Origin of the sequence: uncultured Arthrobacter sp. (assembly GCF_902805515.1) — a bacterium.
Taxonomy (GTDB): domain Bacteria; phylum Actinomycetota; class Actinomycetes; order Actinomycetales; family Micrococcaceae; genus Arthrobacter_D.
Map to the genome: position 1 here is coordinate 1 of NZ_CADCTE010000099.1, position 40,894 is coordinate 40,894.

Annotated in this window: 70 protein-coding genes; 65 read left to right on the forward strand and 5 right to left on the reverse strand. The window is 67.8% G+C overall.

Annotated features, from left to right (window positions below; translation table 11 throughout):
• The first annotated feature begins 140 nt into the window (after window positions 1–140).
• Both QZX79_RS08505 and QZX79_RS08510 read left to right on the forward strand, forming a co-directional pair.
• The gene (locus QZX79_RS08505) at window positions 141–449 is read left to right on the forward strand and encodes a hypothetical protein (RefSeq protein ID WP_294567534.1); all 309 of its coding nucleotides are present in this window, start codon (window positions 141–143) and stop codon (window positions 447–449) included.
• A 230-nt stretch (window positions 450–679) separates the two neighbouring features.
• Window positions 680–904, forward strand: coding sequence for a DUF3263 domain-containing protein (locus QZX79_RS08510; protein WP_294567536.1), 225 nt, complete (start codon window positions 680–682; stop codon window positions 902–904).
• Between the two features lie 114 nt (window positions 905–1,018).
• On the opposite strand, the gene QZX79_RS08515 is transcribed toward QZX79_RS08510, so the two are convergent.
• Both QZX79_RS08515 and QZX79_RS08520 read right to left on the reverse strand, forming a co-directional pair.
• The gene (locus QZX79_RS08515; protein WP_294567538.1) at window positions 1,019–1,450 is read right to left on the reverse strand and encodes a DUF6221 family protein; all 432 of its coding nucleotides are present in this window, start codon (window positions 1,448–1,450) and stop codon (window positions 1,019–1,021) included.
• Window positions 1,447–1,677 carry a hypothetical protein gene (locus tag QZX79_RS08520; protein ID WP_294567540.1) on the reverse strand — a complete coding sequence of 77 codons (231 nt, stop codon included), beginning with the start codon at window positions 1,675–1,677 and terminating at the stop codon, window positions 1,447–1,449. The genes QZX79_RS08515 and QZX79_RS08520 overlap by 4 nt, the downstream gene beginning before the upstream one ends.
• 98 nt (window positions 1,678–1,775) lie before the next feature.
• Here QZX79_RS08520 and QZX79_RS08525 point away from each other — a divergent pair, with 98 nt between their 5' ends.
• Window positions 1,776–3,140 (forward strand): recombinase family protein, encoded by a 1,365-nt coding sequence (locus tag QZX79_RS08525; RefSeq protein WP_294567543.1) that lies wholly within the window; start codon window positions 1,776–1,778, stop codon window positions 3,138–3,140.
• Here the strand turns inward: QZX79_RS08525 and QZX79_RS08530 are convergent.
• Window positions 3,137–3,352, reverse strand: a complete 216-nt coding sequence (locus QZX79_RS08530; protein WP_294567545.1) for a hypothetical protein — start codon at window positions 3,350–3,352, stop codon at window positions 3,137–3,139. The two genes, QZX79_RS08525 and QZX79_RS08530, sit on opposite strands and share 4 nt — an antisense overlap.
• Window positions 3,353–3,469: 117 nt before the next feature.
• Window positions 3,470–3,895: a helix-turn-helix domain-containing protein gene (locus tag QZX79_RS08535; protein WP_294567547.1), complete on the reverse strand. Its 426-nt coding sequence runs from the start codon at window positions 3,893–3,895 to the stop codon at window positions 3,470–3,472.
• Window positions 3,896–4,045: 150 nt separating this feature from the next.
• Between QZX79_RS08535 and QZX79_RS08540 the strand changes: the two genes are divergently transcribed.
• The 50 genes from QZX79_RS08540 to QZX79_RS08780 all read left to right on the forward strand — a co-directional run bounded on the left by QZX79_RS08540 (window position 4,046) and on the right by QZX79_RS08780 (window position 33,058).
• On the forward strand, window positions 4,046–4,303 hold the full coding sequence (locus QZX79_RS08540) for a helix-turn-helix domain-containing protein (protein ID WP_294567549.1): 258 nt from the start codon (window positions 4,046–4,048) through the stop codon (window positions 4,301–4,303).
• Between the two features lie 231 nt (window positions 4,304–4,534).
• On the forward strand, window positions 4,535–4,795 hold the full coding sequence (locus QZX79_RS08545) for a hypothetical protein (RefSeq protein ID WP_294567551.1): 261 nt from the start codon (window positions 4,535–4,537) through the stop codon (window positions 4,793–4,795).
• On the forward strand, window positions 4,792–5,007 hold the full coding sequence (locus tag QZX79_RS08550; protein WP_294567553.1) for a hypothetical protein: 216 nt from the start codon (window positions 4,792–4,794) through the stop codon (window positions 5,005–5,007). The genes QZX79_RS08545 and QZX79_RS08550 overlap by 4 nt, the downstream gene beginning before the upstream one ends.
• A complete protein-coding gene (locus tag QZX79_RS08555) occupies window positions 5,007–5,189 on the forward strand; it encodes a hypothetical protein (protein ID WP_294567555.1) in 183 nt (60 codons plus the stop codon). Before QZX79_RS08550 ends, QZX79_RS08555 begins: the two co-directional genes overlap by 1 nt.
• A complete protein-coding gene (locus QZX79_RS08560) occupies window positions 5,189–5,380 on the forward strand; it encodes a hypothetical protein (RefSeq protein WP_294567557.1) in 192 nt (63 codons plus the stop codon). The genes QZX79_RS08555 and QZX79_RS08560 overlap by 1 nt, the downstream gene beginning before the upstream one ends.
• A 177-nt stretch (window positions 5,381–5,557) precedes the next feature.
• Window positions 5,558–5,707: a hypothetical protein gene (locus tag QZX79_RS08565; protein WP_294567558.1), complete on the forward strand. Its 150-nt coding sequence runs from the start codon at window positions 5,558–5,560 to the stop codon at window positions 5,705–5,707.
• An 82-nt stretch (window positions 5,708–5,789) separates the two neighbouring features.
• Window positions 5,790–5,924 carry a hypothetical protein gene (locus tag QZX79_RS08570; protein WP_294567559.1) on the forward strand — a complete coding sequence of 45 codons (135 nt, stop codon included), beginning with the start codon at window positions 5,790–5,792 and terminating at the stop codon, window positions 5,922–5,924.
• Window positions 5,921–6,241 (forward strand): hypothetical protein, encoded by a 321-nt coding sequence (locus tag QZX79_RS08575; RefSeq protein ID WP_294567561.1) that lies wholly within the window; start codon window positions 5,921–5,923, stop codon window positions 6,239–6,241. The genes QZX79_RS08570 and QZX79_RS08575 overlap by 4 nt, the downstream gene beginning before the upstream one ends.
• Window positions 6,241–6,546, forward strand: coding sequence for a hypothetical protein (locus QZX79_RS08580; RefSeq protein WP_294567562.1), 306 nt, complete (start codon window positions 6,241–6,243; stop codon window positions 6,544–6,546). The genes QZX79_RS08575 and QZX79_RS08580 overlap by 1 nt, the downstream gene beginning before the upstream one ends.
• Window positions 6,543–7,220, forward strand: a complete 678-nt coding sequence (locus tag QZX79_RS08585) for a lambda exonuclease family protein (RefSeq protein WP_294567563.1) — start codon at window positions 6,543–6,545, stop codon at window positions 7,218–7,220. The genes QZX79_RS08580 and QZX79_RS08585 overlap by 4 nt, the downstream gene beginning before the upstream one ends.
• Window positions 7,220–7,459 (forward strand): hypothetical protein, encoded by a 240-nt coding sequence (locus QZX79_RS08590; protein ID WP_294567565.1) that lies wholly within the window; start codon window positions 7,220–7,222, stop codon window positions 7,457–7,459. The genes QZX79_RS08585 and QZX79_RS08590 overlap by 1 nt, the downstream gene beginning before the upstream one ends.
• Window positions 7,456–7,929 carry a hypothetical protein gene (locus tag QZX79_RS08595; protein WP_294567567.1) on the forward strand — a complete coding sequence of 158 codons (474 nt, stop codon included), beginning with the start codon at window positions 7,456–7,458 and terminating at the stop codon, window positions 7,927–7,929. The genes QZX79_RS08590 and QZX79_RS08595 overlap by 4 nt, the downstream gene beginning before the upstream one ends.
• Window positions 7,926–8,264, forward strand: a complete 339-nt coding sequence (locus tag QZX79_RS08600) for a hypothetical protein (protein ID WP_294567569.1) — start codon at window positions 7,926–7,928, stop codon at window positions 8,262–8,264. The genes QZX79_RS08595 and QZX79_RS08600 overlap by 4 nt, the downstream gene beginning before the upstream one ends.
• A gap of 99 nt (window positions 8,265–8,363) precedes the next feature.
• Window positions 8,364–9,029 (forward strand): DNA cytosine methyltransferase, encoded by a 666-nt coding sequence (locus QZX79_RS08605; RefSeq protein ID WP_294567571.1) that lies wholly within the window; start codon window positions 8,364–8,366, stop codon window positions 9,027–9,029.
• 511 nt (window positions 9,030–9,540) lie between these two features.
• Window positions 9,541–9,921 carry a hypothetical protein gene (locus QZX79_RS08610; protein ID WP_294567573.1) on the forward strand — a complete coding sequence of 127 codons (381 nt, stop codon included), beginning with the start codon at window positions 9,541–9,543 and terminating at the stop codon, window positions 9,919–9,921.
• Window positions 9,918–10,157 carry a hypothetical protein gene (locus QZX79_RS08615; RefSeq protein ID WP_294567574.1) on the forward strand — a complete coding sequence of 80 codons (240 nt, stop codon included), beginning with the start codon at window positions 9,918–9,920 and terminating at the stop codon, window positions 10,155–10,157. Before QZX79_RS08610 ends, QZX79_RS08615 begins: the two co-directional genes overlap by 4 nt.
• Before the next feature lie 233 nt (window positions 10,158–10,390).
• Window positions 10,391–10,570: a hypothetical protein gene (locus tag QZX79_RS08620; RefSeq protein WP_294567576.1), complete on the forward strand. Its 180-nt coding sequence runs from the start codon at window positions 10,391–10,393 to the stop codon at window positions 10,568–10,570.
• 119 nt (window positions 10,571–10,689) lie between these two features.
• Window positions 10,690–10,863 carry a hypothetical protein gene (locus tag QZX79_RS08625; RefSeq protein ID WP_294567578.1) on the forward strand — a complete coding sequence of 58 codons (174 nt, stop codon included), beginning with the start codon at window positions 10,690–10,692 and terminating at the stop codon, window positions 10,861–10,863.
• 1 nt (window position 10,864) lies between these two features.
• Window positions 10,865–11,611, forward strand: a complete 747-nt coding sequence (locus QZX79_RS08630) for a hypothetical protein (protein WP_294567579.1) — start codon at window positions 10,865–10,867, stop codon at window positions 11,609–11,611.
• Window positions 11,608–12,819, forward strand: a complete 1,212-nt coding sequence (locus QZX79_RS08635) for an AAA family ATPase (protein ID WP_294567581.1) — start codon at window positions 11,608–11,610, stop codon at window positions 12,817–12,819. Before QZX79_RS08630 ends, QZX79_RS08635 begins: the two co-directional genes overlap by 4 nt.
• Window positions 12,816–12,971, forward strand: coding sequence for a hypothetical protein (locus QZX79_RS08640; RefSeq protein WP_294567582.1), 156 nt, complete (start codon window positions 12,816–12,818; stop codon window positions 12,969–12,971). Before QZX79_RS08635 ends, QZX79_RS08640 begins: the two co-directional genes overlap by 4 nt.
• Window positions 12,962–13,375 (forward strand): HNH endonuclease signature motif containing protein, encoded by a 414-nt coding sequence (locus QZX79_RS08645; protein ID WP_294567584.1) that lies wholly within the window; start codon window positions 12,962–12,964, stop codon window positions 13,373–13,375. The genes QZX79_RS08640 and QZX79_RS08645 overlap by 10 nt, the downstream gene beginning before the upstream one ends.
• Window positions 13,372–14,184, forward strand: a complete 813-nt coding sequence (locus QZX79_RS08650; RefSeq protein WP_294567586.1) for a hypothetical protein — start codon at window positions 13,372–13,374, stop codon at window positions 14,182–14,184. The genes QZX79_RS08645 and QZX79_RS08650 overlap by 4 nt, the downstream gene beginning before the upstream one ends.
• A 135-nt stretch (window positions 14,185–14,319) precedes the next feature.
• Window positions 14,320–14,535, forward strand: a complete 216-nt coding sequence (locus QZX79_RS08655; protein ID WP_294567587.1) for a hypothetical protein — start codon at window positions 14,320–14,322, stop codon at window positions 14,533–14,535.
• Window positions 14,536–14,721: 186 nt separating this feature from the next.
• A complete protein-coding gene (locus tag QZX79_RS08660; RefSeq protein ID WP_294567588.1) occupies window positions 14,722–15,171 on the forward strand; it encodes an HNH endonuclease signature motif containing protein in 450 nt (149 codons plus the stop codon).
• A gap of 314 nt (window positions 15,172–15,485) precedes the next feature.
• Window positions 15,486–15,671, forward strand: a complete 186-nt coding sequence (locus QZX79_RS08665) for a hypothetical protein (protein WP_294567589.1) — start codon at window positions 15,486–15,488, stop codon at window positions 15,669–15,671.
• The gene (locus QZX79_RS08670) at window positions 15,671–15,928 is read left to right on the forward strand and encodes a hypothetical protein (RefSeq protein WP_294567590.1); all 258 of its coding nucleotides are present in this window, start codon (window positions 15,671–15,673) and stop codon (window positions 15,926–15,928) included. Before QZX79_RS08665 ends, QZX79_RS08670 begins: the two co-directional genes overlap by 1 nt.
• A gap of 247 nt (window positions 15,929–16,175) precedes the next feature.
• Window positions 16,176–16,967, forward strand: a complete 792-nt coding sequence (locus QZX79_RS08675; RefSeq protein ID WP_294567591.1) for a hypothetical protein — start codon at window positions 16,176–16,178, stop codon at window positions 16,965–16,967.
• A 26-nt stretch (window positions 16,968–16,993) separates the two neighbouring features.
• Window positions 16,994–17,149 (forward strand): hypothetical protein, encoded by a 156-nt coding sequence (locus tag QZX79_RS08680; RefSeq protein WP_294567592.1) that lies wholly within the window; start codon window positions 16,994–16,996, stop codon window positions 17,147–17,149.
• A 2-nt stretch (window positions 17,150–17,151) separates the two neighbouring features.
• On the forward strand, window positions 17,152–17,439 hold the full coding sequence (locus tag QZX79_RS08685; RefSeq protein WP_294567594.1) for a hypothetical protein: 288 nt from the start codon (window positions 17,152–17,154) through the stop codon (window positions 17,437–17,439).
• Between the two features lie 220 nt (window positions 17,440–17,659).
• Complete coding sequence (locus QZX79_RS18570) at window positions 17,660–17,938, forward strand: HNH endonuclease signature motif containing protein (RefSeq protein ID WP_366484834.1); 279 nt, start codon at window positions 17,660–17,662, stop codon at window positions 17,936–17,938.
• 80 nt (window positions 17,939–18,018) lie between these two features.
• Window positions 18,019–18,282 carry a hypothetical protein gene (locus tag QZX79_RS08690; RefSeq protein ID WP_294567595.1) on the forward strand — a complete coding sequence of 88 codons (264 nt, stop codon included), beginning with the start codon at window positions 18,019–18,021 and terminating at the stop codon, window positions 18,280–18,282.
• Entirely contained in the window at window positions 18,212–19,687 is a 1,476-nt protein-coding gene (locus tag QZX79_RS08695; RefSeq protein ID WP_294567596.1) for a hypothetical protein, read from the forward strand. Before QZX79_RS08690 ends, QZX79_RS08695 begins: the two co-directional genes overlap by 71 nt.
• Window positions 19,684–21,108, forward strand: coding sequence for a phage portal protein (locus tag QZX79_RS08700; protein WP_294567598.1), 1,425 nt, complete (start codon window positions 19,684–19,686; stop codon window positions 21,106–21,108). Before QZX79_RS08695 ends, QZX79_RS08700 begins: the two co-directional genes overlap by 4 nt.
• Entirely contained in the window at window positions 21,083–21,625 is a 543-nt protein-coding gene (locus QZX79_RS08705; RefSeq protein ID WP_294567600.1) for a hypothetical protein, read from the forward strand. The genes QZX79_RS08700 and QZX79_RS08705 overlap by 26 nt, the downstream gene beginning before the upstream one ends.
• A gap of 56 nt (window positions 21,626–21,681) precedes the next feature.
• Window positions 21,682–22,164, forward strand: coding sequence for a hypothetical protein (locus QZX79_RS08710; protein WP_294567601.1), 483 nt, complete (start codon window positions 21,682–21,684; stop codon window positions 22,162–22,164).
• 18 nt (window positions 22,165–22,182) lie between these two features.
• Window positions 22,183–23,097 carry a major capsid protein gene (locus tag QZX79_RS08715; RefSeq protein ID WP_294567602.1) on the forward strand — a complete coding sequence of 305 codons (915 nt, stop codon included), beginning with the start codon at window positions 22,183–22,185 and terminating at the stop codon, window positions 23,095–23,097.
• A gap of 11 nt (window positions 23,098–23,108) precedes the next feature.
• Window positions 23,109–23,246 (forward strand): hypothetical protein, encoded by a 138-nt coding sequence (locus tag QZX79_RS08720; protein ID WP_294567603.1) that lies wholly within the window; start codon window positions 23,109–23,111, stop codon window positions 23,244–23,246.
• Window positions 23,247–23,261: 15 nt separating this feature from the next.
• Entirely contained in the window at window positions 23,262–23,792 is a 531-nt protein-coding gene (locus QZX79_RS08725; RefSeq protein WP_294567604.1) for a hypothetical protein, read from the forward strand.
• Window positions 23,792–24,193, forward strand: a complete 402-nt coding sequence (locus tag QZX79_RS08730; protein WP_294567606.1) for a DUF6093 family protein — start codon at window positions 23,792–23,794, stop codon at window positions 24,191–24,193. The genes QZX79_RS08725 and QZX79_RS08730 overlap by 1 nt, the downstream gene beginning before the upstream one ends.
• Complete coding sequence (locus tag QZX79_RS08735) at window positions 24,190–24,576, forward strand: hypothetical protein (protein WP_294567607.1); 387 nt, start codon at window positions 24,190–24,192, stop codon at window positions 24,574–24,576. Before QZX79_RS08730 ends, QZX79_RS08735 begins: the two co-directional genes overlap by 4 nt.
• Complete coding sequence (locus QZX79_RS08740) at window positions 24,573–24,938, forward strand: hypothetical protein (RefSeq protein WP_294567609.1); 366 nt, start codon at window positions 24,573–24,575, stop codon at window positions 24,936–24,938. Before QZX79_RS08735 ends, QZX79_RS08740 begins: the two co-directional genes overlap by 4 nt.
• 10 nt (window positions 24,939–24,948) lie before the next feature.
• Window positions 24,949–25,125, forward strand: coding sequence for a hypothetical protein (locus tag QZX79_RS08745; RefSeq protein ID WP_294567611.1), 177 nt, complete (start codon window positions 24,949–24,951; stop codon window positions 25,123–25,125).
• A gap of 33 nt (window positions 25,126–25,158) precedes the next feature.
• Window positions 25,159–25,701, forward strand: coding sequence for a hypothetical protein (locus QZX79_RS08750; RefSeq protein WP_294567614.1), 543 nt, complete (start codon window positions 25,159–25,161; stop codon window positions 25,699–25,701).
• 79 nt (window positions 25,702–25,780) lie between these two features.
• Entirely contained in the window at window positions 25,781–25,969 is a 189-nt protein-coding gene (locus QZX79_RS08755) for a hypothetical protein (protein ID WP_294567616.1), read from the forward strand.
• The gene (locus QZX79_RS08760) at window positions 25,969–26,478 is read left to right on the forward strand and encodes a hypothetical protein (protein ID WP_294567618.1); all 510 of its coding nucleotides are present in this window, start codon (window positions 25,969–25,971) and stop codon (window positions 26,476–26,478) included. Before QZX79_RS08755 ends, QZX79_RS08760 begins: the two co-directional genes overlap by 1 nt.
• Before the next feature lie 161 nt (window positions 26,479–26,639).
• Window positions 26,640–26,849: a hypothetical protein gene (locus tag QZX79_RS08765; protein WP_294567620.1), complete on the forward strand. Its 210-nt coding sequence runs from the start codon at window positions 26,640–26,642 to the stop codon at window positions 26,847–26,849.
• A 184-nt stretch (window positions 26,850–27,033) separates the two neighbouring features.
• A complete protein-coding gene (locus QZX79_RS08770; RefSeq protein ID WP_294567621.1) occupies window positions 27,034–30,312 on the forward strand; it encodes a phage tail tape measure protein in 3,279 nt (1,092 codons plus the stop codon).
• Window positions 30,309–32,054, forward strand: coding sequence for a hypothetical protein (locus QZX79_RS08775; RefSeq protein WP_294567622.1), 1,746 nt, complete (start codon window positions 30,309–30,311; stop codon window positions 32,052–32,054). Before QZX79_RS08770 ends, QZX79_RS08775 begins: the two co-directional genes overlap by 4 nt.
• A gap of 11 nt (window positions 32,055–32,065) precedes the next feature.
• A complete protein-coding gene (locus QZX79_RS08780) occupies window positions 32,066–33,058 on the forward strand; it encodes a hypothetical protein (protein WP_294567624.1) in 993 nt (330 codons plus the stop codon).
• Here the strand turns inward: QZX79_RS08780 and QZX79_RS08785 are convergent.
• Window positions 33,055–33,243 carry a hypothetical protein gene (locus tag QZX79_RS08785; RefSeq protein WP_294567626.1) on the reverse strand — a complete coding sequence of 63 codons (189 nt, stop codon included), beginning with the start codon at window positions 33,241–33,243 and terminating at the stop codon, window positions 33,055–33,057. The two genes, QZX79_RS08780 and QZX79_RS08785, sit on opposite strands and share 4 nt — an antisense overlap.
• A gap of 96 nt (window positions 33,244–33,339) precedes the next feature.
• Between QZX79_RS08785 and QZX79_RS08790 the strand changes: the two genes are divergently transcribed.
• From QZX79_RS08790 to QZX79_RS08845, 12 genes are all read left to right on the forward strand, one after another.
• Window positions 33,340–33,723, forward strand: a complete 384-nt coding sequence (locus QZX79_RS08790) for a hypothetical protein (RefSeq protein ID WP_294567628.1) — start codon at window positions 33,340–33,342, stop codon at window positions 33,721–33,723.
• A gap of 147 nt (window positions 33,724–33,870) precedes the next feature.
• Window positions 33,871–34,152 carry a hypothetical protein gene (locus tag QZX79_RS08795; protein ID WP_294567630.1) on the forward strand — a complete coding sequence of 94 codons (282 nt, stop codon included), beginning with the start codon at window positions 33,871–33,873 and terminating at the stop codon, window positions 34,150–34,152.
• Window positions 34,149–34,364, forward strand: coding sequence for a hypothetical protein (locus QZX79_RS08800; protein ID WP_294567632.1), 216 nt, complete (start codon window positions 34,149–34,151; stop codon window positions 34,362–34,364). Before QZX79_RS08795 ends, QZX79_RS08800 begins: the two co-directional genes overlap by 4 nt.
• Complete coding sequence (locus QZX79_RS08805; protein ID WP_294567634.1) at window positions 34,361–34,666, forward strand: hypothetical protein; 306 nt, start codon at window positions 34,361–34,363, stop codon at window positions 34,664–34,666. The genes QZX79_RS08800 and QZX79_RS08805 overlap by 4 nt, the downstream gene beginning before the upstream one ends.
• Window positions 34,667–34,714: 48 nt before the next feature.
• The gene (locus QZX79_RS08810; RefSeq protein ID WP_294567636.1) at window positions 34,715–35,383 is read left to right on the forward strand and encodes an N-acetylmuramoyl-L-alanine amidase; all 669 of its coding nucleotides are present in this window, start codon (window positions 34,715–34,717) and stop codon (window positions 35,381–35,383) included.
• A 115-nt stretch (window positions 35,384–35,498) separates the two neighbouring features.
• Window positions 35,499–36,164 (forward strand): hypothetical protein, encoded by a 666-nt coding sequence (locus QZX79_RS08815; protein WP_294567638.1) that lies wholly within the window; start codon window positions 35,499–35,501, stop codon window positions 36,162–36,164.
• A 2-nt stretch (window positions 36,165–36,166) separates the two neighbouring features.
• Entirely contained in the window at window positions 36,167–36,301 is a 135-nt protein-coding gene (locus tag QZX79_RS08820) for a hypothetical protein (protein WP_294567639.1), read from the forward strand.
• Entirely contained in the window at window positions 36,298–36,663 is a 366-nt protein-coding gene (locus tag QZX79_RS08825; RefSeq protein ID WP_294567641.1) for a hypothetical protein, read from the forward strand. The genes QZX79_RS08820 and QZX79_RS08825 overlap by 4 nt, the downstream gene beginning before the upstream one ends.
• Before the next feature lie 25 nt (window positions 36,664–36,688).
• Complete coding sequence (locus tag QZX79_RS08830; protein WP_294567642.1) at window positions 36,689–37,237, forward strand: hypothetical protein; 549 nt, start codon at window positions 36,689–36,691, stop codon at window positions 37,235–37,237.
• On the forward strand, window positions 37,237–38,373 hold the full coding sequence (locus tag QZX79_RS08835) for a hypothetical protein (RefSeq protein ID WP_294567643.1): 1,137 nt from the start codon (window positions 37,237–37,239) through the stop codon (window positions 38,371–38,373). Before QZX79_RS08830 ends, QZX79_RS08835 begins: the two co-directional genes overlap by 1 nt.
• A 2-nt stretch (window positions 38,374–38,375) precedes the next feature.
• Window positions 38,376–39,179, forward strand: coding sequence for a hypothetical protein (locus tag QZX79_RS08840; RefSeq protein ID WP_294567645.1), 804 nt, complete (start codon window positions 38,376–38,378; stop codon window positions 39,177–39,179).
• 60 nt (window positions 39,180–39,239) lie between these two features.
• Window positions 39,240–40,894, forward strand: a 1,655-nt coding sequence (locus tag QZX79_RS08845; RefSeq protein ID WP_294567647.1) for a hypothetical protein, incomplete at its 3' end; no start/stop codon positions are given.

Below are 40,894 nucleotides of genomic sequence, written 5' to 3' on the forward strand. Positions count from 1 at the left end.
CTCCGCATCCCCACGGCGCTCGGCCACGTCCGCACACCACAAGCCACGGGGGCGGTCAGCATCCTCGGCGCTGACGGTCACCTCAGAACGCAGCAGACGAGCACCCGTCTGGTCACGCCCCAAGCGACAGGAGTCCTCGTATGAGGTTCGACGCCGACACCCGCACCCGCCTGCTGGTCGACATGATCCTCGACTTCGACCCGACGGGCTCCACGGTGGAGATCCAGGTCGACTCAACGTGGTACCCGGCGACGTGGATCGGGTCACCTGTCTCCGCGTCGGGCAAGTGGACGCAGACAGCTCGCACGACCGCCTACTTCGCCGGCCCCCTGCACGCGACACCGGCCGGCGCGACCGTGCTCACGACCGGGCGGCACTCGACGCAGACCCGCATCGTCAGCGGCGGGGACACCATCGCGGCCGACTCCACGCCGATCGACGTCAAGTGAGGGCATCCATGATCTGGCACGCCGCTTATCGCCGCTGGTTCGACCACGACCGCTCAGGCCACGCGACACGGGCGCGGGTCTGGGGATGGGTTGCGGACAGGCTCGTTCTTCTGGGGTAGAGTCGAGGTAACAAGTTGCCCGCTTGTATTCAGGTCCCGATCGTCGGTCTCCGACGATCGGGACTTTTCACATTTGCGCCCACTGTCGGACCCCCCGCCTAGCCTCGACCCATGCTGACCGACACCGAGCTCGCCATCCTCGACCTCGAGCGCGAGTCCTACCGCTACCCCGCGGCGAAGGAGACGGCCATCGTGGAGCGGTTCGGCTGGTCGGCCGTGCGCTACTACCAGGCTCTCCACGCGCTGATCGACCGGGCTGAGGCTGAGGCGCACGACCCGGTGACGGTGCGGCGGCTGGTCAGGTTGCGGGAGGCGCGGCGGGGGGTGCGGTCGTAGCGGGTGGAATGACACAGGCGTCCCGGTCCTGACACTGGGGACACGCCGCCACGCCGCCGCAGGTGCATCCCGGCTCGACAGACGTGACGGCCGCGTCATTCTCGGCGGTGTCGCTCACGGCTTCCACTCCTGCCGGTAGTCGGGGTGGTCGGCGTAGACGGAGGCGAGGTCGCGAAGGGTCTCGCCATAGGGCGGTTGCATCCACTCATCGAACGTCTGTCGGTGCTCGTCCACTCGTCGCCGCCACTGCTCGCGGAGGCGCTCGGTCTCGCGCTCCACGATCCGGCGCTTGGCCTCGCACTCGGCCAGGACGCGGGCGGGGTCGTGGCGGGCGATGTGCTCACTCACGGCATCAGTCGGATCGTCGGAGTACGAGTGCTCGTCCTCGGGCGTGACCAAGTACCCATCACGCGCGGTCTCTACCTGGCGCCCGTAGGTCGCGCGCCAGGGCGTTTCGGCGAGTCCGCCAGCCTCCCGCGCCACCGCCTCGTCCTCGGCGACCCGGGCGAGCAGGAAGTCGGTCAGGCTGAGCGTCTGCGTGGTCATGCGAGGGCGTTCCCGTCGTCAGGGTCGAGGGCGCACGCCGCGTCCCACAGGGCGGCACCGCGGGAGTCGTCCGCGCCGTGGGAACCGAACCGGAGTGTGGCTTGGGCGCGCAGGTACTGGGCGGCGCGGATGGCGGTGTCGCGTTGCGTGGCGGCGATAACGCGGGCGAACTCGTCGGCCCACACCCCGTCCACTAGCGCACGGCTGGGCTTCGCTGCGTTGGTCATGCGGGCCACTCTACACCCGTTCGTGTGTCATTCGGAATACCAAGTGCACACCTAGAACCGCGAATGGCATACACTAGGCCGAAACGGGAGGATTTGCGGTGCGCGCTGCCATCTATCTACGGATCAGCCGCGACATGACCGGGGAGAACCTCGGCGTGACGCGGCAGCTTGAGGACTGTCAGGCGCTAGCCAAGCAGCTCGACTGGACGGTGGTTGAGACCTACACCGACAACGACATCAGCGCGTCGAGCGGCAAGATGCGGCCTGGCTATCGCCGCATGATGAACGACATCAGGGAGGGTCGGGTCGACAGCATCATTGCTTGGCACCCCGACCGTCTGTATCGCCGCGCCATCGACCTTGGCGAACTGGTCGAGGTGTGCAAGACCCACAACACACAGATTGCCACAGCGAGAGCCGGGGCTGTTGACCTCACGACACCAACCGGGCGACTAGTAGCCGGCCTTTTGGCGCAGGTCGCCACCTACGAGGGCGAGGCGAAGTCCGACAGGTGGAAGCGGTCCATCCGGCAGCGTCGCGAGGCGGGTATCGTCCACACCATGGGGCCACGGCTCTACGGCTACGAACGCGACGGGACGATCGTCCCCCACGAACGCGAGCACATCGAGTGGGCCGCGGGACAGATCCTCGACGGGGCCGCGATCATCCGCACCGTCCGCGACCTGAACGCCCGAGGCGCTCGGACGACGATGGGCAACGAGTGGAACCGGGCTGGGCTGGTCAAACTGCTGCGCAACCCCCGACTCGCTGGCATGTCCACGCTCAACGGTGACGTCGTCGGCGTCGGGTCGTGGTCCCCCATCTTCGACGCCGAGACGTTCGAGGGTCTGCAAGCCGCGCTGTCTGTCCGCAAGGGCACCGTCCCCAGCCGACCGCGGGTGGCACTGCTGCTCGGACTCATCAAGTGCGGCAAGTGCGGGACTCCCCTGCGCTCCGGCCGGCGCACGAAGAAGCCAGGCGAGACCGAGGGTCGACGGACGTACAAGTGCGCCACCCTGCCCGGGACGTCCGAGGGTTGCGGCGGCATCCTCGTCGACGCCGTGTCGGTCGAGGAGATCGTCGAGGGCTACGCGCAGGCGATGGCCGACGACCCCAAGGTGCGCGCCTACGTTGACGAGCTGCGGGCAAGCAGCGGCGAACGGGCGGGCGAGGCGCTGTCCCTCGAGGCCCGCATCCGCGAGCTCGAAGACCAGCTCGGCGAACCCGGCGTGCCCGTCGCCGCCATCCTGCGCGCGATCGACCGCAGCAAGGAACGGCTCGAGGAACTCCGCGCCGAGGCGGTCACGTCCTCACCCATGCCCGGTGGTGGCGTCGAGTGGCCGACCGACCTGGCCCGCCGTGCCCGCGCGGTGCGGAACGTCGTGGCCGAGGTCGTCATCGAGCCCGCCGAACGCGGGTGGGTGTTCGACCCCGACCGTGTGCGGATCGTGCCGCGGGGCTAGACCGCCCGCAAACGCTCGCCCCGCAACTCCACGGATGGCACGTCAGCCGGTGTCGGCGTCTCGATCGCCCAGGCCCGCAGCATGTGCCAGCACCTCGCAACCTCGCCGTTGATGAACAAGACGGCTGGCAGCCCGTCTCGCTCCACAATCGCCGCGTGGATGCCCTCTGGCAGTTCCTCGTCGCCCACTGCTTGAACGATGTAACCCGACATGGTGTAGCCCCCTATCAGTAGCGACCCCTGGGATAGCCGCTACGTCGGGGACTCTATGTCGGAGGTCCGACAGTCACCATAGTTACCGTCCAGTTACCGGAAAGTAGGCGTCAAGTGTTACGCCTGCTCGCCCTCGGTCCGTTCGTTCATCCGCCGCATCAGCACGTCAAGGGCTGCAGCGAGGGCGTCAGGGTTGTCGGCCGGCGCCTCGACGACCGCGGACGTTGCGCCGAAGACGTTCTCGAGCCGGATGCGGACGATGCCGCCGCGCTCTTCCTCGACGTGGCCCCGCGGCTCCTGGACCCGCGAAGGCACATCCATGCCCGTCTCGTGCTCAAGGTCGCTCAGCGCCTTCTCTACGGCTGCGAGCGTCGTGTCTCTGACCGCGCCTCCCGCCTCGAGGGTGGCGAGACTGCCGCGATCGACGCCAGCTCGCTTCGCTAGGGCGCTGACGGACAGCCCGATCTCTGCGCGTCGGCTCTTAATTGCGTCCCCCGGAGAACTCACGGCGGGGACGCTACTAGTTATAGGCGTTACTGACATCTCGACCCTCTCCCTGTTGCGGAAGTTCCGCAATCACCCCCCGGCGTGCTCCTAGTAGATACCCAAACCGAGGGCTCCGCATCGGTAGGACTACGTAGATCCGCTACGTAGATGCTTGCGTGTCGGTCGTTGCGGGTCTATGGTCGTCACATGCCAGCAACCACCAGCAACGACCCGCAGGGGTTGGGCGGCGCGTCGGTGGCCGACATTACGCCGATCTTCGCGACGGTGAAAGACGCCGCGGCGATCCTCGGCGGACTCTCGCCCTGGACCGTCAACCAGCTCTGCCGAACCGGGGCCATCGAGTCCCGCTTCCACAACCGCCGCCGCCTCGTCGTCCTGGCCTCACTACGGGCCTACGCCGAGAGCCTGCCCACCACTCGCGAGGACGGAGAGGAGTCGGCATGAACCTCCGCGACCACGGCCGACGACTCGCAGCCGCTGCCCCGCCGCTGACCGACGCGCAGGCGCTCGAGTTCGCGCAGATCCTGCTCGGCTCCGACGACCGAGCCGCCGCCTAGTCGCCGCGGTCGGCGCACCCCCCACGCCGGCCGCGGTCACCACCCACACATGAACGAACCCGCCCAACGGCTGCCACCGGGGCGGGCTCGGAGAAGAACTCCACCGGAAGGATACCCGATGCACCACGACTTCGCTCGCACCTCACCTGAGGTCGCGCCCAACGACATCGAGTGGGCGTTCCAAGACGGCACCCCGTCGATCGTCGCCCACATCCCCGACGGCGAGGGCAACTACTCCGTCGTTCGCCTCGACCAGACGGCGCCCGAGTCGATCTACGAGCGCGAGCAGGTCCGCGCTCTCCTGCGGATTGCCCGCCATCAGATGGACGTGAGCGAGCCGACCCTCCTGTCCGCCATGACCGCGGAGGCGTCCCGATGACCAGCCTCGCCCACACCCTCCGCACCCTCGCGGACCTCATCGACCAGGGCCACCCCGCCGACCTCATCAGCGTCGGCGAGCACGTGACCGTCGTCGCCACCCCCATCTCGGCCGCACGCTGGCAGGAGCTCACCCCCAACGGCCTGCTCGACGTGGACGGCGCCAAGGTGTCCGTGACCGTCGTGCCGCTCGTCTCGCTGGACGTGGCGTGATGGCTACCTACGTCACGCTCTGCGTCGTTCTCATCCTCGCCGCCCTCTTCCTCGGCATGTTCTTCGCACCCGACCGCGAGCGCCTCTTCTTCGGCTTCTTCGCGGCAACGTGGACCATCGGCGTTCTCTTCTGGGTGACCGTCTTCTACGTCGCGTGGCACTTCCTCAGCAGGTGGTGGTGATGACCGCCGCCAACCTCACCACCGCAGCCGGTGCCCTCTGGCCCGTCCTCGCCGTGGTCGCCGCCCTCGTGGTGCTCGCCTGCCTGCTCGTCGCGGCCGGTGAGCGACGCCTCGACCGCGTCGTCGAGGACGTGCTCGGGCCCGAGGTGCCGGACTACGACGCCAACGTCAACGCCAGGTGGGTGGAGTGATGAACGAACAACCCGCTGAGTGTGAGTGCGCGATGACAGAAACGTCGTTCCGCGCATGCCCCTTGCATGGCGAGGACGCATGGTGCCGCTCGTGCGGATTGGCATACATCGACCACGGCGCATCTTGCGCCAGAGACGTCCCAGCGAGCAGCGCTGGGCCTACAGAAGGAGAGAAGGATGGCAAACAAGGTGGAGTCCATCCCGACCGCACTCGGCAAGTTGCGGAAGGGCCTGATGGACGAGGGATACACGCAGGATCAGGCGTTCTGGCTCGTTCAGGATCTGGTTCGCAAAGCCGAGTCGCCGACGGCCCTGGTCGAGGACTGACCAACGCGACCCCGGGTGGCTCGCACGAGTCGCCCGGGGCTCGGGCCCACCACGTCATTCCACCCGCAAAGGGTGACGCGCGATGACCCCCGAGGAGTTCGCCCAGCAGCGGCAGGCGTCGCTCAGCGCGCACCCGTCGGCGCGGCGGATCTTGGACCTGATCGCCGCCAACCACGCGAAGGGCATCGACGCGGAGTGGGAGGCGATGAACCGATGACCATCTTCGCGTACGCCGTGGCGGCATTCGTGCTGGCGCCGCTCCTGACGCGGCAGATCGCCATCCTCTGGCCGTCATGTCCCGACGGTGAGGGTCCGATCGAGTGCGCGGTCTACCACAAGAGCAAGCCCGCTGGTCACCGCACGCCACAGATCAAGCCGCAGACCGCGCTGTTCGGATCGTTGGCCGCACTCGCTTGGCCGATCACCTGCGCCCTCGCACTCGTCCTGTGGGCATCGCGCATCAAGCCCCTACCCCTCACCACCGAACAGCGAAGCGTCCTCATCGCGGCACTAGAGAAGGAGTTGAGCCGGTGATGACCGCCGATAACCAGTGGCTCCCCCGCGTCGTCCGCTGCGCCCGCCACGACTGCAAGCGCACCCTCACCGAGGACGACGCGGTCCAGTGTCCCCACGGCGAGAGCTTCTGCGGCGACTGCTCCTGGCCCGAGGCATGCCTGGCCTGCGCGTTCGAGGCCACCTTCCCCGGCCGCATCGACCCCACCTCCCCCGCCGCCTACGCCTGGCCCGACGACTCGGCCGCTGGGCTGATCCGCGAAGGCATCGACCACGAGACCGGCAAGCGCGTCGAGCGTTACGCCGAGAATCGAGACGACGTATGACCCTCCACATCATCCCCGACCTGCAGCAGGGCACCGACGCCTGGCACGACGCACGCCGCGGACTCATCACAGCCTCGGTCGTCGGCAAGCTGCTCACCCCGACGCTCAAGGTCGCCGACAACGACACGTCGCGCGGCATCACGGCCACCCTCGCAGCCGAGCGGATCTGCGGCTGGACCGAGGAGACCGGCATGACCCCCGACATGTGGCGAGGCTGTGAGTCCGAGCCGTTCGCGCGGGAGGTCTACGCCAAGCACTTCGCCCCGGTCGCTGAGGTCGGCTTCATGGTCCGCGAGGAGGACAGCTGGTCGCTCGGCTACTCCCCTGACGGCCTGGTGGGCGACGACGGGCTGATCGAGATCAAGGCCCCGCGCGCCAAGACCCACCTCAAGACGATCCTCAACGACGCCGTGCCCGACTACAACATGGCGCAACTGCAGGCGGGGCTCCTGGTCTCCGGCCGCGACTGGATCGACTTCGTGTCCTACTGCGGCGGGATGCCGCTGTTCGTCAAGCGGGTCACGCCTGACCCCACATGGCAGCAGGCCATCGCCGAGGCGTGCATCTCGTTCGAGGTCGACGTCGCGCAGCTCGTCGCCGACTTCGAGGCCCGTGTCGCTGGCATGCCCACCACCGAACGCATCGACTTCAACCGAGTGGAGCTGAAGCTCTGATGACCGCACACACCTGCAAGACCCTGACCGACGGTTGCTACCGCTGCGACCTCAACCGCGACGAGATCAGCTTCTTCGAGAAGGAGATCCGCGACGAGGCACAGGCCGCGTGGCTCGCGTACCGCGACGAGTTCACACGAAGGCGGTACCTGACCCCTCGCCAGACAGCGAGCCAGATGCGCCGACGTGAGTTCATCGCGGGCTACCTCGCTGCGAACGGCATGGAGACAAGCGCATGAAGGTCACCATCGAGAAGAAGACGGACCAGCTCAACTTCGAGGACTTCCTCGGCGGGGTGACTCGCATCGTCACCGTCGCGGGGGTCAAGGCCGGCACCAAGGAGCAGCAGTACGACATCGCGATCGAGGGCGACGCCCGCGTGTGGCGTCCTGCGGTTACCGTGCTCAAGCTCCTGGTCGCCGCGTGGGGTGACGACGCGACGGTCTGGACGGGTCGCAGCGCCGAACTCTACGGCGACTCCGAGATCACCTTCGGCCGCGAGAAGGTCGGCGGCATCCGTGTCTCGCGCCTGTCGCACATCGACGCGCCGGTCACCGCGAACCTGACCGAGACGCGGGGCAAGCGGCGGATGCACACGGTCGCCCCCCTGCCGCGCGCCGACGTCCTCAAGGCCGAGTGGTACGGCGCAGACCCCGAGCGACGTGCGGCCATCGAGGCTGAGGTCGCGGCTCTCGGCGGTGCATCGTGAGCACCCCGCTTGTAGACCTGTACGTCGCCCCCGACGGCACCAACGCCCCGACCATCTGGCGACGACGGCCAGAGAGCAGCCTCGGAGACGAGGCGCTCCTGACCCGCTCGGGCGCCAACGCCGGCACGTTCGACACGTTCGCCGAAGTCATCGCACGCATCGAGCCCGCCGTGAGCCAGGCCCTCGACGACCACGCCGCCCTCGTGGCCGAGCTGTGGGACGCCTACATGGTCGCGCAGAACGAGCCGGGGCCGATGGACTGGATCGCCCGGGCGGTGCTGACATCCGACTGGCTCAAGGCTCGCGACGCCCGCATGTCGGGAGGTGCGGCATGACCGCCCCGTTCTCCTGGGACTCGCCCACGTTCGGCGACCCCGCGACCTGCGTCCACATCGCCGCGTGGTGCGCGGATCGGCACAGTGAGGAGCCGAGCGATGACTAGGCCCAAGCTGCTCGACCTGTTTTGCGGTGCTGGCGGTGCTGGCATGGGCTACCTGCGTGCTGGCTTCGAGGTCGTTGGCGTGGACATCGCCCCTCAGTTCGACTACCCCGGCGTGTCCATCATCGCCGACGCCCTCGACTTCGCTGCTGACAACTGGCGCGAGTTCGACGCCATCCACGCATCGCCGCCATGCCAGGCGTCCACGGCGCTGACGAAGGGCACCAACAAGGGCCGCGAGTATGTGCAGCTCATCCCCGAGACTCGCCGGCTCCTCCGAGCGACCGGGCTGCCGACAGTGATCGAGAACGTCCAGGGGTCCGACCTGCGGCGCGACCTTACGCTCTGCGGCGAGATGTTCGGGCTCGGCGTGCTGCGCCACCGCTACTTCGAGGTGTCCGGCCTCGAGGCCGTCGCTCCCGCCCACAAGCCCCACCGCGGCCGGGTTCGCGGGTGGCGGCATGGCACCTACTACGACGGCCCCTACGTCGCGGTCTACGGCGCCGGCGGGGGTAAGGGGTCCATGGCCGAGTGGCAGCAGGCGATGGGCATCGACTGGACCGATGACCGCAAGGCCATCGCCGAGGCCATCCCGCCGGCCTACACGGAGCACATCGGCTGGCAGCTCGCGACCCACCTGACCGCGTCGACTGCGGCATGACGCCCCATCCAACCGCCCATACAACCGCTCACCGAGGAGATCCCATGACCGACAGCACCACACCCTCGCCCGCCGAGCCGGACGCCGAGAACCTGCCTAACGGGTGCTGCCACCCTCCGTCCAACCACGGCGCGCACGTCACTCACAGCGCCGCCCATATCGCCCGAGACGACGCGTCCCGTGGCTGACGGGAGCGTGCGCCCCCACCCGACTCATCATGTTCAGCGCGAGGTCGCCCCCGGTATCTGGGACGTGACTTTCACTTGGCACCCCAAAGGCATCGCGGGCTGGCGGATGCGCCGAGCCTGCAGCCGCCGCGGTGGTCACTGGTGGCACCCGGCTGACGCAATGATCCTCTGGCGTTGTTGCTCGTGCGGGGCTGACCGAGATGGCATGCCTAGGAACGGCACCTGATGCCAACCACGACCGACCTTCTCGCCCAGCTCCACGCGACCTCCGCCGCCGACGAGATCGCCAACCTCGCCGCCTGGCTGCTGCGAGGTGGTCGCGCATGAGCACCGTGACCCTGCCCTTCGAGACCCCGCCCCTGGTCAAGAATGCCGTCCGCAAGATGCACCACCACAAGGAAGCGAAGATCCGCCGCGAGTCCGTCGAGGCAGCCCGGTACGCCATCCGTGCAGCGAAGATCCCCGCCCTCGAGCGTGCCGTGATCGTGATGCATTGGCGCATGCCGACCCGGCACCGACGTGACGGGGACGGTGCCCAGCCGACCCTCTCCCTGGTGCTCGACGCGCTCGTGCTCGAGGGCGTCCTCCCCGATGACTCGTGGCAGTTCGTCGTCCACTCCGGCGTGACAACACACCCTCCCCTCCCCGGTCAGCCCGGCGCGCTCTGGCTGTCCATCCGACCAGCGAAGGAGCGTGCCTCGTGAACCGCACCACCCCCGAGACCCGCGACGCCGCCTGCAACGAGTACCTCGCGGGCGCAGAGATCGCCGACCTGGCCGCGCGCTACTACGTGGCCCGCTCCACCGTCCACGGCTGGCTGTCCGCGGCGGGCATCCTGCGTCGCCGCGGGGTCGTCGAGGACGAGGACGCCTACGCGGGTGGGTGGGTTCAGGACGGCTGGATTCGGCGGCCGATCGAGCCTGAGCGGCGGTCGGCATGACACCCCCCGGCCTGACGTGCGTGCGATGCGAGCGCCCCCTGACGCCTCGCCTTGCACGCGCCACTGACGAGGGCTACCGACACGCCGACAAGTGCCCGCGACCCTGCGCGGTCGGCGACTGCGACCACACACGCCACGCCCGCGGGTACTGCCGCAAGCACTACGGCGAGCTCGTGGAAGGTAGAAGGCCGCGAACCTTCGACCCCGTAGGCCGTCTCGAGGACATCTGCTGGATGGCTGAGACCGGCGAGAGCCTGGCAGGCGTGGCGAAGCGGCTCAACATCACCGAGAGGGCCGTCGCCTTGTTCCTCACGCGGCACAAGCAGACCGACGTGCTGGCCGCGCTGACCCGACGCAACCCGCGTGACCCCAACAACCGGACGAACCTCGCACTGCTGGGGGACTGGGGATGAAGCCTTTCCGCTTGTCGGCGGTGGTTGCGACAATGGCAGCAGACACCGACACAAGTCGGCCCGGCAGGAGTTGCAGCTCCACACCGGGCCTCGCCGACCAGAAAGACACCGACCGACTCATGGACATGATGCCTCAGCGCGCCGACAACGCGCCACCCCGACCGTCCGTCTGCCCGACCTGCGGCCTCACTGCTGACAACGGCGTGCTGGTCCGCGCCGAGCTGACTGCGACCGCCACCTACTGCGACACCGCCGGCCACCTGTGGGCTGTCACCTGGTTGGAGGTGGGGTGACGTGCCCAAGATCCGCGGCTTCAAGGCTGACCTCTGGACCGACGAGGATTTCGTCGAGCTGTCCCCGTTCGCACGCCTCCTCTGGATGGGCATGTGGAACTACGCCTGCGACAACGGCCACCTTGCCGACAAGTCCAAGCAGATCAAGATGCGAGTACTCCCCACCGACGACGTCAACTGCGCCGAGTTGCTCCGAGAGCTCGAGCAGAACCGCCGAATCGTCCGCAGGGACGGCGTGATCACCATCCCGAACTTCACGCGCCACCAGAAGCCCGACAAGCGCTACTTCGTGACCTGCGATCTGCCCGACTGCACTAAGCCGGACGGAGATTCGCAGCGTGAAACTCGTGGGGGCCACACCGAGCCTCGTAGTGGCCCCGCTGTGGGCTCGCAGGGGCCACACGATGAAGTGAATAGAGGTGAAGTGAATAGAGGTGATGGTGAAGGAGCTGCCGCGGACAAGCCGCGCTCAACGAGGGCCCACCAACTTCCTGCCGACTGGGCACCGTCCGAAGCCCACGCCTCTCTAGCTGCTGAGAGGGGGGTCCACCTCAACGAGGAGACGGTCAAGTTCCGCGACTGGACCGTAAGCATGGCCGTGGCGAAGAAGGACTGGGACGCGACCTTCCGCAACTGGCTCCGCAATGCGCGACCGACCAACGTCCGCCACCTGCCCCCGCAGACTGATGGGCAAGGACGCGTCATCCTCCCGCCACTCCCGCCCCGCTCGCCGTGGGAGGGATCGTGAACGAGCAGCGATCCGACCGCGGCGCCGAGCAGGCTCTCCTCGCTGCGTGCCTTGTCTCCAAGACGGCCCGGGTGGAGGCGCGACGCCACCTCATGCGCGGCGACTTCGACGACCTGCGTCATGAGCACATCTGGGACGCTATGACGACCCTCGACCGGGCGAGCAAGTCCGTCGACGCCGTCACCATTATGGCTGTCGTCGGCGCCGCGTCTCCGGAGGGCATGATCCTGCCTGAGCTCGTGACCGCAGTCGGAGTCCCCGACAACGTCCCCGAGTACGCAGCGATCGTTCGAGGCTGGGCCATCCGCCGCAGACTCGAGAGCGCAGGCCGTCACGCCCTCACCCTGGCCTACACGGAGGGCCACCCCGGCACCATCGCGGCACGCGCTGCGTCCGAGTTCATCGCTATCCGCGACGGGCAGAACGCCACGGACGACATCACCGCCGTCACCGTGACCGAGCTCCTCGCTGAGCAGGACGATGAGCCCGATTGGCTCATCCCTGGCCTCCTTGAGCGTCGCGACCGCTTCATGCTGACTGGCGAAGAGGGGCTCGGGAAGTCACACCTGCTGCGGCAGTTCGCGGTCTGCCTCGCCGCGGGCATCCATCCCTTCAATGGCTCGCGGCTTGCCAATACGGGCCGAACGTTGATCGTGGACTGCGAGAACACCCGCGGGCAGGTGCGTCGGAAGCTGCGCCCGGCTGTCGAGTGGGCCGCGCGAGTCGGCCAGGACCCCGCCGACCGCATGGTGGTCGACTGCACGAACCGCATGGACATCACCCGCGACAAGGATCTGGCGCGGATTCACCAGCTTCTCGACGCCTACCAGCCCGACCTCGTTGTCATCGGCCCGCTCTACCGACTGGTGCCCCGGGCGCTACAGACCGACGACGACACCGCCCCCGTGCTGGCCGCTCTGGACACCATTCGCGACAGGGGTGCCGCGCTGCTCATGGAGGCGCACGCCGGCCATGCGCTGGGCAAAGGCGGGGTGCGCGACCTCCGACCCCGCGGCTCGTCGTCGCTCCTCGGATGGCCCGAGTTCGGCTACGGCATGAAGCACATCGGCACCGAGGGTTACGCGGACCTGATCCCGTGGCGTGGTGACCGGGAGGAACGGGAGTGGCCGCAGCGACTCCGCAAGGGCGAGGGGTTCCGCTGGGTGCCTCACGTGAACGTCTACGGCTACGGAGAGGACATCGCATGACCTGGCTCACCACCTGGCAATCCCCCACCGGCACACAGTACGCCGCGCACGAGACCGAGCGCCAGGCCGAGGCGCACGCGGCCGAGCTGCGTCGGGAGCGGATGCAGGCGTGCGCGTTCTGGTCGGAGGGGGTGGGTGACCCATGGATGTGATGGCGCGAAGCGCGCGACTGTCGGCGATCTTCGCCAAGACTGTCGAGGTCGACGGCTGTCTCATCTGGCAGGGCTACCTCGACAAGGATGGTTACGCCCGAATCGACCGGCGACAGGGTCACCGGCTGGCATACGAGCTGGCGGTCGGCCCGATCGGTGATGGCCTCACCATCGACCACCTGTGTTTCGTGCAGGCGTGTGTTAACCCGACACACCTTCGCCCATTGACGAATGCGGCCAACGCCCGGCGTCAGCGGGAGGCGCTCAAGACGCACTGCATCCACGGCCATGAGTTCACCCCTGAGAACACCTATCTCAGAAGCACCACAGGTCGTCGCACATGCCGCACTTGTCAGCGCGAGGCCGTCCGTCAATACGCAGAGCGAAAGAAGGCAACCGCATGAGCCGCGAATGTAGGTGCGGACGCCCCACAAGGGACGAGGCGTATTGCTGCGACAACTGCGGCGACGCCCTGTCCCGCGCCCTCGGTGACGTGACCTGGCTCGACGCCGAGCTCGAGACCAGCATCACCCGGCAGCAGGGCATCGACTACCGCCGCGTGGGAGGTGGCAAGGGCGGCAAGGCAACCGTCCCCTCACCCGCGAACATGGGAGCCAGTGACGCGCGGACCCACCTCAAGGCGCTGCTCGTGACGTGGGCGCTGTTCTGCAACGAGGAAGGCATCCGCAACTCCTCGCCACACGCCGGACTACCCGCCGACACCCTGCCCGCCCTGTCCGCGTGGCTCCTGTGGCGCGTGGACGGCCTCACGCTGCACGACATCGGCCCCGAGGCGGTGGACGAGATCACGTCCGCGGTGGCCCACTGCCACCGCCACATTGACCGCCCTGCCGATCGCCAGTTCCTCGGGGACTGCCGCGAGCAGGAGTGCGACGGTCGGGTCTACGCGCGGCCAGGTGGCGACGTGGCCCGGTGCGAGGCGTGCGGGACGACGACGCCGGCCGAGCAGATCCGCGCACGGCTGCTCGAGGAGCTGGACGACCGCCTCTGCACGGCTGCGGAGATCGCGCGGCTGTCGACGTACCTCGGGCTCAAGGCGGGCAGGGAGTCGGTCCGCAAGCACGTCGAGTACCTGTCGCGAGCGGGGCGCATCGAGAAGCACTCGGCGATCAGTGACACGGCTGTCTATCGCTTCGGCGAGGTCTACGGGCTGCTCGTGATGAAGGACTATGGCAAGCAGAAGACGGCATGAGGCGAGGTATTGACGGATGTGCTTGACAAATGCTACGCGGGTCGTCACCATGGTAGATGTCATCCTCGCGAGAGATGGCCCACCTACCCCGAAGCCCCGCTCACCGCGGGGCTTCTCCCATGTCTGGGGGTCGCCATGGGCAAGCGGAATCGCATCGTCGCAACCTACCGCAGCGGCGAGCACCTGTTCCAAGCCAACGTGGACTGCGACAACGCCTACCCCGAGGCCCTGGCCGTCGCCCGCGCCAACGCCCGTGAGCTGGTCTGCGAGATGGTCGCGGACATCATGGAGCTCGACGTCGAGGCTGAGATGGACGCGGCCGACGCTGAGGCTGAGGTCGACGAGGCCTGACCGTGGCTACTCGGGAGAACGTGCCCTGTCCTGATGGTTGGCGCCCCTTTGCCCGTCACTGCGGCGAACTGTGCTTCGACCAGACATGCCCGATCTGCCTTGAGTGGATCGACCTGTCTGACAACTAGAGCGACCCCGCGCTGCGCTAACAGCCGGGGTCATGGACGAACTGTTGAGGAGTTCGACATGCAGCATCGTACCTCGCCCGAGACTCGGGCCAAGTTCTTGAGCAAGATCCGCGTGGCACCCGATGGGTGCTGGCTGTGGGCTGACGCCCCCGTACCCCAGGGCTACGGTCGCTTCTACTACCCAGGGATGGCGAAGGTGGAGGGCGGCTACGAGTACGCCCACCGCGTCGCTCACGAGCTATTCGTCGGCCCCATCCCAAGCGCCACGGAGATCGACCACCTGTGCCGCGTGCGTCTGTGCGTGAACCCGGCTCATCTTGAGGCTGTCGACAAGGACGAGAACATCCTCCGCGGCGAGTCGCCGCCGGCTCACAACGCACGCAAGACGCATTGCCTCCGCGGACACGCCTTCGACAGCCGTAACACCTACGTCCGGCCGGATGGTGGCGGACGAGTGTGCATGGCCTGCCACAAGATCCGTCGCGGCCTAGCCGCTGCCGATGCCTGACGCCGTGCTCGGCGAGAACTAGACGTTTCCCAGATAGACACTTTCCGCCTCTGAGGAAACGCCGCAATGGGGGTATGGCATTGAAGGCGATCGAGCAGGAACTAGCTCGCCACTGGTCGCGCACGCAGAACCTCGAGGGCGACTGGCTCTGCTCCTCGGCGGCTTCTTGGCCCCGCCCAACGACGACCGCACGGACTCGTCGCACCGTCAGCACATCGCGACCGTCCTCGCCCGGACCGTACTCGGCTCGGAGTAACCCCAGCACCACCCGCCGCGACACGCCCTCGGGCCTGTCCCGCCGAACGGAGCAACGCATGGCCGAGGTAACCATTTCCGCTGAGCGCGAGGCGCTCATCTATGGCGACGGCATGGGTCAGGCGCACGTCATATCGTCGCCCCACTGGCGCCCTGCCAGCCTGTCAGGCTCCGTGGAGCGCCGCGTCCTAGCCGCCCGCCTGCGAGCGATTGCGGACGTGGTCGACGGCACGGTGGAAGACTGATGGCCCTGTCCGACGTGGCTGCGACCTTCACGGCCGACGCCCTGCCACACCGCACCTGCAGCGCCTGCCACGCCCTCGCCGGCATGGACCCCGACGACGCGGCCACCCTGCGCGCCCTACTCGCCAACCGCTCCGTCAGGTTCCGCGACCTGGCCCGCGAGCTGGCGAACGACCCCGACTCGCCCACCGTGCCCGAGGATGCCCTGTCGCGTCATGCGCGGGGGCTGTGTGCGGCTGGCGAGAGGCTGCGGTCGTGAGTGTCGCCGAACTGGAGCACAGCGTGCTCTCTCACGAGTTCTTGCGGTGGCTGCGAGACATGGACGACCTCGGACACGACGAGTGCACTATCTGCAATCCACCCGTCTATGATGGCGGGTTGCACGAAACCGCCCGGATGTACACCAAGGCAATTGACTGCCCAGTCTGTGGCGTGCAGATCAAGCGAGGTGCAACCTCATTGGTGCGCCGAGACTATGAGCGGCACCTTTGGGACGAGCACAACGCATGACCATCGCCGACATCGCCGCCAAGGTCACCCACAAGCGCGAGCTCAACATCCTGGTCTACGACATCGAGCGGATGAAGGGCACCGCGGGCGTCGAGTTCTGGTCGCTGTCCGACTTCAAGCACCGCCGCATCCACGCCGACGACGTGATCGACTGGCCGCGCACCATCTGCGTCGCGTGGCGGTTCCTCGGCGACAAGCGGACCGAGTTCGCCTCCGAGTGGGACGACGGCCCGGAAGACATGCACCGCCGCATCTGGGAAGCCTTCGACAAGGCAGACGTCACAGTCGGCCACAACTCCAAGGCGTTCGACGAGAAGCACCTCAACACCGGCTGGCGTGACCTCGGCATGACCCCGCCATCACCGAGCAAGCCCATCGACACACTGTCGGCGGCCCGCGCTAGGTTCGGTGACGAGTCCAAGACCCTCGACGCCCTGTGTCAGCGCATCGGACTCGCCGGCAAGACGGACCGCTACAACGTCGAGGTGGCCCGCGCTGCATGTGACGGCGACAGGGCTGCACAGCGGAAGATCCGTGCCTACAACATCGGGGACATCGACGCCACCGAGGCGCTGTACGTCACGCTGCTGCCGTGGATCAAGGCCCACCCCCACGTCGCCCCGAACACGGGTGCCGACAACTGCCCGCGGTGCAACTCCCCCAAGGTGCGGCGCAACGGGACCTGGACCGTGCATGTGTGGACGTACGTGGCGCTCACGTGCGACGACTGCGGCGGGCACTGGAAGACCACCATGCAGTCGCGTGGGCCTGGGGTGAAGACGCTGTGAGCCGCTGTCCTGGCTGTGGTGGCGACGTGACAGTTATCCCGGCCGAGCAGTACGCGCGCCTTACTGCTGACGAGATCGAGGAACGGCAAGACGAACTGGCGCAGCGCTTCATGGACTACGAGCCGAAGCCGCGCGCACACCCTGCGACCATGATCGGCCGCACCACCGCAAGCGACCACTAGCCATGCTCTGGTGGATCGCCTCCCTGTTCTGCCGTGCCGTGACGTCCTACCTAAGCCAAGAGCCAACGGCGCTCACCGAGCACGGCAACCCTTCCGTCGACCGGGGGTCAGTGATGCACCAGACCATCGTCATCACCGACACCACGACGCGCCCCGAGCTCGAGGAAGCGATGGCCCACATCGTCGCTACCTTGCACCGGATGCCGGCGCACTGGACCGACCGACGGGCTGCGCTGCACGAGACGCTGGATGCGCTGCTGACTGACTGGCAGGACGCGCCCCATGCATAGGCCGCGACCCAAGTGCGGACACTCGCCCGGTCATGAGGCAGGCGACTGTGTGCCTACGCTTGACTCCTACTGGGCGTCACACCTGAACGAGTGGCTAGACCTGAGGCCCGCCGATGCGTGACCCCCGCACCTGCAAGACCTGCGGCAGGTCGGGCGACCACTGTGCGCCGCTGGTGCTGGACTGCTGCTGCCTCTGCTCGCACGGGGATCAGCGCAAGGCGTGAGCAGGTCGGTAGGCGGAAGCTCTCGACAGTGGCGCGAACTGAGAGCCCGCATCCTCAAAGCATCCGACGTCTGCCACATCTGCGGACGGCCCGGAGCCGATGCCGTCGACCACATCGTGCCTCTCGCTCGAGGTGGCACGAACGACCCGCGCAACCTGGCTCCGGCACACCATGACGTCGAGCCCAAGTGCAACCGAGTCAAGGGCGACCGCGAGTTCGCACCCATCGTTCGGCGATCCGGGAGCCTCAAGCGCCCCGATGGGGTGGGCGGGTGACCCCTCGATGCCACAGCCACAGGACAGCGGGCCATAGGTCCAATCCCCCCCCGCGATGACCCCTGGCCTTGGAGGTGCCCGTGACGACCCCTGACGAGCCCTCTGTAACCCGCCTGGACGGCCTGCGGGAGATGCGCGACGACCTCCGCACCCGCATGTCGAAGTGCGACTCAGACCAGAACTTCGCCGTGATGGGCCGCCTACTGGCGGACACCTTAAAGCAGATCGACGAACTCGACCCACCGGCCGTAGTCGAGAAGCCGGAGGATGACGTTGACGAGTTCACGCGCCGCCTCCGTGAGCGGGAGTCAGGAACCGCGGCTCCACGTAAGGCCAAGGGCTGAGCGAACGCTCGGCGACCTGGCCGGCGAGTTCTCTGCACGGCATGGTCTGACCCCCGACCCCTGGCAGCAACTCATCCTTGACGACTGGCTCGCCCAGTCGAAGGGCAAGTGGGCTGCCATGACGTGCGGCCTGTCGGTCCCGCGGCAGAACGGCAAGAACGGCGTCCTCGAGATGCGGGAACTGTTCGGCGCGGTGCTGCTCGGTGAGCGCATCCTCCATACGGCCCACGAGGTCAAGACGGCGCAGAAGCACTTCCGCCGCCTCAAACACTTCTTCGGCGACAGGGCCGACGATCCGACCGCCCGTTACCCGAAGTTGAACGCCCTTGTCCGCGAGGTCAGGAACGTCAATGGGCAAGAGGGCATCTACCTCACAAACGGTGGCAGCATCGAGATTGTGGCCCGCTCCAAGGGTTCCGGTCGAGGCTTCACGGTCGACGTCCTGGTCATGGACGAGTCGCAGGAGCTGGGCGACGAGGCGCAGGAAGCGTTGATGCCGACCACCTCATCCGCGCCCCTCGGCAATCCTCAGTGGATCTACACGGGCACGCCGCCCGGCCCCAAGGTCAACGGCGAGGTGTTCACCCGTACCCGACTCGACGCCCTCTCTGGGAAGTCGGGACGCAAGTGCTGGCACGAGTGGTCGATGGAGCCGGACGCGAGTTTGGACGACCTGGCCGCCGTGGCAGTGGCAAACCCCGCTCTTGGTGGCCGTCTGCAAGTGGCCGTGCTAGTTGCTGAGCGCAGTGAGATGTCTGACGACGGCTATGGGCGCGAGCGCGGCGGCAGGTGGGAGAACGCGTCATCGTCAACCGTCATCGACCCTGAGTCCTGGGGTCATGTCCGCGACACGTCATCCCTCGTTGAAGACCGCTTCGCCTTGGCTGTCGAGGTCTCCCCCGATCGCACGACCGCCGCCGTGGCCCTCGCTGGGCAGCGCGCGGATGGCAAATGGCACGTGGAGCTCGAGGAGCAGCGCAGCGGGGTCGGTTGGCTGGCCCCGTACCTCATCCGCCTGGTCGAGGCCAACCCCCAGATCCGCGCGGTGGTCATCGACGGCATCTCGCCGGCAGCCTCGATTATCGACGAGCTCACGCAGGCCAAGATCAAGGTCACCACGACCGGCGTCCGCGAGATGTCCGCGGCGTGCGGGCAGTTCTACGACGGCGTCATGGAGGGCTGGTTGCGCCACCTGGACCAGCCACAGCTCAACCACGCGCTCTCCACTGCCCGCAAGCGTCCGCTCGGTGACTCGTGGGCGTGGAACCGCAAGAACTCGGGCAGTGACATCACCCCGCTAGTCGCCTGCACGCTCGCGCTGTGGGGCGCGCAGAACTCGACCGTGAAGAAGCCCGTCCGTCGCAACGGCCGGTCCAGTGGACAGCGAAGGGCGGTGGTCGTGTGACTCACGAGAAGATCACCCTTCCCGGAGTCTCGGACGACGACAGCGCCCTGATCAACGGCCTGGTCGAGCGACTGGACGCGAAGGCCCAGCGCAACCTCCTGCGGGCCTCCTACTACGACGGCAAGCGCGCCATCCGCCAGGTCGGCACGATCATCCCGCCGCAGTATTACCGCCTGGGCATCGTCCTCGGCTGGTCTGCCAAGGCGGTCGACATCCTCGCCCGCCGCTGCAACCTCGACACGTTCGTATGGCCTGACGGCGAGCTCGACTCGATCGGCCTCGAGGATGTCATCGAGGGCAACCACCTGGGGCAGGAAGTCTCCTCAGCCCTCGTGTCGTCGCTCATCCACGGCACGTCCTTCCTCGTCAACACCCTCGGCGACGAGTCGGCCGGCGAACCCCGCGGACTGATCCACGTCAAGGACGCCCTCTCGGCGACCGGCGAGTGGAACCCGCGTACGCGGCGCATGGACAACCTGCTCTCCATCACAGACCGTGACGCCGACGGCAAGACGACCGGCCTCGCTCTGTACCTCGACGGTGTGACACTGACCGCCGAGAAGGATGGCGGCGTGTGGTCTGTCGAACGCTCTGACCACAATTGGGGCGTCCCCGTCGAGCCGATGGTCTACAAGCCCCGTGTGGGCCGCCCCTTCGGCTCCTCGCGCATCTCCCGCCCCGTGATGAGCCTCCACGACCAGGCGCTTCGGACGGTCATCCGCATGGAGGGCCACGCCGACGTCTACTCGTTCCCCGAGATGTGGCTACTCGGTGCCGACGAGTCCATCTTCAAGAACGCCGACGGGTCGCAGAAGGCGTCCTGGCAGGTCATGCTCGGCCGGCTCAAGGGCATTCCCGACGACGAGGACGCCGCGAACCCGCGGGCCGACGTCAAGCAGTTCGCGGCCTCATCCCCGCAGCCGCACATCGACCAACTCAAGCAGCAGGCGCAGTTGTTCTCCGGCGAGACGTCGATCCCCCTGACATCCCTCGGCGTGTCTGACATGAGCAACCCGACGTCGGCGGACTCCTACATCGCCAGCCGGGAAGACCTCATCGCCGAGGCTGAGGGCGCGACGGACGACTGGACACCCCCTCTGCGACGTGCCGTCCTGCGCTCCCTGGCGATGACCAACGGGCTGTCCGAGGTTCCGCTGCAGTGGCGCACCGTGGCCCCGAAGTGGCGCTCACCGCTGCACCTGTCCCGCGCGGCTCAGGCGGACGCCGGGGTCAAGCAACTCTCGGCGGTGCCGTGGCTCGCTGAGACTGAGGTCGGGCTCGAGCTTCTCGGCCTGTCCGAGCAGCAGATCCAGCGCGCCCTTGCCGATCGCCGACGGGTCGCCGGCACCACCGCACTCTCATCCATCCTCGAGCGCGCCGCACAGGTGAACGTCGATGACGACACCGACCCGGCTGCGTAACGACGTCCGCGCGCTGACAACTCTCGCCGAGCGCGACCTGTCCAAACTCTGGCAGCAGGTCACCACCGCGGCGGCTGCCCAACAGGCGCTGAACGACACCCTTCCCGCCCTGATCGAGACCTACGGGATGGCCGCCGCAGCACTCGCGGCCGACTGGTACGACGAGGCCCGCGTCAAGGCTGGCGTGGGCGGCTCGTTCCGCGCATTCCCTATCGAGGTCCGCGACCCCGGCGCCCCGGTCCTCGCAGGCTGGGCGCTATCTGAGGGCAAGACGCTCGACACGGCCCGCGTACTAGTGGCCGGCGGAGTCCAGCGGCGGATCGCCAACGCTGCCCGCTACACCGTCGCACGGTCCTCGATCGCAGACCCACGGGCTCAAGGCTGGCGCCGAGTGGGCGACGGCTCGTCCTGCCGGTTCTGCTCGATGCTCCTAGGCCGCGGCGCCGTCTACACCGAGGCGTCAGCGAGCTTCGACGCACATGACCACTGCGGCTGTTCAGCCGCCCCCGCCTTCTAGGCGCACAGACCTCCCCGACCGCAACGGCCGGGAACAACCCGCAACGGGAGCACCACATGTCCGAGCAGACCGCAGAGGCCGCCGCAACGGAGACCGAAGCCCCCGCCACTACCGACCAGGCCGAACAGAAGCCCACCGAAACGGTCGACTTCTGGAAGCAGAAGGCCCGCGAGCAAGAGAAGCGCGCCAAGGAGAACGCCGACGCCGCAAAGCGTCTCGGCGAACTCGAGGAGTCGCAGAAGTCCGAGTCGCAGAAGGCGGCCGACCGCCTGCGGCAGGCCGAGGAAAAGGCCACGTCGCTCGAGTTCCGGGCAACCGTGGCCGAGGTGGCAAGCGCGTCAGGCGTCCCGGTGGCAATCCTCGCCGGCCCGACCGAACGGTCCGCAGAAGGCATCAAGGCGTACGCCGAGCAGCTCCAAGAGTGGGCCGGCGAGCGCAAGAAGAACGGCAACCGCGTGCCACGCGAGGGCCAAACCCCATCTCCCGCTGAGGGTTCCGAGCGCCAGTTCGCGCAAGAGCTCTTTAGCTCCGGGAACTAACCCGAAAGGAGTACGGCTGTGGCCGTCCTCGCTACAAGCAACATCACTCTGCCCAAGACCATCGCCGCTGGCATGTTCAGCAAGGCCACGACCGGCTCCGCTGTCGCCGCCCTTTCGGGCGCCGAGCCGCAGCAGTTCGGCGAGGTCACCCACATGACCCTCACCGGGCGCCCCCGCGCCGAGTACGTCGGGGAGGGCGCCGTCAAGGGCTCCACCAACGCCACCTTCGGAACCAAGGTCGTCACGCCCCACAAGGCGCAGGTCACCATGCGGTTCAACGAGGAGGTCCAGTGGGCCGACGAGGACTACCAGCTCGGCGTCCTCACCACCCTCGCCAACGAGGGCGGCATCGCCCTCGCCCGCGCGCTCGACCTCGGCGTGTTCCACGGCATCAACCCCCTCACGGGTACCGCCATCGCCTCGATCGTGGCCGGTGACCGACTCGCCACCACGACGAACAGCGTCGAGCTCGTCACCGCCACGGTGAACACGCCCGACACCGTGATCGAGCAGGCGGCCGGCATGGTCATCGCCGACGGGTATGTCCCCAACGGCATCGCGTTCGACCCGACCTACGCCTGGACCGTGGCGACCGCCCGGTACGGCGACGGCCGCAAGAAGTACCCGGAGCTGGGCTTCGGCTCCAACCTGACGACCTTCGAGGGTCTGCAGGCGTACAGCTCCTCCACCGTGTCGGCCACCCCCGAGGCGACCAACACGAACGTCAAGGCCATCGTCGGCGACTGGTCCCTGCTCCGGTGGGGCGTCCAGCGTCGCATCCCGGTCGAGCTCATCAAGTTCGGTGACCCGGACGGCCAGGGCGACCTCAAGCGTCAGAACCAGATCGCCCTCCGTCTCGAGGTCGTCTACGGCTGGGGTGTCATGGACCTCGACGGCTTCGCCGTCGTGCGTGACGCGGTCGCCAACGTCTGATGGGCCGCTTCGTGAATGACGCGACGGGGGTCACCTTCTCCGTCGATGACAGCAAGGACGAGCGGTACGCGGTCGGCTATACGCCCGCCGACGAGCCCGAGTCCAAGGCGCCGGCCAAGCGGTCGACGTCCAGCAAGTCCAGCAAGTAACCGAGGGGGGCGGCCATGACTTACGCAACGGCACAAGATGTCGCAGTTGAGCTTGGCCGCCCCGCCTCGAGCCAGGCGGAGTCCGACCAGTGGGATGCCTGGCTGGCCCGGGCCGAGCGGAACATCGCCCGCGGCTTCACGCAAGCCAGCCTGGTCCTCGCCACACAGGTCGGGCTAGGAGCGCCCACCGAGGACGACGTCAGGGATGTCGAGGTGTCCGCGGTCCTGCGGAAGATCGCCAACCCCAGCGGCTTCACCTCCGTTACACGCTCCATCGACGACGCCACCCTGACAACCCGCCGCGAGGGTCCTGGCGTGGACGGCGACCCGCTAGCCATTACCGACGCGGAGTGGAAGATCCTGCTCCCTGTCGCAAGCGCACAGGGCGGCGCGTTCACCGTCGACACCCTGGGAACCTCGGGCGTCCACATGCCCTGGTGCGCGCTCTACTTCGCTGCCCTCTATTGCTCCTGCGGTGCCGACCTCACCAACTTTGAATACCCGCTGTACGAGGGCGGGGCGTTGACCGAGGGCAGCGAACTGTGATGCACGAGGTCACCGTCGCGTTGCCCGAGATGCGCGCGATGGCCGAGGCACTCATGGTCGACGCGGGCGTCGGTCTAAGACTCCTCGACAACGAGTGGGTCCTCGTGGATGGCATCGAGGTGCAGGCCACGGCAACCCTCTTCTTCGCCGCGTGCAAGGTGCAGACGGCCGGCGTGCAGCCCCGCGAGGCGCAGGTCGGTGGGCGCACCGCGGTCGAGGTCCGCACCGAGCTTCACCTCCCCGCAGACACCGCCCCGCTCTCGGTTGGCGACATCTGGGAGATCACCGCGGCGCACCCCCTGTCCCTGTCTGTGGTCGGTCAACGTCTCCGCGTCACTGCTCCGGTCGCGGGCACGTTCAAGACGGCCCGCCGCTATCAGGTCGAGGAGGTCGTCTCGTGATCTCCGGTGACGCTTCCGAGTTCTACGCCCTCGCTCGTGACTTCGGGGTTGCCGACAAGGCAGCCCTTCCGACCGCCCGGCCAGCAATCCAGGCCGGCGCCGAGCTCACCAAGCAGGCGTGGCAGTCGAACGCTCGAGCAACGTCCGGCACGCACGGTCGGCACTACCCGAACAGCATCACCTACGACACGCGCATCCTTGCCGGGTCGGTGATCGGTGAGGTTGGCCCCGACTCGTCGCGGCCCCAAGGTGGCATGGGTCGTGGCTTCGAGTTCGGCTCGGAGAACCAGCCCCCCCACCTCGACGGCCTCCGAGCGATGGACACCACGGCCCCCGCGGTCGAGAAGCTCCTCGGCGAGGCGATCGAGGGGCTCCTGCCGTGAGTGACCTAGACGCCCTCATCTCGCGCCTCACGACCGCTGGCGTGGTCCGCGTCTACAAGTTCGGCTCCGTGCCTGCCAGCCCCTCCTACCCCTACGCCGTGGTCTCTCCGGCCTACGGGGCACCCACCGTCCGCACGCTCGACGGGTCCGGCAAGCCGATCGGCCGCTTCACCGTCCAGTTCTTCGGTCGCCTGATCGACGGGCTGGTCGACGCTGCAGCCAAGGCGTTCGTCGCGTTCGACGGCGTGGAGTTGTCGGAGCTCGACGGCGACCCCGTCGCCTGGCAGGAACTCTCAACCCCCCCCTACCGAGACCCCGATACGGCGGGCGTTCTCGACATCACCCACACCTACCGATTCTGAGGAGCCCGCCATGCCCGAGTACGTCCGCGTAAAGGACAAGCAGACCGGCCACGAGTTTTCGATGCCCGCGGGCACGTTCGATGAGGACGCCGTGACGGTGCTCAAGAAGGACGCCGTCGACGCCGGGGGCGAGCCGCTCCCGACGAAGCACAAGACCACCGCCGACCAGGCGGCCAGCAACAAGTAACGCGGCCACGCCGCACTCGACAAGGAGAAGCAAATGGTCGCACCCAAGAAGCCTCAGCTCGTCATCGCGAACGGCAAGGACTCCTGGTTCTTCGTCCCCGCGATTGCGAACAAGAACGCCCCCACCATCACCGAGATCAACGCAGCGTCGGGTCTCAACATCTCGTGCTACCTGTGGTCGGACTTCGAGGGGATCACCTCGAGTACCGGCAAGGTGTCTCTGCCGCGCCTGCTGTGCGAGCTCACGTCCTACGAGGCGAACGACGTCACGTCGTACTCGTTCACCGACCTCGACTTCGCGTTCGCCCCCCAGGCCGCCGCCGCCTCCGACGGCAAGGCTGCGTGGGACAAGTTCAAGGCGGGTGGCCTGTCGGGCTTCCTCGTCCAGCGCCAGGGAGTCACGGCCGATCAGACCGCCCCCGAGGCGACCGTCGGTCAGTTCTTCAACGTCATCCCCGTGGAGATCGGCAAGGCGGTTCCCGGCAAGACGAGCACCGACGCGGCCGGCGTCTACCGCGCCGTCTCCCCGGTGGCCGTCACGGGCGAGCCTGCCTGGAACGTCGCCGCTGTCGCCTGATCCACCTGACGGACCCCCGACCGCTGTCGCCCTCCGCGGTCGGGGGTCTCACCACCACCACCACCACAAGGACACCGCCATGATCGAAGTTATCGTCCCCGACCACGAGGACACCTGGAAGTTCGACGACGTCACAAAGTGGCATGTCGACAACCTCGGCCACCTGCACCTTCAGTACCCCACCGGTCGGGGCAACGCAGCGACGTTCGCCCCCGGCGCCTGGCTGACGGTGTGTGACATCACCACCGACCCCGCGGCGGTGAAGTGATGGCTCAGACTGCCACGATCCGCCTCCTGACTGGCGACTACCCGGACCGACTCAACAGCCTCTGGGCTGCCGCGATGGCCGCGCAGAACGACAAGACTCCCCGCACCCTCGCCGACGAGGACCCGTTCGACGTCCTGTCGCGCGAGTATGAGGCACTCAAGGCCGAGGCTGAGGAAGCCGGCCTGTCGGTGACCATCAAGGCCGTTGGCCGCCGCGAGTGGCGCACCCTCAAGCAGAATCACCCGGCACGCGTCGAGGGTGACCCCGAGACGATCAAGGGCGACCGGCTCGCGGGTCTCAACACGTCGACCGTTGAGGACGACCTCGTCTACGCCTCGCTCGTCTCGCCGGAGTTCACCAGCCGTGCCGCCTACGACGAGTGGGCCGACGCCCTCTCGGAGGGCGAGTTCCAGACCATCCTCACCCGTGCGTGGCAGCTCGCGAACGTGGCGCAGTACGACCCAAAATCACTGCCCGCCTCGCGGACCCCGAGCAACGCCGGGAACTGAGCGTTGCGCGCGCCTGGGGCTACCGACTCGAGGACTGGCGCGCGCTACCTGAGGACGACCGCGACCTTCTGCTGGCTGAGGATGCGCTCGTCTGTTCGCGGTGCGGGAACCTCCGCGCGCAATGCTCCGACCCGTCGATCGACTGGCACCCGCAGGAGTCGGTGTGCTGGGCCACCGCCACGCGCGAGTGGGGCATCCGGCGCTTGCAGGCCAAGCACAAGGACTTTGACTTCGAGAAGCGCGACGGGAACGGCGAGCTTGTGATGAGTCCGTTGGATGGCGTCGCGGTGTGGGTCAGCGATGTCGACCTGGAAGCACTAGGCGCGACGGAGGGCCCCGACCAGCCCGAGCAGCAAGCCAACGATGAGTAGCGCCGCGCCAATGGGAGCGGTCTGGGCGTCAGGGCTGCTGTCGATGAGTGGGATGAGAAGTACCACCACCCCAAACACCAAAAAGACCAAGGCGAGTCGCATGGGTGAGTTCATACCCCCACGCTAATCGGCTCTCGAGCTCGCTGCATCGGTAATCCCACCTATCTCTGCCGGGAGGTTGTCAATGGCTGACCGGACAGTTGTCTACCGCCTCCAAGCCGACGTGCAGCAGTTCAAGGCGCAGATGGCCGCCGCGGGCGCGTCGGTTAAGAAGTCGGCCGGTGACATGACCGCCGCCACCAAGGACGGCGAGAAGTTCCGTGCGGGCCTCGACTCCCTTGGTGGTGCCGCGGGCAAGGTCGGCCTCGTCGCCGCTGCCGGTCTGGGCGCTGCGGTGAAGTCGGCCGCCGACTTCGACAAGGCCATGAGCGCCGTCGAGGCAGCGACTCACGAGTCGGCGCAGGGCATGGAGCAACTGCGCGCCGCGGCACTCAAAGCTGGCGCGGAGACCGCGTTCTCGGCGAACGAGGCAGCAGCCGGGATCGAGAACCTGGCGAAGGCGGGCGTCACCACCACCGAGATCCTCGATGGCGGACTGACCGGCGCCCTATCCCTCGCTGCTGCTGGCGAGATGGAGGTGGCCGACGCTGCAGAGGCCGCCGCGGGCGCGATGGCGCAGTTCGGGCTCGAGGGTGAGCAGGTTCCCCACATCGCCGACCTCCTTGCCGCCGCTGCTGGCAAGGCGCAGGGCGAAGTGTCCGACATGGTCTACGCCCTCAAGATGGGCGGCACCGTCGCGGCACAGACGGGCCTCACGCTCGAGGAGACGACCGGCACCCTGGCCGCGCTGGCTGAGCAGTCGCTGCTCGGCTCCGACGCAGGAACGTCGTTCAAGACGATGCTCGCCTCGCTGACGCCGAACAGCAAGAAGGCGCGCGACGCGATGGAGCTCTACAACATCCAGGCGTTCGACGCGCAGGGCAACTTCGTGGGCATGACCGAACTCGCAGGCCAGTTGGAGTCGGGCCTCGGGGACCTCACGAACGAGCAGCGCATGATGGCCCTCGAGACCATCTTCGGCTCCGATGCCGTCCGTGCCGCCTCGATCATCTACGACAACGGCGCCGAGGGCATCGCGAAGTGGACGGAGAACGTCAACGACGCCGGCTACGCAGCCGAGACCGCGGCCATCAAGCAGGACAACCTCGCAGGCGACATCGAGAAGCTGGGAGGCGCCCTCTCGACCGCCTTCATCGGCACGGGTGAGGGCGCACAGGGCCCCCTCCGGTCCCTGGTGCAGTCCCTCGAGAAGGCGGTCAACGCCTACAACGAACTCGGCGAGGGCGCGAAGTCGGGCGTAGGCATCGCCCTCGGCGCGACCGCGCTTCTCGGTGGCGGGCTGTTCGTGTTTTCCAAGGTCGTCCAGGCCGTATCTAACACCCGTGACGCCCTGTCGAACCTCGGCGTCACCGCCGACTCTGCCAAGGGCAAGATGAGCGGGTTCGCATCCTTCGTGGGCGGGCCTTGGGGTCTGGCAATGATCGGCGCCACCGTCATCCTCGGCGACTACATGGCGCAGCAGTCCAAGACGGCGGGGTACGTCGACACGCTGACAGCAGCCCTTGATGACCAGAGCGGCGCCATGACGCGGCAGGCGATCGCCACCAATCTCAACGACGAGGGGTGGCTCGAGTACGCCGAGAGCATCGGCGTCAGCTCCGACGTCGTGATCGACGCGGCCCTCGGTAGCGCGGAGGCGATGGAAGTCCTCAAGGCGGCCACGGCTGGCGAGGGCGGCTTCTGGTCAGCCGACTTCACGGGCGACGCCGACCAGTTCATCGCGAACGTCCAGGCGCAGACAGAGGCGCAGAAGCAGGCACAGAAGGAAGCCAAGCTGCTCGCCGAGGCCAATGGCAAGACGGGCGACTCTGCTGCCGCAGCGGCGCCCGGAGTCGCTGATCTCGGGTCCGCATTGCTCTCCGCAGAGGAGAAGGCGGCAGAGTTCAAGCACACCATCGAGGGACTCAACGCGGTCCTGAGTGGGCGTGCCGGCCTGCGCGATTACGAGGCTGCACTCGATGACTTCACTGCTGGCCTCAAGGAGAACGGTCGCACCTTCGACATCAACACCGCCAAGGGCCGCAACAACCAGGCGGCGCTTGATGGGATCGCTGGCGCGGCGCTCAAGGTAGCCCAGAGCCTAGAGGGTGCTGCACGCAAGAAGTTCCTCACCAACGCCATCGCAGACATCCGCACGATGGGTGCGAAGATGGGCCTGCCGAAGGCCGAGATCGCCCGCTTGATCGAGCTCCTGCGGACGGCGAACGAGTCGGATGTCAACCCGAACATCAACGTGAATACGGGCCCGGCCAACGCCAGCATCGCGGCACTTGAGGCCCACCTTCGGAACATCGCCGACGAGGACGTGTTCGTGAACGTCCGCCACCGGCAGGTGGGCGACACTGGCATCGGCCCGCAGAACAGCCTCGCCACAGGTGGCCCCGTCTACGGCCCCGGCACCGCCACCTCCGACTCGATCCCGGCCTACCTGTCTAACGGTGAGTACGTCATCAAGGCCGCCGCGGTCGACAAGTACGGCACGCACATGTTCGACCGCCTCAACGCCATGCACTTCGCCGATGGTGGGCCCGTCAACAAGGACAAGGACTGGTCCCGCAATGGGATGCAGGCTGTCGTCATCGGACAGGGCAGCGAGGTCCGCGACCTCATCAGCCAGTTTGGCGGACTCAAGAGGGCCATCGAGAAGCACGGCAAGCTCCTCGACCGGGAGACCAAGGAGCTCGAGGCGGACCGCGCCGAGGTTGAGCGCATCGGCGGGCTGATGGAGAATCTCGCCTCGGCCACCACTGCCAGCTTCCGCACGGGCTTGTTCGACAGCCAGACGGAGGAGATCGCCGGCGACTCGAACATCTGGGGTGCCGGCGCTCAGGGCCCGCGCACCGTCACGACCGGCGGGTGGATGCAGAACCTGTCCACCGACATCGCGGGCCTGCAGGAGCGCGCCACCCTTCAATCAGCACTCGCCGCCGCGGGCCTCACCGGCCCGGCGCTCGAGGCAGCCCTGACGGAAGGCAGCAACGCCGACCTGTCGTCCCTGCTGGCCTCGGGCGGGGTCAGCACGTTCCAGTCGCAGTACAACCAGCGGCAGGCACTCATTGGGACCGTCGGCGCCGCTGGTGCCGAGTCGGTCTACGGCGGCCAGATGAAGGATGCGGGCGCTGTGTTCGCCGAGCAGAAGGCCGAGCTCGTCGAGATCAAGGCCGAGCTTCGGATGCTCAACAAAGAGCAGCGCCAGCGCGAGGCTGCCAAGGAGCGCCGCGAGGCCGCCCGGGCGAGGCGTGAGGAGCGCAACGCCGACCGCACGGGCGAAGCGACCGCTGCTGCCCTTGATGGCGCCTCGACTAAGGCCCACCGCGACAAGAACAAGGGGCCCCGCAAGTGAGTCACACCTTGACACTCGGCACTCTTCCCCTCACTCACACCACCGCCGACCCGACCTATGGCTACGTCTTCAACGTGCTCGCGGAGGGTGCGACGTACGGCGCTGCGACGTCGGTGCGAGAGATCGTCGTTTCTCTCCTTGCAGACGGCGATCTGACCCGCACGACCCGCTACGGGAACCGCGAGGTGACCTTCGCGGTGGAGATCACGGGCCCGTCCCTGGCCGCGGTCGCGCGCGGCGAGGCTGCCCTTCGTGGCGAGATCGGCAAGTCGAACACGCTGACGTGGCAGCCGGCGGGTGCCGTGGCAACCGTGTTCGATGTCATCGACTCGGAGATGCGGCAGACGTTTGACGACCTCGCCGAGCTGCGTCGTCGGCGCACGTTCGTCGTGACCCTCACCTGCGCCCCCCACGCGCGGTCGGTCAACCCGGTCGTCATCCCCGCCCTCCCGTCGGGGTCGACCACGGCTCTCGTCGACAACTGCAACACCGAGGGTCCGGCGTGGACGGCGACACGCAACGGCGCATCGGCTGCGGCTACCACCTTCTGGGAGGCCGGCGCGATCGGCGTCGCGGAGCTGGACAACGCCACCGGCACGGCCCCCGAGACGTGGACGCTGACCCGCACGGGGTCGGTCAACTTCTCAACGACGCGCTACCTCGTCGCGGAGCTGCGGGTGATGGGGTCGACGTCCACCACTGTCATTGCGATCATCGACAGCGGCCTCCCGACGCAGCGCATCCTGCAGCACCTTGAGACGCGGAAGCTCACCGACGGGTCTTCGCACTATCAGGTCACGTGGGACACCACGGGGGTTACGGCGAGCTCGATCACGTTCTGGCACCGGACGAACGACCCGTCGCAGACGTATCAGGGTCTGATCATCCGCAACCTGAACCGCACCGCCCTCGTTCCTGGTGTCACGGCGAGGCAGCAGGCGCGCGTCATCACGCCAGGCGGCACGGAGCGCACCCCCGCGAGCATCCACGTCGAGGCTGCGGATGGGTCTACGGCGCTTGGCACGGCCATCGTTCACACCTCCCCCGAGTCGGGTGCGGGCTACTCACCCCCGCAGCGTCGGTGGCGCACGTTCGGCAACACCGTGACCGCTGACCCCAACACGTTCTCGGGCGCTTTCGAGCACATTCACCCCAACCACGTCGTCTCGGCAGTGCCGTCTGAGTCCCTGCCGCCTGGCGCGTACCTGCTCGCGGCGAGGCTGTACCCGTCGGCGGCGGCGACGGCGCGGATTGAGGTGCTGACGTCGACCATCCCGACGGGCGCGTCGAAGATCAACGAGGTTGGGTTCCGCACGCCCGTGAAGTTCCCCGTTAGCAACTCGTGGTACTTCGTCGGTCTGGGCGTCCTGACACTCCCGTCAGCTCGGATGACGACGGGCAAGGTCGAGATCGACATCCTCAACCTCGACGCAGCGACCGTGGGGGTGCAGATCGACGAGTGGTGGCTCTTCCGCGTAGACGACAACTGCGCGTTGACGGTCGTCAACACCGCACGCCCGCACATCTGGCTTGACTCGCCCGACGTGAACACCCCCGTTCCCACCGTCTGGGAAGGCTCGAGCGCCTCGGCTCGCACGCATCCCGGGGCGGGCGTGCTGGCGATGGGCAACCACACCCTCGACCCCAACGGGACGGCTGTGTTCACCGCGACCTCTGGCGGCAACCATCCCAAGACGGACGCCACTTTGTACCGACGCTGGCACTCAAACGCGGCAGAGTAGGGGCGCCCGCCGTGTCTAGCATCTGGCTCCGCATCGGCAGCTATCCGGCCACGGAGATCGCCGCCCACACGCCCCCGACGTGGGAGACGTGGGCGGACGGCGGCTCAGGGTCGTGTTCGTGGGCGTTCTCGCTGACGATGCGCTCACAGCACCAGGCGCTGCAGACGGGCGCGGTGGTCGAGGTCATGTGCGGCCCGATGCCGGTGTGGTCGGGGATCCTGTCCGAGCCCGACCGCACGACGTGGGAATGTACGGCCTACGGACTCGCGTCCGCGGCGCGGCAGTATCTCGCCCTCGACGGCGTCGGCAACAACACCCGCGACATGGGAACCGCCATCACCACAGCGCAGGCCGCCGGGTGGCAGGGGCTCAACTCGGTCAGCGTCTCGGGCCCCGTGGCTGGCGACGCGACCGGCAACCCCATCTCGGCCGGGCAGCTCCTCGACGAGTACGCCGAGCAGACCGGCCAGCGGTGGGGGGTCGACGGTCAGCGTCAGCTCTACATGACCCCTGGTCCGAGCGGGCCGATGTGGCTGGCATCCCCCGACGCCTCCGCGTTCGGCTCTACGGACGAGGACCGGGCGGGCACGCTCAAGGGTCGCTACCTCGACTCGGGGACGAACCTCTACGCCACGGCCACCTCGGGCAGCGGCGCTCCGCAGGTCGCGGTCGATCTGTCGGAGCGGGGCAAGATGACCCTGACCGCCGCACAGTCGATCCTCGCCGGGATGCTGACCCGCGACCACGCACAGCGGGCGTGGACGAACGGTGTGACCCTCACCCGCGACCAGATCCAGACCCTCGGCGGCTCGCCGGCCGCCCTGATTGACGTCCGCGCCGGTCAGATGATGCGGTCGTTCGGCCTCGCCTACACGGGAGGCTCTGCGCTGCACCTCGACACGGTGATCGGCAAGACCCGCTACACCGCTGGGGACGACACGATCTACGTGGAGCCGGTCAACACGGCGCCCCGGTCATTCGTGGACGTCATCGCCGCGAGCTAGTCCTCGCCCACCCATCCGGCCAGCAGCTCGCGCACCACGTCGCTGATGTTCTTGTCCTCGGCGTCCGCCTTCGCCTTTGCCTCGTTCCACAACTTCTCCGGCACGCGCAGGGAGCGCATGACCATCTTCGGCTTGCCCACGGGCGGAACGGTAGTCGGCGTATTGACGCTCTCCATGATCTTCATGGACCCATCATTACGAATGTATTGACAGATGTAAAGACGTTCGTACATACTCGACACATGAGCACACGGGGAATCGCCGCCACTTACGTACCGCAGATGCGTACTTCTACCGACGCGCGGACGGCGAACCCGGCGCACCGTGGCAACATGACCCGCCGTCTCGCCCGCGCCCTCGGCCACAACCTCCTCATCGTGGTCGGCCTCGCCTCGGTCCTGCTCTACGGCACCGCTACCGAGACCAACATCGAGCCCTCCAAGCCGGTCGCGCAGGGCTCGCCCGTCGCGCTCATGCAGGCCAACGACTGCTGGGAAGGCTCGCCCCCCGCCGACATGGTTGGCGAGATCCCCGGCCGTGTCGTCATCCGCTTCGAGGGTCAGGATGTCCGGGTCGCGGGTTCGCAGGCGGTCGGCATCGCGCTCGACCACATCTTCGTGAAGCCCAACCCGCGGGTCGCTCAGGTCCACGGGTTCTGCCGCTGACCGACTGAACAAGGAAGCGGGGCCAGTCGCATCGACTGGCCCCTAGCCGCGCGTCTCGGGGGCAACCGTGACGCGCGGATCGGAGCAACGTAACCGCCCCCACCCACTCCCGCATAGAGATGGGCCAATCGAACGGGGTCTCTCGGGATGATCGAAGCGATACCACCTGCCCTGCTCAACGGCATCGGCGTCGTCGGCATCGTTGTCGCCCTGTTCTGGATGCTCGCCCGCGGAACCCTCATCACACGCCGCGAGGCTGAGGCGTCGCGGGTCGCACACGAGCGCGAGCTCGCCGACGTGCGCGCCGACCGTGACGTCTGGCGCGACAACTTCTTGGATCAGAAGGGCCTCATGTCCCAGATCCTCACCGGCCAGGAGACGACCAACCGACTGCTGCGGGCGATCCCTCATGTGGAGGAGCCGGAGTGATGTGGAACCCGTTTAGAAAGAAGCGGCGACCCGAAGCGTGCGAGCCAGAGCCAGCGATCCCGACACCCGAGGCGGTGCGGGAGGCGATGGAGCTGCACCTGCACATGCGCCCGCGAGTCGAGCGCGCCACACAGGAACGCGACCGACTGATGGCCGAGAACCACTTCGCCGCCCGCATCAGGGCGGTCTATCAAGGAGAGCGCGCGTCGTGAGCTGGGACCTGGACTACTTCGGCTGGCTGGTGATCCTGACCCTGCCGGCCGCCACCCTCTACCCGGTGATCTACGTCTGCCGCGCTCGCTGGTGGAAGTCGTGGATCGGCATGGCGCTGCTGTTCAAGGCGACCGGCCTGGCGACCCTGCTGTGGTTCACCGCGGCGCTGCTTGTCCTCGGGCCCGACTACCCCGGCCGGTACGCGATACGCAACACGGGCATCACGTTCATCCTCGTGGGCGTCTGGTGCGCGTTCATCGCCATGTTGCGCGAGTTCCACACCCGCCCGCGTCGCCGCTGACCCTTCATTCGCGTCAGATCCAGCAAACAACTTCATCGGAGGTCCGCGATGCCCACGTATCTCGAGGAGAACCCGCCGCGCATCCGCCAGTTCCGCCAGCCGCGCCGAGAGAAGCCGTCCGGTGTGATCGTCATCCACACTGCCGAGTCGGCGCTCGACATCATCGGCGACGACACGGGCGCTGAGGGTGTGGCCGCATTCATTGCCAACCGAAGCACCTATGGGTCGTACCACACGATCGTCGACTCGAACTCGCGCGTGCGACTGGTCCCGTTTGACGCTGAGGCGTACGGCGACGGCACCGGCTCGAACTACCACGCCATCCACATCTCGTTCGCATGCAAGGCTGCGGGCTGGCCTGGCATGAGCGCCGAGCGGCGGTCGGCGATGGTGCGTCAGGGCGCTGAGGCTGCGGCCGAGGCGGCGACCTGGCTGCGCGACACCCATGGCATCACGGTTCCGCACGGTCGAATCACGCGCGCACAGTCTGAGGTCCGCGTCCCTGGCTTCATCAGCCACGGCGAGCGCGACCCGGGCCGCCGCTCCGACCCCGGCGCTGCGTTTCCGTGGAACGAGTTTCTCACCGAGTATCAGCGGCTGATGGTCCGACCGCTTCTTCGCACTCGCCTGACCGCCCGCGTCCACGAGCTGGTCGAGCAGAAGAAGAGGATCGCCGCGACCCTCAAGCGGCTGCGGGCACGACGGGACGCGCTGTGAATGCGCGACGGTTCGCCGAGGATGACGAAGCCCGCTGTTACCACGATGAGTGCTGGCTAGTTCTCGGGCATGAGGGGCTTCACGCCTACCATCCATCACTCTCAGGGGACCGCCCGTGAGGTCAACCCTCATCATCCTGCACGCCCCCGGCTACGCACCCCGCTTCGACCTCGACACCATCGAGACCGCTGAGGGCACGGGCGCGGACAGCATCGGGTGGTCCGAGGCGTACCGCATGGCCGACGAACTCGCCCGCCGCCCCGACTACCTCATCCGCATGGGCAACACCCGCACCCACACCCGCGTCGTCCCGTCACCCCGCGGCGATGCTGGCGACAACCCCATCAGCTTCCGCAAGGGCAGGCAGACCCGCCTCGTGCGAGCCGTCCGCGCCACAGGTCCAGGCGAGCCACGCAAGTACGCCCCCGAGCGGTGGGTGTACGCCGTCACCTATCGCTGGTCGGGCGAGTGGGTCACCCACGTCCACGCGCACCCGTCGCCGCTGTTCGTCGGCAGGGGTCCGTGGCTGCGGGTCATGCACGCCACCCTCCGCGAGGTACGCCAGGCCAAGCGCCGCGGTGAGCATGTCGTCCTGACCGGCGACCTGCAGACCCGCAAGCGGTTCCTCAAGGTCATGCTCCGTGCCGCTGGGCTGCGGATCTGGAACGAGCACGTCGACTACCTGTGCCACACCCGCGGGCTCAAGTTCGCCGGCCGCGAGGTGCTCAAGGTCGAGGGCATCGACCACCCCTGGCTGTTGGCCCACCTCGAGCGGGTCTAGCCATGCACGTCACGCCCCGAGACGCCATGTTCGCGGGCTTGGGCGCGCTGGCCTTCCCCGTCATCTACCTCGCCACCCTGCGGCGTCTCGGCCGCAACATCCTCGATGACCACTACCGCAAGGAGATGCACGCATGAACAAGGTTGCCCCGTACGCCAAGGCTCTCATCGGAGCCCTCGTCGCTGGCCTGTCCTCGCTCTACCAGGCGCTCGACCACGACCAGCTCGTGACCGCGCAGGAGTGGGTGGCCGTCGTCATGTCGACCCTCGTCGGTCTCGCCGCCGTGTTCGCGCTGCCCAACAAGGACCCGCAGGGCGAGCACCAGCGCGAGTCGGTCCAGCCGCCCGCCACGAAGGCTGACCTGTCCGACCGCGGCATCCTCGGCAAGGCCGTCATGCCCGACCACCGCAAGAACGACCAGGGCGAGTCGCTGGTCGGCCTCGCACTCGTCTGCCTCGTCGTCGTGGTCGTCGTCATCATCCTCGCTCGCGCTCTCTGATCCGCCTAACCCTCAGGAGACAGACATGGCAGCCATCACCGCCGGGGAGATCCTCCTCAAGTACAGCGTCAAGAGTGGCGCGGCAGGCAACAGCACCGCTGGCACCGCCACGGGGTCGCTCGGCAAGTACATCTCCACCACGGCGTGGGCGGGTGGCGCGCTCAACGACCTGTTCGACGACGTGTCCGGTGCCGAGAACGCCGCCAGCACCGTGGACTATCGCTGCATCTTCGTCCACAACTCCAACACGGCGAACACGCTCGAGAACACGGTGGTCTACCTGTCCGCGGAGACGGCAGGCGGTGCGTCCATCGCCATCGCCACCGACAACATCGCGGCCTCGGCCATCGGGTCGGCCTCCGCGCAGGCAGCGGAGATCGCGACCGAGACCACGGCACCGACCGGCGTCTCGGCGTTCTCCTCGCCCACCACGGTCGGCGCGGGCCTCTCGCTGGGCAACATCCCGTCGGGCCAGACGCGCGCGTTCTGGATTCGCCGCACGGCTGCGAACACTGCGGCACTGTCCAACGATGGCGCGACCATCGCTGTTACCGGAGACACCGGGAGCTTGTGATGGCTGACATGGGCTCGGTCCTCTCGGCGGTCGACGAGTACGGCGACCAGCGGTTCGCCGAGGGTGCAGCGTCGCGCCAGGCTGAGGTCGACGCGCTTGAGGCGCGGGTGGCTGAGTATGACGCGCACATGGCCGAGGCTCACCCGGTCACCCCGCCTCCCGACCCGGAGCCGGACCCCGAGCCCACCCCTGACCCCGAGCCGGAGCCGCCGACATCTGGGCGACCGTTCATCCCCTACACGGCCGACTCGTACCACAAGAGCACCGTCGAGGGCCTCGGGATCGACACCGCCAAGACGTCGGCCTTCCGCAGCTTCATGGGCACCCACCCCGACCAGCGCGCCTACGCCTACCCGATCATCAAGGGTGTCGACGGCAACCTCTGGGGCAGCGCGTACGCCGAGGGCAAGGCGAGTGACCCGGTCTGGAAGGTCCGCAACATCAACGGCGCCAAGAACGCTCAGAACGCGGTACTGCAGACGAAGGGCTTCCACGCGCCTCAGTGGTTCGGGGACAGCCTGACCGGGACGTCCGACTCCCCGGGCGGCGTCATGGACATGGCGTCCGGGTTCACGGTCTTCATCACGAAGGCGTCGCGGGTGCCGGGCACGTTCCTGGTCGACGTGGAGTCGGCCGGCATCACCTGGCATAGCTCCAACGGGCTCGACTACCGCAACCCAAAGTCCAACGACAAGCGGAACTTCACCAGCCGTGGTCGGATCTCCGACGCCATGTGGATTCGGCGCGACCTCATGGAACACGCCATCGCCAACAACACCGACCTCGGCCACGTCCTGCACTTCTTCATCTGCGAGTCCCTGACGACCTCGGGCTACACGCACCCCATGACCGGGACCGAGTCCGCCAAGAACGGGTGGGGCACCGAGGGTGAGCGGCTGGCGATCCGCGCGGACCTCGACCTGACCACCCGCGGCCTGTCCCCCGCCGGCCTCGTCATCGCACGCACCCTCCAGCGGCGCGGCATGTACGTGGGCGACAACGCGGGCGGGGAGTCCACGCTCAAGGCTGAGCAGGAGTCGGCCGGTCGCCCGGTGTGGGGCAACCTCCTCAACGCCAACTCGCTGCGGGGCATCACCTGGGCGGACTTCATCGTGCTACAGAGAGGTGGACAGTAGGCATGGCGATCACCACCCGTGACGGCCTAATCAGTGCGATTGCTGCGGGCCGGACCGTCCAGTTCCAGAAGGGCTCGGTAGGCGCCGCCGTGGGTGCGTTCGCCGCCCACTACCGGACTGCAGGCAACCCGGCGCCCCCTGCAGTGTCGGCACCGACCACGACCGGCAATGCGCTCTCCCGCACCTCGCAGGGGGCAATGGCGATCCCAGCCCCGTCGAACACTTCCTACATCTCTTCGTTCGAGGGGGGTGCGGCAGCCGCGCAGACGCTCATGCTGTCGGACCGGCTCGTCGAGTTCGGGGGGCTGTCATCCATCGTGACAACCGCACAGGCGGTGTCCGCACTCGCACTCCCTGCTCGCGCGACCGGCGCCACTGATGTCGAGCTGTGGCTTGAGATCTACAACGCGGGTGGCGCGACCGCGTCGGCGACCGTCACGGCGTCATACACGAACCAGGCCGGCACCGCAGGCCGTACGGCGACGCTCGTCGGCGGGGTTCCGGCTTCGGGCTGGACCCTAGGCCGGACCTACCCATTCGCGCTTGCCACGGGTGACACCGGAGTCCAGTCGGTCCAGTCGCTCACCATCGGCACCAGCTCGGGCACCGCGGGCAACGTCGGTCTGGTGCTGCGGCGGACGCTGCTCACCGGCTTCGTCCCGGTGGCCGGAGGTGGGTTCCAACTCGGCTGGGCTGAGACCGACCTGCAGCAGTGTCCCGATGACGCCTGCCTCGAGCTGATCTCGCTGCTGACCGCAACCAGCACCGGCTCGATCCTCGGTAACTTCGGCATCGCGCAGGGGTGATCCGTGGCCGCGTCGGATAGCCGCCTACTCCTGCAGGGTGGGCGCAACCGTGGACCGTCCATGCTCGGGCTGTCCGAGGACATGTTCGACGCGCAGTTCTTCGCCCCGCCCGCGAAGACCGCCGTCACTGCGACGCGGTCCACCTCATGGAACGTCCTGGCATCATCCGGCGGCAGCACGTTCTCCGACGACTTCAACCGTGCAGACGGGCCGGTCGGTGCCAACTGGGAAGCCACCGGCACAGTCCTGGCCGTCTCGGGCGACCGACTCGTCGCATCGTCGGCGACAGCTGCCGCGATGCGGTACACGAGTCGGCCCTCGTCGACGAGCATGTTCTCCCAGATCACCTGGACCGGACTCTCGTCGACCAGCGTCTTCGCGGGACCGGCCGTGCTCATGCCGCCCGTCGCCTCCACGGTCGGCACCACGGGCGACTTCTACGCCTTCACCATCTCGGGCGTCACCCACAACACCGCATCCATCCGCATCAAGAGCGCAAACGTCACCGGGCAGATCGCACTTGGTGCCACCGTCACGGTGACGCCAGTCGTTGCCGGCGACGTGCTCCGACTTGAGTACGTCGCGGCCACTGCCGAGCTCGTCGGCAAGATCAACGACGTCGAGGTCCTCCGCAGGGCCACGAGCCTCTCGCCGCTGACGACCACGCACACCAACGACGGCGTCGGCTTCTGGGGCACCGCCTCGATGTTCGACGCGGGCAACACCTGGGACAACTGGTCGGGCGGCGACATCTCCGGCGCCACCACGACATCCGTCACGGCCACACGGAGCACCACTTGGAACGTTGCCGCAAGCGCCCTCGCGCAGGTCACCACGTCACGGGTCACCACTTGGCGTGTCCGCGCCGCTGTCGCGGTCACCAGGGCGACAGCGTGGGACGTGCTCACCGCTGCCACCTCGAGCCGTGCGACCACATGGGGCGTTGTCAGCTCGACCACGACAAGCCGCGCCACGACATGGCGGGTTCGCGCGGCTGTCACCACTACCCGCGCCACGACGTGGGACGTCCGCACGACGCCTGCCACGAGCAGGGCCACCACGTGGCGGGTGCGGACTGCTGCCGCAACGACCCGAGCCACGACATGGGATGTGCTGTCGCCTGCCGCCTCGACGAGGGACACCACCTGGGACGTTCTCGCCTCCGTCACCGCCACCCGCTCGACGACATGGCGGGCACGTGCGGCCGTCACCACGACGCGAGCGACGACGTGGAGTGTCGCCGGCCCCGCGGCGACCACTGTCACGACGACCCGAGCGACCACGTGGCGCACGAGGACGAGCGTCACGACATCTCGGGGGACGACCTGGGATGCCCGGACTGCCGTCTCCACAACGCGGGCCGCGAGCTGGGACACCCTGGCCCGCATCGAGCGGACCCTGGCGACGTCGTGGGACGCGCGGACAGCGACCACGACCAGCAGGGCCACCACATGGGCCACGCGATCGACGGTCGCCCAGTCGAGGGCAACGACATGGCGCACCCTCGGGCAGGCGACCAGCACCCGCGGCTCGGCGTGGCACGTCGGTTCACTCGTCCCTGTAGCCAACCCGCCGCGCATCCTCGCCACCGAGCTCCGCATCCCCACGGCGCTCGGCCACGTCCGCACACCACAAGCCACGGGGGCGGTCAGCATCCTCGGCGCTGACGGTCACCTCAGAACGCAGCAGACGAGCACCCGTCTGGTCACGCCCCA

Coding starts and splice junctions, on each gene's coding strand:
- QZX79_RS08725 (WP_294567604.1), top strand. CDS start 23,262: ATGACTTACGCAACGGCACAAGATGTCGCAGTTGAGCTTGGCCGCCCC.
- QZX79_RS08590 (WP_294567565.1), top strand. CDS start 7,220: ATGACCGCACACACCTGCAAGACCCTGACCGACGGTTGCTACCGCTGC.
- QZX79_RS08625 (WP_294567578.1), top strand. CDS start 10,690: ATGGACATGATGCCTCAGCGCGCCGACAACGCGCCACCCCGACCGTCC.
- QZX79_RS08795 (WP_294567630.1), top strand. CDS start 33,871: ATGATCGAAGCGATACCACCTGCCCTGCTCAACGGCATCGGCGTCGTC.
- QZX79_RS08835 (WP_294567643.1), top strand. CDS start 37,237: ATGGCTGACATGGGCTCGGTCCTCTCGGCGGTCGACGAGTACGGCGAC.
- QZX79_RS08510 (WP_294567536.1), top strand. CDS start 680: ATGCTGACCGACACCGAGCTCGCCATCCTCGACCTCGAGCGCGAGTCC.
- QZX79_RS08755 (WP_294567616.1), top strand. CDS start 25,781: ATGATCGAAGTTATCGTCCCCGACCACGAGGACACCTGGAAGTTCGAC.
- QZX79_RS08785 (WP_294567626.1), bottom strand. CDS start 33,243: ATGAAGATCATGGAGAGCGTCAATACGCCGACTACCGTTCCGCCCGTG.
- QZX79_RS08810 (WP_294567636.1), top strand. CDS start 34,715: ATGCCCACGTATCTCGAGGAGAACCCGCCGCGCATCCGCCAGTTCCGC.
- QZX79_RS08515 (WP_294567538.1), bottom strand. CDS start 1,450: ATGACCACGCAGACGCTCAGCCTGACCGACTTCCTGCTCGCCCGGGTC.
- QZX79_RS08540 (WP_294567549.1), top strand. CDS start 4,046: ATGCCAGCAACCACCAGCAACGACCCGCAGGGGTTGGGCGGCGCGTCG.
- QZX79_RS08555 (WP_294567555.1), top strand. CDS start 5,007: ATGGCTACCTACGTCACGCTCTGCGTCGTTCTCATCCTCGCCGCCCTC.
- QZX79_RS08710 (WP_294567601.1), top strand. CDS start 21,682: ATGTCCGAGCAGACCGCAGAGGCCGCCGCAACGGAGACCGAAGCCCCC.
- QZX79_RS08660 (WP_294567588.1), top strand. CDS start 14,722: ATGCAGCATCGTACCTCGCCCGAGACTCGGGCCAAGTTCTTGAGCAAG.
- QZX79_RS08650 (WP_294567586.1), top strand. CDS start 13,372: ATGAGCCGCGAATGTAGGTGCGGACGCCCCACAAGGGACGAGGCGTAT.
- QZX79_RS08665 (WP_294567589.1), top strand. CDS start 15,486: ATGGCCGAGGTAACCATTTCCGCTGAGCGCGAGGCGCTCATCTATGGC.
- QZX79_RS08825 (WP_294567641.1), top strand. CDS start 36,298: ATGAACAAGGTTGCCCCGTACGCCAAGGCTCTCATCGGAGCCCTCGTC.
- QZX79_RS08595 (WP_294567567.1), top strand. CDS start 7,456: ATGAAGGTCACCATCGAGAAGAAGACGGACCAGCTCAACTTCGAGGAC.
- QZX79_RS08705 (WP_294567600.1), top strand. CDS start 21,083: ATGACGACACCGACCCGGCTGCGTAACGACGTCCGCGCGCTGACAACT.
- QZX79_RS08750 (WP_294567614.1), top strand. CDS start 25,159: ATGGTCGCACCCAAGAAGCCTCAGCTCGTCATCGCGAACGGCAAGGAC.
- QZX79_RS08585 (WP_294567563.1), top strand. CDS start 6,543: ATGACCCTCCACATCATCCCCGACCTGCAGCAGGGCACCGACGCCTGG.
- QZX79_RS08545 (WP_294567551.1), top strand. CDS start 4,535: ATGCACCACGACTTCGCTCGCACCTCACCTGAGGTCGCGCCCAACGAC.
- QZX79_RS08820 (WP_294567639.1), top strand. CDS start 36,167: ATGCACGTCACGCCCCGAGACGCCATGTTCGCGGGCTTGGGCGCGCTG.
- QZX79_RS08530 (WP_294567545.1), bottom strand. CDS start 3,352: ATGTCGGGTTACATCGTTCAAGCAGTGGGCGACGAGGAACTGCCAGAG.
- QZX79_RS08620 (WP_294567576.1), top strand. CDS start 10,391: ATGGCTGAGACCGGCGAGAGCCTGGCAGGCGTGGCGAAGCGGCTCAAC.
- QZX79_RS08645 (WP_294567584.1), top strand. CDS start 12,962: ATGGATGTGATGGCGCGAAGCGCGCGACTGTCGGCGATCTTCGCCAAG.
- QZX79_RS08770 (WP_294567621.1), top strand. CDS start 27,034: ATGGCTGACCGGACAGTTGTCTACCGCCTCCAAGCCGACGTGCAGCAG.
- QZX79_RS08640 (WP_294567582.1), top strand. CDS start 12,816: ATGACCTGGCTCACCACCTGGCAATCCCCCACCGGCACACAGTACGCC.
- QZX79_RS08685 (WP_294567594.1), top strand. CDS start 17,152: ATGCTCTGGTGGATCGCCTCCCTGTTCTGCCGTGCCGTGACGTCCTAC.
- QZX79_RS08580 (WP_294567562.1), top strand. CDS start 6,241: ATGACCGCCGATAACCAGTGGCTCCCCCGCGTCGTCCGCTGCGCCCGC.
- QZX79_RS08565 (WP_294567558.1), top strand. CDS start 5,558: ATGGCAAACAAGGTGGAGTCCATCCCGACCGCACTCGGCAAGTTGCGG.
- QZX79_RS08610 (WP_294567573.1), top strand. CDS start 9,541: ATGAGCACCGTGACCCTGCCCTTCGAGACCCCGCCCCTGGTCAAGAAT.
- QZX79_RS08840 (WP_294567645.1), top strand. CDS start 38,376: ATGGCGATCACCACCCGTGACGGCCTAATCAGTGCGATTGCTGCGGGC.
- QZX79_RS08535 (WP_294567547.1), bottom strand. CDS start 3,895: ATGTCAGTAACGCCTATAACTAGTAGCGTCCCCGCCGTGAGTTCTCCG.
- QZX79_RS08570 (WP_294567559.1), top strand. CDS start 5,790: ATGACCCCCGAGGAGTTCGCCCAGCAGCGGCAGGCGTCGCTCAGCGCG.
- QZX79_RS08505 (WP_294567534.1), top strand. CDS start 141: ATGAGGTTCGACGCCGACACCCGCACCCGCCTGCTGGTCGACATGATC.
- QZX79_RS08670 (WP_294567590.1), top strand. CDS start 15,671: ATGGCCCTGTCCGACGTGGCTGCGACCTTCACGGCCGACGCCCTGCCA.
- QZX79_RS08745 (WP_294567611.1), top strand. CDS start 24,949: ATGCCCGAGTACGTCCGCGTAAAGGACAAGCAGACCGGCCACGAGTTT.
- QZX79_RS08655 (WP_294567587.1), top strand. CDS start 14,320: ATGGGCAAGCGGAATCGCATCGTCGCAACCTACCGCAGCGGCGAGCAC.
- QZX79_RS08575 (WP_294567561.1), top strand. CDS start 5,921: ATGACCATCTTCGCGTACGCCGTGGCGGCATTCGTGCTGGCGCCGCTC.
- QZX79_RS08830 (WP_294567642.1), top strand. CDS start 36,689: ATGGCAGCCATCACCGCCGGGGAGATCCTCCTCAAGTACAGCGTCAAG.
- QZX79_RS08550 (WP_294567553.1), top strand. CDS start 4,792: ATGACCAGCCTCGCCCACACCCTCCGCACCCTCGCGGACCTCATCGAC.
- QZX79_RS08790 (WP_294567628.1), top strand. CDS start 33,340: ATGCGTACTTCTACCGACGCGCGGACGGCGAACCCGGCGCACCGTGGC.
- QZX79_RS08675 (WP_294567591.1), top strand. CDS start 16,176: ATGACCATCGCCGACATCGCCGCCAAGGTCACCCACAAGCGCGAGCTC.
- QZX79_RS08760 (WP_294567618.1), top strand. CDS start 25,969: ATGGCTCAGACTGCCACGATCCGCCTCCTGACTGGCGACTACCCGGAC.
- QZX79_RS08560 (WP_294567557.1), top strand. CDS start 5,189: ATGACCGCCGCCAACCTCACCACCGCAGCCGGTGCCCTCTGGCCCGTC.
- QZX79_RS08730 (WP_294567606.1), top strand. CDS start 23,792: ATGCACGAGGTCACCGTCGCGTTGCCCGAGATGCGCGCGATGGCCGAG.
- QZX79_RS08605 (WP_294567571.1), top strand. CDS start 8,364: ATGACTAGGCCCAAGCTGCTCGACCTGTTTTGCGGTGCTGGCGGTGCT.
- QZX79_RS08520 (WP_294567540.1), bottom strand. CDS start 1,677: ATGACCAACGCAGCGAAGCCCAGCCGTGCGCTAGTGGACGGGGTGTGG.